This is a genomic window from Kitasatospora sp. NPDC093102, from assembly GCF_040683915.1.
Taxonomy (GTDB): domain Bacteria; phylum Actinomycetota; class Actinomycetes; order Streptomycetales; family Streptomycetaceae; genus Kitasatospora.
Map to the genome: position 1 here is coordinate 284,147 of NZ_JBFBFA010000004.1, position 57,019 is coordinate 341,165.

Sequence of the window (57,019 nt, forward strand, 5' to 3'; positions counted from 1 at the left end):
ACCCTCCTCGCGGCGGGCGAACGCGAGGCCGCGATCGCCCTGTTCGCCGAGGACGCCACCTGGAGCTACCCGGGCGACCTCGCGCTCTCCCGAACCTGGCGGGGCAAGCAGGAGATCTTCGGCGACTTCCTCGGCCGGATCGGCGCCCTCTTCGCCGCCGACACCCTGCCGGTCATCACCCTCACCCACGTCCTCGCCGACGGCCCGCAGGCGGTGGCCGAGTGGACCACCGTCGGCACGGCCGCCAACGGTGCCGCGTACGAGAACCACTGCCTGGGGGTGTTCACGGTGACGGACGGCCTGATCACCGCCGTCCGCGAGTACCTGGACACCGACCACGTCGCACGGACCCTGCTGGCCTGAGCGGCGCTCCGCCTCTCGGTGGCACGGGCGCCCGTCCGCGGCCCGACGAGGCCCGGGCCCGCCCCGCCACCGGTCGATCCCTCGCGCTCAGTCCGGCAGCGGCAGGTTGACGTCGCCGAACTCGTGGCACAGGTAGCGGTGTTGCGCCGCCTCGCGGTGGCAGACCGTCAGCGGCGGGCGGCCCGCAGCAGCGGCGAGCATCAGCAGGTGGGTTCGGGCGCGACGGTGAGGCCGCAGCCGGGATCGGCCAGGGCCGTCATCGCCTGCCCCGGTCCGCGGCCGGCGAGGCGGCCGGCGTCGCGGCCAGGTCCTCGGCGCGGTAGCGGTCGGAGGGGAGGCGGTCGCGCAGCAGGCCGAGCAGCCGGGGCGCGATCTCCTCGGGCAGCGGCTCGCCGGAGATGTCCTCGCCGGGGCCGGCCTCCTGCAGCATCCGGGTGCGCATGCTGCCCGGGTCGACCGCCCAGACGCTCAACTCCGGCTCCTCCCGGGCGAGTACGGCGGTGGCGAAGTCGAGCGCCGCCTTGCTGGCGCCGTAGCCGCCCCAGCCGAGGTAGGGCACCACGGCGGCGTCCGAGCTGATGTTCAGGACGGCTCCGGCGTGGGCGCGCAGCTGCGGGAGGATGAGCTGGGTGAGCGCGATCGGGGCGAGGGTGTTGACCTCGAAGGTCTCCAGCAGGGCGGGCAGCGGGATGTCGGCGATCCGGGGCAGCGGTTCGGCCGTGACGTCGTCGGTGCCGTTGAGGGTGCCGGCGTTGTTCACGAGGAGGCTCGCGCCGCCGAGCCCGGCGGCAGCCTCGACGAGGTGGGCGCGGTGGTCGTCGTCGACGATCGTGCCGGGCAGTGCGACGACCTTGGTGACGGTGGCCAGCCGCGCCTCGGCGGCGGCGAGTTCGGCGGCGCCGCGGGCGGTGATCACCAGCTGCCAGCCGTCGGCGGCCAGGGCGTGCGCGAGGGCCAGGCCGAGGCCGCGGGAGGAGCCGGTGACGACGGCGACGGGGGCGGTGGGCTGTGCTGCGTTCATGCCCCCACGATCGCGCCGCGGGGCCGGGCAACGGATCGGCCGCCCGGCCGGGGACCCCGTCGTTCGTTGGACTTAGGGCGTGACTGAACAATTCCCGCCGGGCGCGCGACGCCGGGGCACGCACGCCGCGGCGGTCGGCGGGGAGGGACTCGCCCGGGCCGGGTTCGGCCGGACGGGGACGCCGTACCCGGTGACCGTGGTCTCCGGGTCGTCCGCTGCCGGATCGCCGTCCACGGGGTACCAGCGCTCCTGCCGCTGATCAGCCCGGATGAATTACCGGCGGTATCGCACTTCCACCGGTGTGTTCGGCCGACCGATCGGGTACCGGTGCTCCGTCCATTCCGTCCGCCTTCCCATCCGGCCTGCACGGCCCGGACCTGGAGGTCCGCATGTCCACCGACTCCAGCCCACGGAACTGCCCGTTCGACTTCGCCGAGGCCCTTGAGTTCGACCCGACGCTCCGGCAGCTCATGAACGACGCACCGGTCAGCCGCATCCGCCTCCCCTACGGCGAGGGGGAGGCTTGGCTCGTCACGGGGTACGACGACGTGCGCACGGTGACCACTGACCGGCGTTTCAGCCGGCACGCCATCGTCGGCCGGGACTTTCCGCGCATGACTCCCGAGCCGATCGTCCAGGCCGAGGCGATCAACGTCATGGACCCGCCCGCCAGCGCCCGCCTGCGCAGCCTGGTGTCCAAGGGCTTCACCCCCGACCACATCGAGCGGATGAGGGAGCGCACCCAGCGCGTGGTGAACGGGCTGCTGGACCGCATGCGCGACCAGGGCCCCCCGGCCGACCTCATGGAGCACCTGGCCCATCCGCTCCCGCTGATCACGATCTGCGAGGTCCTGGAGATCCCCGAGGCCGACAGCGCACAGCTGCGCGCCAACGCCCGGACGATGATGAACGTGAGCCTGGACAACAAGCCGAACGCGGTACGGGCCAAGGCCGACCTGCGGGCGTACTTCACCGAGCTCACCGCCGAACGGCGCAGGAATCCCGGCGACGACCTGATCAGCGCGCTGGCCACGGCCCGCGAGGGCGACGAGGTCCTCGACGAGAAGGAACTCACCGTGATGGCCATGGTCCTGCTGATCACCGGCCAGGACACCACGACCTACGAGCTGGGCAACCTCTCGTACGCCATCCTCACCCTGCCCGACGTGCGCGCCGCCCTGCGCGAGCGGCCCGAGACGCTCCCCCAGGTGCTCCAGGAGCTGCTGCGCTTCATCCCCTTCCGCAAGGGCGTCGGCATCCCCCGGGTGGCCCTTGAGGACGTGGAGCTGAGCGGGGTGACGATCTCGGCGGGGGACATCGTGCACGTCTCCTACCTGACGGCCAACCGGGACGGCCGCAAGTTCGACCGGCCCGACGAGCTGGACCTGGAGCGGACCACTCCCTCCCACATGACCTTCGGCTGGGGCGCGCACCACTGTCTCGGCGCACCGCTGGCCATCACCGAACTCGAAGTCGCCCTCGGGACCCTGCTGGAGCGTTTCCCGAAGATCTCGCTGGCGAAGCCGGCCGCGGAGCTGGCGTGGAACACCACGTCGATCTGGCGCTATCCGCTCGCGCTGCCGGTCACCTGGTGACGGTGGCCCCACGCTCCGGCGCTCGCCTGCCGTCGCCTCGTTCCGGCATCGCCGCGCACGTCGGCCCGCACACCTCGGAGTGTGCGGGCCGACGTGCGCGTTGGACCCACCTTCCGTAGATTGGGTTGACGCGGCTCGAACCAACTCGCGGCCGGCACGACCGCCCGCACGGCGAGCATCCGATCCTCGCTCTGCCCGCTCGTCCGCCACGCTGTTGGGTCCCGCCCGGTAAGTCCCGCCGCCGTGCCGTCTCCACGCGTCCGGCTCGCAGCGGCTGCCGTCGAGTGATGAATTCACCGCGAGGTCAGGGGCGCACCGGGAACTCCGCCCGTCAGGAGGAAGTCCCATGGCCGTTCTGTGCAAGCCTGCGATAGCTGTGCCGGAGCACGTCATCACCAACGAGGAAACCCTCGAACTGGCACGCAGGCTCCACCCCGATCATCCACAGCTCGATCTGGCGTTGCGCCTCATCAAGAACACCGGAGTGCGGAAACGGCATCTGATCCAGCCCATCGACGTGGTGCTGAAGCACCCGGGGTTGGACGAGCGGAGCGCCGTCTTCGAGGCGGAGTCCAGGGCCCGCGTCCCGGCAGTGGTGGTCAAGGCCCTCGAACAGGCCCAAGTGGAGCCGTCGGAGATCGACTTGATCGTCTATGTGTCGTGCACCGGTTTCATGATGCCGTCGCTCACGGCGTGGCTGATCAACAAGCTGGGCTTCCGGCCGGAGACCCGGCAGCTGCCGATCGCCCAACTGGGCTGTGCGGCCGGCGGTGCGGCGGTGAACCGCGCCCATGACTTCTGTTCGGCCTACCCGGGCGCCAACGTGCTGATCGTGGCCTGCGAGTTCTGCTCGCTGTGCTACCAGCCCACCGACCTGGGCGTGGGGTCGCTGCTGTCCAACGGCCTGTTCGGCGACGGGATCGCCGCCGCCGTGGTCCGGGGCGAGGGCGGGACCGGCATCAGCTTGGAGCGCAACGGCTCGTACCTCATCCCGAACACCGAGGAGTGGATCTCCTACGCGGTCCGCTCCACCGGATTCCACTTCCAGCTGGACAGACGGGTGCCGAAGACGATGGAGCCCCTCAGCCCGGCCCTGCGTGCGGTGGCGGAGCAGCACCAGTGGGACGTGGGCGCGCTGGACTTCTACATCGTCCACGCCGGCGGTCCGCGGATCCTGGACGACCTGAGTTACTTCCTGGAGGTGCCGCCCGAGGCGTTCCGCTTCAGCCGGGCCACCCTCACCGAGTACGGCAACATCGCCAGCGCGGTCGTGCTCGACGCCCTCGGCCGGATGTTCGACGAGAAGTCGGCTCTCAACGGCCACCACGGGCTGCTGGCCGGGTTCGGCCCGGGTATCACCGCCGAGATGTCGCTGGGCACCTGGGCGTCGCCCGATTCCTGACGCGCGAAGTCCAGCGCTCCTCCACCTTCCGGGTCGGGCCCGTCGTGGGGTCCGGCCGCCCAGGGTGCCGGGTGGCGCCGTCAGGCGGCTGCCCTCCCGTGCCCTCACTCCTCCATCCAGCCGCTCGTCCGGCCGTCGGCATACCCCTATCGGTCGATCCGGACGGGAGTCGGTGCCCGCGCGCCGCCGTGGCGACGACGCGGGGACCGACTCCTGTGTTTGCCTACGGCTTTGGAGGTGTGCCTGTGAAGACCGGAGACGGAACCCCCGGGAAAAGTACTCCCCCCGCTGTCCCGCGCCGGCCGCTGCTGGCGGCGGCCGGGCTGGCGCCAGTGCTGGTCGGCCTGGCAGGGGACAGCGTCGCACAGTCGGCTGCGGCCCATGAACCCAGCAGTGGTCCGCCGGCCAAGCCGCTGCCCACCCCGGTGCCCACCACCGAGGCGGACTGGGTCGACGTCGTGCGGGCCCTCGGCCGGCCGGGCAGGATCATCCGCCGGACCTACCATCACACGCCCTTCCCCCGGCACGACCTGCACGTGGTCAGCCGCGGCGTCGTCGTCAGCCCGGGGCTCGCGCTGGGCTCGCACGTCTCCTTCGCCCGGTACGACAACGGCAGCACGCTGATGATGGGCGATCTGGCGGTGACCGGAGATGAAATGCCGGCCCTGACCGACGCCCTCCATGCTCATGGGATCGCCCAGACCGCCATCCACAAACACCTGCCGGCCCAGGCTCCTGACATCTGGTGGACTCACGTCTGCGCACACGGCCATGACGCCGCGGCACTGGCCCACGGGCTGCGGACCGCGCTCGACTCCACCGGCACTCCACCGCCCCACCGGCCGCGACCGTCCCGGCCCCTCGAACTGGACATCGCCGGAATCAATGCCGCGCTGGGCGTCACGGGCACGAGCAGCGAGGACGTCCATGCCTGCGTCTTCGTCCGCCGCGAGACCATCATCGAGGAGGGGCACATTCTGCCGCCCGGCCTGGGCGCGACCTCGGCCTTCAACTTCCAGCCGCTCGGCGGGGGACGGGCGGCGCTCAGCGGCGACCTCGCCATGGTCGCCGCCGAGGTCCAGGAGGCGCACGCGGCGTTGCGGCGGGGCGGTATCGACCTGGTCGAACTCCACAACCACGGCCTGACGGACGAACCGCGCCTCTTCTTCACCCACATCTGGGCCGAGGGCGATGCCGTGGCCCTGGCCAGAGCGGTCCGCCCCGCGCTCGCCGCCACCAATGTCACGCCGGCCGCCGTCTGACCGACCGGCGCCGGTGGCAGGCCTCGGCCGTGCCCGACGAGCGCGGCCGGCCGCCAGGAGCGCACCGGGTGCCCGCCCCCGCACCACGTGACCGCCGGCCGATTCCTCAGAGGGCGTCCTGGTTCCCGGCAGGTGCGGTCGCGATGCGGAGCGCACGAAGCTCGCCGATACTGAGCCGAAGGGCGGTAACGGATCGCGGCCAGGGCGCCACGCTCCGCAACACCTGGCCGCGCGCCGTCGTGAGCGCAGCAGCCGCTGGGCGGGGCAGACGGAAGCCACGACCGGCGACCACCTGCCCGGCGGCGTACCGACGCCGAGTCCTGGACGGAGAAACCGAGGATGCTGAACCGACGAGACCTCCTCAGGGCCGCCACCATAGGCGGCCCTGTGGCCCTCTTCCCATGGGGCCTCGCACCAAGCCCGGCCCAGGCGGCGCCAGCCGCGCTGCCGGCCGTTCCCGCCAGGTCGGGGTCCGGGGGGCGGGCCGCCCGGATCGTCCCCTTCGCGCACGCCATGCCGGTGCCCCCGGTGCTGAGTCCGGTGTCGCGGACGGACTCCTCGGACGTGTACCAGCTGCGGATGGCCGAGACCGAGGTGGAGATCGTCAAGGGGCTGCGGACCACCGTCTGGACCTACGGCGACTGCTTCCCCGGTCCGACCATCCGGGCGGTCAAGGGACGGGAGGTGGTGGTCCAGCAGACCAACGACCTGAGCGTGCACACCTCCGTCCACCTGCACGGCGGCCATGTGCAGTCGCGGTACGACGGCCTGCCGATGGACCTCGTCGAGCCCGGCGACACCCGCGAGTACCGCTACCCCAACGAACAGGTCGCCGCCTCGCTCTGGTACCACGACCACGCGCACCGGCTGGAGGCCGAGAACGTCTACCGCGGCCTGGCCGGCGCCTACCTGCTCAGCGACCCGCACGAGAGCAGCCTGCCGCTGCCGGACGGCGAGTTCGACATCCCGCTGCTGATCCGGGACGCCCGGATCGAGACGGACGGCAGGCTGGTCTACACCGACCCGTACGATTGCCCGCACATGCTGGTCAACGGCAAGGAGCGGCCCTACTTCGAGGTGGCGGCGCGCAAGTACCGCCTGCGGGTCTTCAACGTCTCGCCCAACCGCCACATATCGCTGCGCTTCGCCGACGGCGAGCCGTTCACCCAGATAGCCTCCGACGGCGGGCTGCTCGCCGGGCCGGTGCAGCTGGACGAGCTGACCCTGCACGGCGCGGAACGCGCCGAGATCGTGGTCGACTTCGCCCGCTACCCGGTCGGCGAATCGGTGGTGCTGGAGAACACGGCCGCGTTGGAGTCCGAGCGGTCCGAGGTGCTGCGCTTCGACATCACCCGGACGGCCGAGGACCACAGCCGGGTACCGGACGTCCTGGCCACCCTGCCGCCGATCCCGGAGGCGGCGGTGCACCGGGAGTTCTGGCTGACGACCTTCCCGGACACCAGGATCAACGGGCGCAAGTACGACCCGGACCGGACCGACGTGCGGACCACCGTCGGCACCAGCGAGATCTGGACGATCCACAACCACCTCACCCGCCGGCCGGCCGGGGTCTTCCACGCCCCCCACTCCTTCCACACCCATCTGGTGCGGTTCCGGGTGCTGGACCGCGACGGGGAGCCGGTCGGCCCGGCCGAGGCCGGGCTGAAGGACACCGTCCCGATCCATCCGGGCGAGACCGTCCGGATCGCCATGACCTGGGGCGACTACCCGGGCGAGTACGTCTATCACTGCCACCACATGGTGCACTCCTCGCACGGCCAGATGGGCCGGATCGACGTGCTGTCGTCAGCGCCGGAAGACTCCGACCAGGGGTCGGACGAGGCCTCCGCCGACTCGTCCTCGTCCTCGGAAGCCTCGTGGTCCCGAGGCGGCCGATCCGGATCATCGGCCTCCGGAAGCGGCCGACGGCGACGGCGACGGCACCGTCGGCACCACCGCGGGCACCGCGTCGCCGTCCGGGCCTGACCCTGTCGGGAATCCCTGCGTTCAACTGCCTGTGATCACGCTGGTGGGCCGGTCTCGCGGGTACACAGGACCCGCGGGACCCCCGAGGAGTGCGGGGCGGTGGGCGGCGCCGCGTTCATGCCCCCGCGATCGCGCCGCGGGGCCGGGCGGCGGATCGGCCACCGGGCCGGGGGCCCGTCGTTCGCCGGCCCTAGGACGCGCCGAGAGCCCAGCCCTCCGGGTCGCTCCAGGCGGACAGGGTGCGGCGGCTCTCGAAACGCCACTCGCGGCCGGTCAGCGGGTCGGTGAACTCGACGACGGAGGCAAGGAGCTGGAGCGGGCGGCGGAAGTCGTCCGGGGCCGGTTCGGGCAGCACCACCGGGTAGACCGGGTCGCCGAGGATCGGCACGCCGAGCCCGCACATGTGCAGGCGCAGCTGGTGGGTGCGTCCGGTGAGCGGGCGGAGCCGGTAGCGGGCGAGGCCGTCGCGGTGGTCGAGCAGGTCGATCCGGCTCTCGCTGTTCGGCGGGGCGTCGACCTCGCGGGCCGCGATCACGCCGCGTTCCTTGACGATGTGGCTGCGGACGGTGCGCGGCAGGCTCAGCGCCGGGTCGTGGGGGGCGACGGCCTGGTACTCCTTGCGGACCAGCCGGTCGTGGAACAGGGTCTGGTAGGCGCCGCGGTCCTCCGGCCTGACCACGAACATGGCCAGGCCGGCGGTGAGCCGGTCGAGCCGGTGGGCGGGGCTGAGCGCGGGCAGGTCGAGGGCGTGCCGCAGCCGGGACAGGGCCGTCTCGACGACGTGCCTGCCGCGCGGGGTGGTGGCCAGGAAGTGCGGCTTGTCGACGACGACCAGGTGCTCGTCCCGGTGCAGCACCTCCAGGTCGAACGGGACGCGGACCTCGTCCGGCAGGTCCCGGTAGAACCACAGGTGCGCGCCGGGCCGGAACGGCGCGTCGGGGGCGACCGGCCCGTCCTCGCCGACGATCTCCCGCGCGTGCAACGCCGCGTCGATCCGCTCGGCCGCCACGGCCGGCAGCCGCTCGACCAGGTGGGCGCGAACGGTCGGCCAGGGACCCTCGGCCGGCAGCCGCAGGTGCACCGGGTCCACGCCGTTGCGCTGCGGGAGGGGGGAGGCCGGGCGGCGGCTCTTTCGTCTCATCTCGCGGCCCAGCCTAGTCGGGTACGACCGGCCGTCTTCGTCCGAGGTGCCGCCGGCCGGGGGCGCGGAGCAGAGTGGACGGTAGGCCCGCTCAGCCGCTCAGCCCTGGAGGACGCGTGACCGCCGACGACGGCCCGGCCGGTGTGCCACCGCTGCACCTGCCACGACGCGCCCGGCGGCTGCTGTACGTCGCCTTCGTGCTGCTGGTCGGCGCCATCGTGGCCGATCTGGTGACCGGCCCCGGCACGACGCTCTCCCCCGTCCTCGCGGTGGCGCCGGTGCTGGCCGGGGCGACCACCCGGACGGCCCGGGTGCCGCTGATCGCCGGGGCGATCGCCGCCATCGCGGTCGGGCTGCTGGAGTCCACCAACACCGATCTGCCGGCCGAGGTGCACGTCACCGCGCTGATCACGGTGGTCGCCGCGACGTTCGCCAGCGCCGCCAACGTCGTCCTGGTGGCGGCCCGGGAACGGGAGCTGTTCCAGGTCCGGACGGTGGCCGAGGCGGCGCAGCGGGCCCTGCTGCGCCCGCCGCCGGAGCGGATCGGGCGGCTGCGTGTGGCCGTGCGGTACGTGGCGGCGGCGGCCGAGGCACGGATCGGCGGGGACCTGTACGCCGTCGTCGAGACCCGCTTCGGCGTGCGGATCCTGTTCGGCGACGTGCAGGGGCACGGGCTGCCGGCGGTGGAGACGGCGGCGGACGTGCTGGGCGTGTTCCGGGAGGCGGCGCGGACCGAGCCCGACCTCACCCGGCTGGCGGAGCGACTGGACGCGGCGCTCACCGCGCGGTCGGAGGACGGGCGGTTCGCCACCGCGCTGCTGCTGGACGTGCCACCGGACCAGGGGGCGGTGACGATCGTGAACTGCGGCCATCCGCACCCGTTGCTGCGCCGCGCGGGCGGGGTGAGCGACCTGGCGCCGCCGTTCCCCGCGCCGCCGCTGGGCCTGCTCGGGCTGACCGGCGGCGGCTACCCGGCGGGCCGCTTCGAGCCGCGGCCCGGCGACCTGCTGCTCCTGCACACCGACGGCGTGTCCGAGGCCCGGGACGCCGGGGGCCGGTTCTACCCGCTGCCGGAACGTCTGCCCCGCCTGCCCGCGGGGAACCCGGCGGACCTGCTGGACGCCCTGCTCGCGGACGTCGACCGCTGGGTCGGCTCCGCCGGGCCGGCGGACGACGCGGCGCTGCTCGTGCTCCGCTGGGAGCACTGACCGGCGCACCGCGGACGCCGCCGGTGTCAGTGGCGTGTGCAAGGCTCTGCGCACGGTCGACGGGTGACGGCCGCAGGCACGATCGTCGAGGGGAGCAGGGCATGGGGAACACGGCGAGCGGGGCATTCGAGCTGACCGCCTTCGAACCGGTGGAGACGGAGGAGCGGGCGGGGGCGAGCTTCGGCCGGATCCGGATCGCCAAGACGTTCACGGGCGGGATCACGGGCACGAGCGAGGTGCGGATGCTGTCCGTCGGGGACACCTCGGGCGGCCCGGCCTCGTACGTGGCGGTGGAGCACGTCACCGGCGAGCTCGACGGGCGGAAGGGCTCGTTCGTGCTCCAGCACACGGCGTGGGACACGAGCGGGGTGACCATACGCGTCGTGCCGGGGACGGGCTCGGGCGAGCTGGCCGGGCTCACCGGGGAGTTCGACCTGACCGTCGGCGAGGACGGCGCGCACACCTACGTCCTGGAGTACGAGCTGGGCTGAACAGGCGTCGGCCGCGCGCCGCGCGCACCGGGCCGCCGACGGCGCTGCCACGATGATGCGATCAGTGCGCGATCGACATCGGAGGGCGGCCCATGCCCGGTGCGGCGGCGGACGGCACAGTGGACGGCCCGGTGGACCGTCCGGTGGTCACGGTCGACGGCGTGGTCGGCCGGCTGAGGGAGATCGGGGCGGACCTGCCGCCGGACGACGGGGTGGCGGTGTTCAACCGCGCCTACCTCACCGTCACGGAGGCCGTCCGGAAACGGCTCGGCGGCCCGTACTTCACCGATCCGGCGGCGGTGGCCGAGCTGGACGTGGTGTTCGCCGGGCGGTACCTGCTGACCGTGGCCGCCGATGCGGCCGGGCGGGAGCCGCCCGCCTGCTGGCGGCCGCTGTTCGCGCTGCGCGCCCACCCTGGTGTGCACCCGCTGCAGTTCGCGCTGGCCGGGATGAACGCCCACATCCAGCACGACCTGCCGCTGGCCGTCGTCGACACCTGCCACCGGCTCGGGCGCGAGCCGGACGACGTCGAGGACGACTACCACCGGGTCAACGGCGTGCTGGCGGAGGTGGAGGCCGCCGTCCGGGAGCAGCTGCTGCCCGAGCCCGGCCTGCCGGCGCAGGTCGAGCCGCTCGCCCACCTGCTCGGCGCCTGGTCGGTGGACGCCGTGCGCGAGGCGGCCTGGTCTGCCGTCCGGGCGCTGTGGGAGCTGCGCCGGGTGCCGGGCGCCGCGCAGGCCTTCGCCGCCGCGCTGGACGGCTCGGTCGGGTTGCTCGGCCACGCGCTGCTGCTCCCCCTCGGCCCGCACGACGAGACGCTGCACCACGGACCGTCTACGGCCGCCGGCCGGCTCCCCGAGGCGAGGAACCGGCCGGACGGCCGGGCGGACGCGGGCGATCAGGCCCAGCTGGAGTGCAGCGGCTTGCCCTCGGCGTAGCCGGCCGCGCTCTGGACGCCCACGATCGCCTTCTCGTGGAACTCCTCCAGGGTGCTGGCGCCCGCGTAGGTGCAGGAGCTGCGCACGCCGGCCACGATCGAGTCGATCAGGTCCTCCACGCCCGGGCGGGCCGGGTCGAGGAACATCCGGGAGTGCGAGATGCCCTCCTCGAACAGCGCCTTGCGGGCCCGGTCGTAGGTGGAGTCCTGGGCGGTGCGGTTGCTCACGGCGCGGGCCGAGGCCATGCCGAAGCTCTCCTTGTACTGGCGGCCGTCGGCGGCGGTCTGCAGGTCGCCCGGGGACTCGTAGGTCCCGGCGAACCAGGAGCCGATCATCACGTTGGAGGCACCGGCGGCCAGCGCCATGGCGACATCGCGCGGGTGGCGCACGCCGCCGTCGGCCCAGACGTGCCTGCCGAGCCGGCGGGCCTCGGCGGCGCACTCCAGGACGGCGGAGAACTGCGGGCGGCCCACGCCGGTCATCATCCGGGTGGTGCACATGGCGCCCGGTCCGACGCCGACCTTGAGGATGTCGGCGCCCGCCTCGACCAGGTCGCGGACGCCGGCGGCGGAGACCACGTTGCCGGCCACGATCGGGACCCGCGGGTCCAGGCCGCGCACCGCGCGCAGCGCCTTGATCATGGACTCCTGGTGGCCGTGCGCGGTGTCGACCACCAGCACGTCGGCCCCGGCGTCGATCAGCGCCTCGGCCTTGCCCGCGACGTCGCCGTTGATGCCCACGGTGGCGGCGATCCGCAGCTTGCCGTCGGCATCCACGGCCGGGGTGTACAGGGTGGCGCGCAGCGCGCCCTTGCGGGTGAGGATGCCGACCAGACGGCCCTCGGCGTCGACCACCGGGGCGAGCTTGCGGTGCGCCTCGGAGAGCTTGTCGAAGGCGGCGCGCGGGTCGATGCCCTCGTCCAGCAGCAGCAGCTCGCGGGACATGATGTCGGCCAGGCTGGTGAAGCGGTCCACGCCCTGGCAGTCGGACTCGGTGACCACGCCGACCGGCTTGCCGTCCTCGACCACCACGAGGGCGCCGTGCGCGCGCTTGGGCAGCAGCGAGAGCGCCTCGGCCACGGTGGCGCCCGGGGCGAGCGTGATCGGGGTGTCGAAGACCAGGTGGCGCTGCTTGACCCAGGAGACGACCTCGGCGATGACCTCGGTGGGGATGTCCTGCGGGATGGCGACCAGGCCGCCGCGGCGGGCGACGGTCTCCGCCATCCGGCGGCCCGCGATGGCGGTCATGTTGGCCACGACCAGCGGAATGGTGGTGCCGGTGCCGTCGTTCGAGGAGAGGTCGACGCCCTGCCGGGAGCCCACGGCGGAACGGCTGGGGACCATGAAGACGTCGTCGTACGTCAGGTCGTACGAGGGCTTGAGGTCGTTCAGGAAGCGCATGAAGAAGGGCTCTCTGGCTGGGGGATACACCTCGGGTGCGGTTGCGGCGATGCCGCCGGAGCGCACTCGGGCGCCCGGCACCCAGCGTTCGATTCTCCGTGAGGACGGGGGGCAAATGCCAGTTCGAGGGGCATTGCTGGGGCTGTGTACAAACCGCGATCAGTGCTCCGCGCGTAGACATGGAGGATCGTCCAAAGACCCCCTCCGACGTCCGGCTTTCGCCCTGGTCCTGACCGCTCCCGTAGCATTCACGCGGTAAAGGGCATGGCTTCACGCGTGGGCGTGGCGAACGGGAAAGCGACAGCAGGCGTGAGCATCGGGCAGACGGACATCGAGCAGGGCCGGATCGAGGACACCGAGGAGGAGATCGACTACGGTCCCGGCCTCGACCCCGAGCGGCTGAGGCTCTGCCTGGAGGTGATCGCCGAGCTCGACGAGCTGCACGTGGACCACCCGGACGCGATCACCGTCCGCCAGGCCGTCGGCGGCATATTCCGCACCCTCAAGCAGCGCCGCCGCCAGGAGACCCGGGCCCGCAAGACCGCCAACGACCGTGCGGTCACCTCCCGCACCGCCACCGGCGCGCCCACCCGGATCGACGACGAGACGGCCGGCGCCTTCGGCCTGACCACCGTCACCACCACCGAGATCGCCGGCATCCTGGAGCGCCCGCGCTCCTGCTACACCTGCAAGCAGCGGTACGTCGAGGTCGACGCCTTCTACCACAACCTCTGCCAGGACTGCGCCGTCAAGAACCGCGCCCGCCGGGACGCCCGCGCCGACCTCACCGGCAAGCGCGCCCTGCTCACCGGCGGCCGGGCCAAGATCGGGATGTACATCGCGCTGATGCTGCTGCGCGACGGCGCCCACACCACCATCACCACCCGCTTCCCCAACGACGCGATCCGCCGCTTCAAGGCGATGCCGGACAGCGCCGAGTGGATCCACCGCCTCAAGATCGTCGGCATCGACCTGCGCGACCCGGCCCAGGTGATGGCGCTGGCCGACGAGGTCGCCGCCGACGGCCCGCTGGACATCCTGATCAACAACGCCGCACAGACCGTGCGCCGCCCGCCGGAGTCCTACCGCGAGCTGGTGAACGCCGAGTCCGCGCCGCTGCCGGCCGGCGAGCTGCCGCAGGCCACCACGATCGGCCGCTTCGGCAGCGGCAGCGTCGACCTGCCCGCCCTCCCCCACCAGGCGAGCGGCGACGGGCAGCGGATCGCCGCCGAGGACGTCACCTCGCTCGCCCTGGTCACCGGCTCCGCCACCCCGGCCCGGATCGCGGCCGGCACCGCGATCGACGCCGGCGGCCTGGTGCCCGACCTCGCCGACACCAACAGCTGGGTGCAGACCGTCAGCGAGGTCGGCCCGATGGAGCTGCTGGAGGTCCAGCTCTGCAACTCCACCGCGCCGTTCATCCTGATCAGCCGGCTGCGCCCGGTGATGGCCGCCTCCGCGTCCCGCCGCAAGTACGTGGTCAACGTCTCCGCGATGGAGGGCGTGTTCTCGCGCGGCTACAAGGGTGCGGGGCACCCCCACACCAACATGGCCAAGGCCGCGCTGAACATGCTCACCCGCACCAGCGCGCAGGAGATGTTCCAGTCCGACGGCATCCTGATGACGGCCGTCGACACCGGCTGGATCACCGACGAGCGCCCGCACCCGGACAAGATGCGCCTGGCCGACGAGGGCTTCCACGCCCCGCTCGACCTGGTCGACGGCGCGGCCCGGGTGTACGACCCGATCGTGCGCGGCGAGGCGGGCGAGGACCTGTACGGCTGCTTCCTCAAGGACTACGAGCGCGCCAACTGGTAACCGGCTGAAGGAGATGGCGAGTTGAGCACAGTACCGACCGCACCGCTGCTCGGCGCCGGGATCGTCGTGCCCACCGGGGACGGCCGGGTGCTGATCGGCCGCCGGATCACCGCCGGCGAGCCGCCCACCTGGAGCCTGCCCGGCGGCAAGGTCGACCCGGGCGAGTCCTTCGAGCAGACCGCGGCCCGCGAGCTCGCCGAGGAGACCGGCATCGTGCTGCCCGCCGAGGCGATGCGGGTGCTCGCCGTCCACCTCGACCACGAGCTCGGCCGACCCCGGCTGACCGCCGCCGTGCTGGCCCCGCCCAGCCTGGCCGAGGCCGTGGTCACCGAGCCGCACGCCTGCGCCGGCTGGGAGCGCTTCCCGGTGGACGCGTTGCCGGAGCCGATGTTCTACCCGTCCGCGCTGGTGCTCGGCAGCTGGCTGCCGGGGCTGGACGTGGTGCGGGCGGACGGGACGCACGGCTACCCCGTCACCCGCTGAGGCGGGCGACGGGGTCGGCTCCGGGCGGGTGCTCAGCCGTTGCGGGCCGCCTCCGGCCCGGTGATCCGCTTCAGCAGCGGCAGCGTCGAGGCGATGATCCCGAGCGAGGCGACCAGCCCGAAGGCCGTCAGCCCGTAGTACTCCGCACCCAGGGGCACCAGGTCCACCTTCATCTGTGCCTGGAGGAACATCGCCGCCGCGGCGAAGCCCGTCCCGATCGCGACCGCCGACACCACCAGCAGCGGCAAGGCGCTCTCCAGCCCGAGCACCCGTTGCAGCAGCCGCAGCGGCGCCCCGGTCAGCCGCAGCATCGCGAACGGGCGGCGGCGGTCGGAGAGCCCGGCCACCACGCTCACCGCGAGGCTGCACCCGGCGATCGGCAGGGTGGTCAGCAGGACGACGTTCGCGAGCTGGCGCCAGCCCTGGAGCTTCTTCTGCGCCTCGGAGCTCCAGTCCTGCGCCATCCGGCTCTCGTAGCGCGGGAGTTCCCGGCTGAAGATCGTCCGCAGCTGTTCCTTGGCGGACTGGGAGCCGTCGGTGGTCGCGTAGATCATCCGCACCGGGAGGGCGGCGACCTCCTCGGCGGAGACCGGCGCCGCCGGCCACTCCTTGTCGCTGTTCGCCTGGAGGTCCAGGAACACGTCCCGGTCGACGGCCGCGACGACGGCCCCCGGCGCGCAGTGGCCGACCACGGGAATCTGCGCGAGTTCCGAACAGCGCACCAGGGGAGGCACGATCCGCTCCCGGCCGTACTGGTGAGCACCGATCCCGGCCGGGTTGTCGTGCACCAGCGCCATCCCCTCGAAGCCCGGGACGGCCCGGGCCCGCGCCTCCAGGCCGTCGGGCACCGCCGGGACCACCAGCGGACTCCACGGGCCGTTCGCCGGGGTGGCCACCACGGACTTGAGGACCTCCCGAACGCCGAAGAGCGAGCTCATGTTCGCGTTGATGCTGCCGATGATGCCCAGCGTCGCGGTGGTCACGAACAGGGCCAGCACCAGGCCCGCGACCGAGCGGAAGCCGGCCCTCGGGTCATCGCCCAGCCGTCGCATCGCGATCAGCGTGGCCGGACGGCTGGTCCTCCGGGCCACGACCCGGGAGGCCGCCATGGTGAACCACGGCCCCGCGATCACCAGGCCGAGCATCACCAGCACGAAGCCGCTGAGGTAGCCCGCCGACTGCGCGCTGGTGCTCGCCGGGGGGTTCCCGACGAAGTAGCCCAGCTCGCCCAGGCCGGCCAGCAGCGGAACCGTCCGCCAGGCGCTGGGCGGCTTCGGGGTGACCCTGCGGCTGACCCCGAGCGGCGAGATGACGACCCGGCGCAGCGCGAACCGGGCGGCGAGCGCGGCCGCCACCGGTACGCCCAGCACCACCCCGGCCACCTGCGGGAGGCCGATGCCCAGATCGTCGATGAAGAAGCGGTCGCCGGTGAACGGCACGTCGGCCACCAGGGGCTTCAGGGCGAAGTACAGACCGAAGCCGAGGACGGTGCCGGCCGCCGCAGCCACCGTGGACTCCACCGCCGAGATGACCGACACCTGGCCCGGTGTGGCCCCCACCAGGCGCATCGCGGCGTAGCGCTGCTCCCGGGTGGCGGCGGACAGCCGGGTCGCGGTGCCGATGAAGATCAGCACCGGGAAGATCAGCGCCCCGGCCACCACGGTGAGCACCAGGACCAGCGCGTCGCCGTTCACACCCGCGCCGAAGCAGCCGTGGTCGCAATCGGCCGGCACGGCGGTGGCGATGCTCGTGACGGTGGTGGCCCTCGGCAGTGCCTTGACCTCCTCCTCCGTACGGCCCACGACCACCGCCAGGGTGTCCGGGGAGGGCAGCGCGTCGTTCCCGAGGGTGCCGACCAGCCGGCCCGGGAAGCGGTCGCCCAGCTCGACGGCCGGGACGTCGCGCAGCAGCTTCTCCAGGGCGGGCGAGGCGTAGAACTCACCCGGTGCCGGCAGCCTGCTCAGGCCGGGCGGGACGGGCGAGGTGGTGCCGGTGGCGGCGACGTCGGCCCGGAAGACCCTCTTCCCCCGGTAGTAGTCCATCCGGGCGGCCCACCGGAGCGGGTCCGCCGGGGCCGCCGCGGTGGCGTCCTCGGCCCCCGTGTTCATCCAGAGCTGCCGCTGGTTGGTCCGGTCGATCGCGTGGATGCCGGCGAAGGTCGAGAGCAGCAGCCCGACCCCGATCGCGACGGCCGCCGCGATCATCAGCAGCCGGGCCACCGCCTCCCGGCCGCCACTGACGGCCAGCCGGAGCGAGAAGGAGATCACGAGGCCACCGGTCCGGCGGAGAGGGTGCGGGCCCGGCCGTCCCGGACGACCGCCTCGCGGTCCGCGTACGCGGCGACCCGGGCCTCGTGGGTGACCAGGATGACGGTGGTGCCCTGCTCCTTGGCCGAGGTGACCATCAGTTCCATCACCTGTTCGCCGGTCAGCGAGTCCAGCGCGCCGGTCGGCTCGTCGGCGAACAGCACCTGCGGACGGGCCACCAGGCCGCGGGCCAGCGCGACCCGCTGGGCCTGACCGCCCGACAGCTCGCCGGAGCGGCGTCGCTCCAGGCCGTCCAGTCCGAGCCGGGCGAACCACGGGCGGGCCTCGGCCAGCGCGGCGGCACGCCGTACGCCGTTCAGCAGCAGCGGCAGGGCGACGTTCTCCTCGGCCGTCAACTCCGGTACCAGCTGGCCGAACTGGAAGACGAAGCCGAACTGGTCCCGGCGCAGGGCGCTGCGCCGGGCCTCCGGCATGGTGTCCAGGCGCTGCCCGTTGAACAGCACCTCCCCCGCGTCGGGCACCAGGATGCCGGCCAGGCAGTGCAGTAACGTCGACTTGCCCGAGCCGCTGGGGCCCATGATGGCGAGCACCTCGCCTGCCTGCACGGACAGGTCGGCTCCGCGCAGGGCGGGGGTCTCGCCGAAGGCGAGGGCGACGTCGCGGGCCTCGATGATCACGGTCACGCCTTCACCTCCGCGGCGAGCGCATCCAGCCGGGCGGCGGTGAGGTCGATCCAGCGCAGGTCGGCCTCCAGGTGGAACAGGCCGTGGTCGGCGAGCAGGGCGTCCACCAGGGCGCCGGTGCGGCGCAGTTCGGTGAGTTCACGCATCCGGCGCAGGTGGGCGGCCCGTTGGGTGTCCAGGTAGTGCTCGGCGTCGCGGCCCAGCATCAGGGCCAGCACCACCTTGGTGAACAGCACGGACTGGAGGTTGGGCTCGGGTGCGACCGGCTCCTGGAGCCAGGTCTCGAACTCGGTCGCCCCGGTCTCGGTGATGACGTACCGCTTGCGCTCGGGCCCGTCGCCGGGTTCCGCCTCGCCGGCCACCACCTTGCCGTCGCGGGCCAGCCGCCCGAGGGTCGCGTAGACCTGGCCGTACGGAAGGGGCTTGCCGCGGCCGAAGAGGGCGTCGTAGTCGCGCTTGAGGTCGTAGCCGTGGCTCGGCTCACGCTCCAGCAGCCCCAGCAGGGTCAAAGGAACACTCATGGAAGAAACATACACCCGGCGTATACTCCGAGTGTATAGCTGGGCAGAATACGGCCACGAGCTGGGGCGACGTCAGTTTCCCGGCAGGGAAGGGTCGGAGAACGGGCAGGAGCCGGACACGGCACAGGCAGGGGGTGACCCCACGACCACCCCCTGCTCCGTACCTCGGCCCGGCGCCCCCACGGTCGAACCGGGCCTCGGCCGCGCCCAAGCACCGGGAGGACGCCGCCGGTTCCCAGCCTGCCGGACCGGGCGGCGACCGCCGAGGGGCCGAACGTCCCGTCCGCAGGGCCGAGCGGCCCTGGCGGTCCTACGGACGCGCACGACTCTTGTGCGCGGGGGGCCGCCTGGTGGACATTGGGGGCGTAACCTCCCTGCGTCCCCGCGCCCCTGAGGAGCACTCACCGTGTCCAGCACACCCCGTCCGGCCAGGCCCGCGTCGCTCCCGCGGCGCACCGGCCGATGGCTGCGGCGGGCCCTCGGTGCCCGGCACGAGCCGCTCGTCCGCCCGCTCGACCGCTCCCGGGCCCGCGCCTGGCTGTCCGCCGTGCTCGGCGCGGTGCTCGCCCTCGCCCTGTCCGTGGGCGGCAGCCTGCTCCTCTACCGCTCCACCGCGCCCCGGGCCGACGCCGACCGCGCCCGGCTGCGCCAGGTCGACGCCGTGGTCCGCAGCGTCCCGGACCGCGCCGCCGCCACCAGCAGCCGCTTCGCCGGCGGCTACAGCAACCACATCGACGCCGACGCCGACTGGACCGCCCCGGACGGCACCCGGCACCTCGGCACCGTCCAGGTCCCGCATTCGGCCGTCATCGGCAGCCGCATCCCCGTCTGGGTCGACCCGGCCGGCACCGTCTCCGATCCCCCGGCCAACCGCATGGCCCTCGCCGTCTCCGCCGCCTGCACCGGTGCGGGCGCCCTCCTCGTCCTCCTGGCCCTGCTCGCCCTCGTCCTGCGCCTGCGCCTCCACACCCTCGACCGTCGCGCCGAAACCGTCTGGACCGCCGACTGGGCCCGCCTCGAACCCCTCTGGAGCGGCCGCGCCGGCCACCGCCGCGAGGACTGACCGGGCCGGCATCCCGTCAGTCGCCGGTGACGCCCCAGAAGTAGAGGCCGTCAGGAGCGCCGTCCGGTCCGTAGGTGACCGTGCAGCATCCCGAGCCCCGGAAGGAGGGCGGGAAGTCGATGTCGCCCCCGCCCTGTTCCTCGGCGGCGCGGACGGTGTCCAGCGAAGGCCGGTCGGTGCCGAACAGCTCCGCGACCTCGGCCCCCTCCACCACCCGGACGTCGCCGTGGCCCTCCTCGTCGACGGCGCAGCGGACCACGGTGGCCACGTCGAGCACGGAGTGCGCGCCCTCCTCCTGGAGACGACCGGAGTCCATGAGCTCCGCGAGCGATTCGACCCCCTCCTCCCGGTCGTACTCGTCCTCCGTGAAGACCTTCTCCCTCAGCGCGTCCAGGGCGGCCTGGAGATCCTCCCGGTGGGGAACCGCGTACGACCAGGCACTGGCGCCCATACAACTCACCTGTCCTTCAGGACGACCCGCGGGCCGCGGGACTGCCGGGACGGTAGCGCACCGGCAGGACATCGGCTGGACCGCGCGCCGACGCGGGCCGACACGGGCCGACCGGCGACGGGCGACGGGGCGGCAGGAGGGCCCTCCGGACGGGCGGCGGCTCCGGGGCCGACGTGGCCCGGTCAGCGCGGGCGGGTCCAGGCCGGGGTGGGGGTGCGTTTGCCGGCCTGGTGGGTGAGGGCGGCGACGGCGAGGAGGAGGGCGAGGGCCAGGGCGAGGGCGACGGGGACGCCGACACGCAGGACGAGGAGGGCGCCGAGGAGGGCTCCGACGAACATCCAGACGACGGAGGCGAGGCGGCGGGGGCCGGCACGGTCGGCGATGAGAGCCGTGATGGTCCTGGTGAGCACGGTGGTGGTGAGGTCGGGGACCTTCAGGGCACGGACCACCGCGTTCTGACCGCCCATGGCGAGGCCGAGCAGCCCGATCAGGGTGTAGCGGGCCGGGTCGGAGGTGTGGCCGGCCACGGCCGCCAGCACGGTGGCCGCCGCGACCAGCGCCGACTGGACGGCGACGGCGGCGGTCAGCAGGTGCCCGCGGTGGCCGGGCAGCCGGCGGGCGAGGTGGCCGCCGGCCAGGGCGCCGAGCACGAAGGCGGCGAGAGCGGCCAGCGAGGCCGTGGCGGAGAGGCTGGCCGCGCCGGCCAGGGCGAAGCCGAGGAACACCACGTTGCCGGTCATGTTGGCGACGAAGACGTGGCCGAGTTCGAGGTAGCTGACCGCGTCCACCACTCCGGTGACCACGGTCAGCACCAGCAGCATCGGCACCAGCGGCCCGTGCTCGGGATCGGGGGTCGGCATCGGTCCTCCAGACGGTTCGGGTGACGGTTCGGGTGGGTGGCGGGCCTTCCGTTCCACTCGCTCAGGCGAGCGCCGGGTTGCCGGGCTCCTCCGGCTCGTCGTCCAGGTGCCAGTGCAGATCACGCACGCCGGGCTCCAGCGACAGCCGGGTGACGACCTGTTCGAGCGCCGGGGCGACCTGGCCGGTGATGGCGACGGTGGCCCGCAGGCTGGTGGCGTCGCCGCTGTCGGTGCGGCGGGCGCGCAGGCCGGTCGGGGCGAGCCCGGAGGCGGCGAGGGCCTGGAGCAGCAGGGCCCGGATGTGGGTCTCGGACTTGCGGTCGCACTCCAGGTGGACGGTGGCGCGGCTGGTGGAGTCCGGGTCGCTGCCGGAATGCGGGGCCCGGTCGAGCAGTCGGCCGGCCGGGCGCAGCACCAGGTGGACGGCGAGCACGGCGAGCGTGCCGAGGACGGCGAGCTCCAGCTTGCCGGAGGCGGCCAGCACTCCGACGGCGGCCGAACACCACAGCGTGGCCGCGGTGTTGAGGCCGCGCACGCCGGCGCCGTCGCGCAGGATGACGCCACCGCCGAGGAAGCCGATGCCGGAGACGACGTAGGAGGCGACCCGGGTGGGGCTGCCGACGTCGCCGACGGCCTCGCTGTACAGCACGAACAGGGTGGCGCCGGCGGCGACCAGGGCGTTGGTGCGAAGGCCCGCCATCCGGGCCCGCCACTGGCGTTCGACGCCGATCAGCGCGCCGCAGGCGACACCGGTGGCGAGCCGGACCAGGAAGTCGGCGGTGGTCAGGGTGTGCACGACGGCACCTCCTTCACGGGAGGAGGGTAGGGACGGTCGGCGAGCCGCCGCCCGCCGCCCGCCCGTACGGGCGGTGACACGCGGTCGGCGGTTCGGCGCGCGATCGGGACGACCTCGATGATGACCACCCCTGTCGCGCCCGGCGGGTAGGCGCGCAGGGCGGCCGCACCAGCCCTGCGGGCCGGCGCACGCGGACCTGACCCGCGCGCCGGGCGACACGCCTCGCGCCAGGGCCGGGTGCCGACCGCCCGGAGCCGTGAACCTTCCCGAGCACGGACCGGCCCCGAACGACCCGGGCCGGTTTCCCACCCGCATCCTCGACAGCTTTGTAGAAGTTCGGCCGAATCCGATCGCCCCCACCCGGGAACCGCCCCGCCCCGCGCTTCGTCCTCCGACATATACAGTTCACCGACATATGCAGTTGAGCAGCTCACGAGGGGGAAGTGTGTCCCACACCGATCCGAACCGGCCCGCGCCCGTCCTGCGCCTGGCCGACGTCACCCGCGTGCACGGGCGGGGCGCCGCCGAGGTGCACGCCCTGCGCGGCATCGACCTGGCCGTCCACCCCGGCGAGTTCGTCGCCGTCATGGGCCCGTCCGGCTCCGGGAAGTCCACCCTGCTGACCCTGGCCGGCGGGCTGGACCAGCCCACCGGCGGCGAGGTGCTGGTGGAGGGGGTCGCGCTCGGCGGCCTCGGCCGCGGCAGGCTCGCCGACCTGCGGCGGCGCTCGATCGGGTACGTCTTCCAGGACTACAACCTGATCCCCGCCCTCACCGCCGCCGAGAACATCGCCCTGCCGCGCGAACTGGACGGCGTCCCGGGACGCCGGGCCCGCCGGGAGGCGCTGACTGCGCTGGAGGAGCTGGGCATCGGCGAGCTCGCCGACCGCTTCCCCGACGACATGTCCGGCGGTCAGCAGCAGCGGGTCGCGATCGCCCGGGCGCTGATCGGCGAGCGCCGGCTGGTGCTCGCCGACGAACCCACCGGCGCCCTCGACTCGGCCACCGGCGAGGCGGTGCTCGCCGTGCTGCGTGCCCGCTGCGACGCCGGCGCCGCCGCGATGATGGTCACCCACGAGGCCGCCCACGCCAGTTGGGCGGACCGGGTGGTCCACCTGCGGGACGGCGCGGTCGCCTCGGAGGCCCCCGGTCGACGCTCCTCCGCCCGCCTCGCGGCGGTGCACCGGTCCGGCACGGTCGGCGAGGTGGCGCCATGAGGCTCGGAGCCTGGCGGGTCGCCCTGCGCATCGCCCGCCGCGACGCACTGCGCGCCAAGGGCCGCAGCACGCTGATCGCCGCCATGATCGCGCTGCCCGTCCTCGGCGTCACCGGCGCCGACGTGGTCCACCGCAGCGGGCAGCTGACCCCGGCCGAGCGGGTCGAGCGGGTGGTGGGCGGCGCGGACGCCCTGGTCACGTCGCTCGACCCGGGCCGGCTGGTCGAGCAGGCCCCGATCGCCGAGGACGGCGTCTTCTCCGTCCCGCCCCGCCCGGGGGAACAGCCGACGGCCGAACAGCAGAAGGGGGCGAGCACCGACCCGGCCGCCCTGATCGGTTCGCTGCTGCCGCCCGGCAGCGCGCTCACCCCGGCCCGGCCCGGGCCGGAGACCGGCGCGACCTCGCCCGAGGGCCTGGTCCGCACCCTCACCACCGAGGCCGACCTCGGTGACCCGATCTGGCGCGGCCGGCTCGACCTGGTCGAGGGACGCGCCCCGAGCGCCCCGCACGAAGTGGCCGTCACCCGGGCCTTCCTGGACCGCTCCGGGCTGGAGCCCGGCGCCACCACCACCGTCCAGGGTCTGGAGGGCACCACCTACACCATCACCGGCGTGGTCGAGCACCCGAGCGAGCTGGGCCGGGTCGAACTCGTCGCCCGGCCGGGCGAGTTGATCGACCCGCTGAGCACTGCGTCGGCCGTCGGCGGGCCCGCCGCGGAGAAGCCCTCGGCCACCCGGTCCGCCTGGCTGGTCCGGCTGCCGTCCGGGGCCGCCCTCGACTGGGCCACGGTCCAGCGGTTCAACGCCCACGGCTACACGCTGACCGCACGCTCGGTGGCGCTCGCCCCGCCGCCGGAGCAGGCCGTCCCCTACCACCGCGACTCGTACCGCTACAGCGGTCCGACGAGCGCCGACAACACCAGGGTGGTCGTCGCCACGGTCACCGGCATGGCACTGCTGGAGGTCGCCCTGCTCGCCGGGCCCGCCTTCGCGGTCGGCGCCCGCCGCTCGCGCCGTCAACTCGCCCTGCTCGGCGCGGCCGGCGGCAGCCGGACCCACGTCGGTGCGGTGGTGCTCGGCGGCGGCGTCGTCCTCGGCGCGACCGGGGCGGCGGTCGGCGTGGTGCTCGGCACCGCGGTGGTCGCCGTGCTGCGGCCGTGGATCGAGCAGATCGGCGGCGTGCGCTTCGGTCACTTCGCCGTGCCGGCGCTGGACCTGATCGCGATCGCCGGGATCGGCCTGGTCACCGCGCTGCTCGCGGCCGCGCTGCCGGCGTTGCAGGCCGCCCGTCGCAGTGTCACCGCCGGGCTGACCGGCCGGGACACCGTCCGCGGGCCCAGCCGCTGGGTCACCGTGTGCGGCGCGGCGCTGGTCGCCCTCGGCGCCGTGCTCGCGATGTACGGAGCGGGCGCGATCCAGCGCGACCAGCCGGGCGTAGGCGGCTACGACACCCGTACGCTCACCGTGCTCGGCGGTTCGGTGACCGCCGAACTCGGCCTGCTGCTGTGCACCCCGATGCTGGTCGCGTTGATCGGCCGGGCCGCCGGCCGGCTGCCGCTCGGGCCCCGGCTGGCGCTGCGGGACTCCGCCCGGCACCGCTCGCGCACCGCTCCGGCGGTGGCCGCGGTGATGGCCGCGGTGGCCGGTGCCGTCGCCATCGGCGTCTACACCACCAGCACGGACGCCGAGAACCGGCGCGACTACCGGCCCCAGGCCCCGTACGGCGCCGTCCAGCTCATCACCCACGTCGACGGCCCCCGGCTCGACGAGGAACGCGCCTCGCTGGAGAAGCAGCTGACCGGGCTGGGCCCGCGCGGCGACCTCGGCGAGGTGCTGTACCGCTTCTGCGAGAACTGCTCCAGCACCGTCGAGCTCAAGGGCCCGGTGCGGCGGCGCGGCCTCGTCGCCCCGCCGCACCTGGCCACCGGTGACGCGAGCGTACTGCACAACCTGTTCGCCGTTCACGACCCGGCTGCCGAACAGGCGCTGGCCGCCGGCAAGCTGCTGGTCTTCGACCGGGCCCTGGTGGGCGCCGACGGCAAGGCCGTGATGATGCTGCGCGGTGGCGGCGGCGCCCCGGTGCAGCCGGGCGAGGTGCCCAAGCCCGACGTTCAGGAGGTCCCGGTCGACGCGGTGCTGGTGGACAACCCTGCCGCCGCCGGCTTCGCCCAGGGCCTGGTGCTGCCCTCCGCGCTGCCCGGGCTCGGGCTCTCCTCCCGGCCGACCGGCTCGGTCTGGCTGCCCGCCACCCCGCCCGACCGCAAGGCGCAGCAGCGCGCCGCGGCGGCCACCGTCCAGCTGGACCGTTTCGCCAGCCTGGAGGTGGAGCGGGGGTACCAGCCGAAGAGCGACGCGCTCACCCTGGCGCTCACCGGCTTCGCCGGGCTGGTCGTGCTCGGCGCGGCCGGGATCGCCACCGGCCTGGCGGCCGCCGACTCCCGGCAGGACCAGGCCACCCTGGCCGCGGTCGGCGCGCCGCCGCGGATCCGGCGGAGCATGGCGGGCCTCCAGTGCACGCTGGTCGCCCTGCTGGGCGCGCTGCTCGGGGCGGTCAACGGGTTCGTTCCGGCGGTGGGGCTGCTGAAGTCCCGGGCGAGCGGGTTCGGGGCCAAGCCGGCGCTGGTCACCGCGCCCTGGGGCGAGCTGCTGCTGGTCGTGCTGGTGCTGCCGGTGGTCGCGGGGCTGCTCGCGGCGCTGTTCACCCGGTCCCGCATCCCGCTCGGGCGGCGGCTGTCCTGAGTCCTCACGGTCGGCGTCGGACACGGCATGAACAGTCGTCGTCGACCACCGGCTGACACCGCTTGGGCACCACCTGGGCACCACCTGGGCACCACCCGGGCTCCACCCGGGCTCCACCCGGACCGCGCCGGGCGTCCACCCCCTTCGTCCGGGGGCGGGCGCCCGGCGCTCGCCGTAGCATGGGCCGCGTTCCGGCCGGCGAAGGGCGCCGGTGGTCGGCTCGATGAGGGAGAAGAGGGCGGTGCTACGGGGGTTCGGCGATCTCGAGGCCGAGATCATGGACCGGTTCTGGTCCTGGGGCCGGCCCGCCACGGTGCGCGAGGTGGTGGACGACCTCCAGCAGGAGCGGGCGGTCGCGTACACCACCGTCACCACGGTCGCGGACATCCTGCACACCAAGGGCTGGCTGCGCCGCGACAAGGTCGGCCGCGCCTGGGTGTACGAGCCGACCTGCACCCGCGAGGAGTACACCGCCCGGCTGATGCACCAGGCGCTGGAGACCACCCCCGACCGGGCGGGCGCGCTGTTCCACTTCGTCGACCGGATCAGCGGGGACGAGGCCTCGGCCCTGCTCGCCGCGCTCGAACAGGTGAAGTCCCGGGGCCCTGAGTGACGCTCGCGCTGCTCTGCCTCCACCTTGCGGTGACCGGCGTCCTGCTGCCCCGGCGGCTGGCCGGCTCCGCCCGGCTCCAGGCCCGTCCGACGGCGGGCGCGGCGCTCTGGCTCGCGCTGATGGCCTCGTTCACGGTGGCCCTGCTGCTCACCGCGCACCACGCGCTGGAGCCCTTCGCCCACCGGCCGGCCGGGCTGCTCGGCCTGCTCCCGCACGCCGGGCCGACGGGGCCGGTGCTGCCGCACACCCACGACTGGTGGCTGCTCGCCGCCGGCGGGGCCCTGTCGGCCGCCCTGGTGACGGCCGTCGGCCTGCGCGCCGGACGGGCCCGGCGGCAGCACCGGGCGGTGCTGGACGTGGTCGCCGTACGGGACCGGCGCTGGGACGCGCTGGTGCTGGAGCACGCGCATCCGACCGTCTACTGCCTGCCCGGGCGCCGCTCCCGGGTGGTGCTGTCGCGCGGGGCGCTGCGGCTGCTGGACGAGCGGCAGCTCGCGGCGGCCGTCGCGCACGAGCACGGGCACATCCGCGGCCGCCACCACCTGTTCCGGCTGCCGGCCGACACCTTCGCGCTGCTGCTCGGGCCGCTGCCGCTGGCCCGGCTGGGGCGCTCCGAGGTGGCGCTGCTGCTGGAGATGGCGGCCGACGACGCGGCACTGGAGCAGGTCTCACGGGATGAACTGGCCTCCGCGCTCTGCGCGTTGGCGACCGGCGGCGCTCCTGCCCGGGAAGCCTCGACGGGCTTCGCCGCGCTGGGTGCGACGTCCACCGGGGTGCTCGCCCGGGTGCGGCGGCTGGCCCGGCCGGGGAGCGGACGTCGCCGGCCGACCTGGCGGCTCGGGGTGTCGGTCCTGCCGCTGCTCCCGTACCTGCTGGTCTGCGCGCCGCACCCCTGAAACACCCCCGGGGCCCGTCGGCGTGGGGGTGCCGACGGGCCCCGGGTGGGGGTCCGTGAGATTTGCCGGGACTTTGACCCGCGCGCTCGAACCCGCGCGCCCGGACCGGCGTTGCTACCTGGACTCATCGCAGTGCGCCGGGTTTCAGCCCGGTGGTGAAGCGATTCCGAGCCCTGTTCTGCGCTCAGCCCGGCATACCCTCCCGCACCGTGGACCTCGGCTTGGACGGACCGGCTCTGCTGCTCGGCACAACGACGGTGGCCCGCCCCCGCCGAAGCGGGAGCGGGCCACCGGAGGCGTGCGGTCAGGCCGGCCGGACGGCGCCCATGTAGGGCATCGCGGAGATCGGCAGGACCTCGATGTTCTTGCCCGTGCGCGGGGCGTGGATCATCTTGCCGTCGCCGATGTACAGGCCGACGTGGTGCAGGTCGTTGTAGAAGAAGACCAGGTCGCCGGGCTGGAGGTTGGCGCGGTCGACGTGCGGGCCGTCCTTCCACTGCTCCTCGGACGTCCGGGAGATCGTGACGCCCGCGGCACGGTAGGCCTGGCTGGTGAGGCCGGAGCAGTCGAAGCTGGCGGGGCCGTTCTTGCCCCAGCCGTACGGCTTGCCGAGCTGCGCCTGGGCGAACGCGATGATGGTGCCGGCCCGGCCGCTCGCCGACGGCACCGGGGCGTTCATGTCCGGGCGCTCGGCACCGCGGGAGGCACGGTCCTTGGCGGCCGCGGCGGCGGCCTGCTGGGCCTCGGCCTTGGCCTTCTCGGCGTTCTGCTGGGCGTTGATCTTGGCTCGGTCCTCGGCGCTGAGCTTGTTCAGCATCTCCTGGGCCTGGGCCAGCTTGGTCTGGATGTCCTTCTTCTGCTCCGCCAGCTGCGTGCCCACCGAGTCGAGCGCGGCGAGGGTGGCGGTGGCCTCGGCGCGGTCCTGGTCCAGCTTGCGCTGCTCGTCCTGGGCCTGCTTGAGCAGGCTCGCCTGGGAGTCGGAGACCTGGTTCTGCACCGCGGCGCGCTCCAGGTAGGCGGACGGGTCGGAGTCGAGCATCAGCTGGACCGACGGGTCTATGCCGTTGGTGCGGTACTGGTCGGCGGCGACCGCGCCGAGCCGGGTCCGCAGCTCGTTCATCGCCTCCTGCCCGCGGGCGACCTTCTCCTGGATCTGGCTGGCCTCGCCCTGGAGCTTCTGCTGCTTCGCCTGGAAGCCGTTGTACTTCTCGATCGCCTGCTCGGCGTCCTCGTTGAGCTGGTCGACCTGTTCCTTGACGGAGGCGAGGCTCGGGGTCGGTTCGGCGTGGGCGGTGCCGGAGGCGAGGACCGCGCCGCCGGCCGCCATGGCCGTGGTGAGGACCGCCATGCGGGCCCGGCTCGGGGGGCTGGGCTTGCGACGCTTTCCCATGGCGGTCGCTCTCCTTCGGGGGAATCTGCGGGACGGTCCGGACCGGGCCGGGGGACGGCTCGGCCGGGGCCGGGGACGGCGAAGGCGGGCAGGGCGAGCAACGGGGGGGTGCTGCCCCGCCCACCTTCTTCGAAGTAACTTAATAGATGAGGGGCCGGGTTCCGCAATCCCCCTGATCATGACGTTTTGGCAGCATGACGGGACATCGATCGCGTTCCGCGCCATCGGCGTTGATCGGACACCGCCCACCGCCGGCGACGGCCGGGACGCGCCCGCCCGGGCCCTCCGACCACCCGTCACGACACCTCCTCCGGCCCCGGGTGTCACCGCCCCGACGCCCGTGGCACTCCTCCTCCCGGGGAGTGCTCGAAATCGGCCGAATCGAGGGAAAGGTCACACGGGATCCCCCTCCTGCGGCCCTGCGAACGGGCGCTAACCTGCGCACATGAAGGTCCCGCCCGAAAGGCTCCCCCTCGCCGCCGAGTTCCCGGCCGCACACCGTGAGCAGTGGCAGCAGCTCGTCCAGGGTGTGCTGCGCAAGTCCGGTGCCCAGCCCGAGGACGGCCCCGCCGCCGAGCAGGCGCTCGCCACCCGGCTCCAGGACGGGCTGAGCGCCCGCCCGCTGTACACCGCCGAGGACACCGCCGCGGACCCGGGCTACCCGGGCTTCCCGCCGTTCGTGCGCGGTGGCCGGCCGCAGGGCTCCGCCGTGGCCGGGTGGGACGTCCGCCAGCGGCATGCCGACCCGGACCGCCGGCGCACCAACGAGGCCGTGCTGGCCGACCTGGAGCACGGCGTGAGCTCGCTGTGGCTGGAACTGGGCGGCGCGGGCCTGCCGGTGGAGGCCCTGCCTGAGGCACTGGCCGGGGTGTACCTGGACCTCGCCGCCGTGACGCTCGACGCCGGACCCGAATTCACCGACGCCGCCGAGCAGTTGTTCAAGCTCCACGAGGAGCGCGAGGTCTCCCCCGGCGCCGCCGCCGGCAACCTCGGCGCCGACCCGCTGGGCCTCCAGGCCCGAACCGGCGAGAGCACCCGCACCGAGGCGCTGCTCGCCGAGGCCACCGCGCTGGCCGCCCGCTGCGCCGCCGGGTACCCGGGCCTGCGGGCGCTCACCGTGGACGCCCTGCCGTACCACGAGGCCGGCGCCTCCCCCGCCCAGGAACTGGGCTGCTCGCTGGCCACCGGCGTCGCCTACCTGCGCGCTCTCACCGCCGCCGGGCTCCCGGTGGACGGCGCGCTCGGCCAGCTGGAGTTCCGCTACGCCGCGGACGCCGACCAGTTCCTCACCATCGCCAAGTTCCGTGCCGCGCGCCGCCTCTGGGCCCGGGTCGCGGAGGTTTCGGGGGCCGGTGCAGCCGCCTCGGCGCAGCGCCAGCACGCCGTCACCTCCCGGGTGATGATGACCGCCCGCGACCCGTGGGTGAACATGCTGCGCACCACGGTCGCCTGCCTGGCCGCCGGAGTCGGCGGCGCCGACGCCGTCACCGTGCTGCCCTTCGACAGCGCGCTCGGCCTGCCGGACGCCTTCGCCCGCCGGATCGCCCGCAACACCCAGGCGATCCTGCTGGAGGAGTCCCACCTGGCCCGGGTGATCGACCCGGCCGGCGGCTCCTGGTACGTCGAGCAGCTGAGCGAGGAACTGGCGCGGGCCGCCTGGGCCTGGTTCCAGGAGATCGAGCGGGCCGGCGGGCAGCAGGCCGCCCTGGCCTCCGGTCTCGTCGAGGAGCGGATCGCCGCGACCTGGGCGGAACGCTCGGTGAGGATCGCCAAGCGGCGCGAACCGGTCACCGGCGTCAGCGAGTTCCCGCACCTGGACGAGCAGCCGCTGGTCCGCGAGCCGGCCCCGGCCGCGCTCGGCGGCGGGCTGCCGCAGGTGCGCCGCGCCGAGGCCTACGAGGCGCTGCGGGACCGCTCGGACGCGTACCTCGCGGCGAACGGCGCCCGTCCGAGCCTCTTCCTCGCCTCGATCGGCACCGCCTCCGCGCACACCGCGCGCACCACCTTCGCCGCCAACCTGTTCCAGGCGGGCGGCATCGCGACGGTCCCGGCCGAGTCCGTCGACCCGGAGGCCTTCGCCGAGGCGTTCCGGGCCTCCGGCGCGACCGTCGCCTGCCTCTGCTCCAGCGACGCCCTGTACGCCGAGCACGCCTCGTCGGTCGCCGAGGCCCTGAAGGCGGCCGGAGCCCAGCGAGTGCTGCTGGCCGGGCGACTCGCCGAGGTACCCGACGGCGTGGACGAGTTCATCTTCGCGGGCGGCGACGCGGTCGCCGTCCTGACCTCCCTGCTGGACCAGATCGGAGCCGCTCGATGATCCCCGACTTCACCGGAATCGGGCTGGACGGCGGCGCCGCCGGCGTCACGGACAACGCAGGCGTCACCGACGACCAGTGGCAGGCCGCCTGGCGCCGGTCCACCGGCAAGGACGTCGACGAGCTGGTCTGGGACACCCCCGAGGGCATCGGCGTCAAGCCGCTGTACACCGGGGCCGACCTGGCCGGGCTGGACTTCCTGGAGACCTACCCGGGCATCGCCCCGTACCTGCGCGGGCCCTACCCGACCATGTACGTCAACCAGCCCTGGACCGTCCGCCAGTACGCGGGCTTCTCCACCGCCGAGGAGTCCAACGCCTTCTACCGCCGCAACCTCGCGGCCGGCCAGAAGGGCCTGTCGGTCGCCTTCGACCTGCCCACCCACCGCGGCTACGACAGCGACCACCCGCGTGTCACCGGCGACGTCGGCATGGCGGGCGTCGCCATCGACTCGATCTACGACATGCGCCAGCTGTTCGACGGCATCCCGCTGGACAGGATGTCCGTGTCGATGACCATGAACGGCGCCGTGCTGCCGGTCCTCGCGCTGTACATCGTCGCGGCCGAGGAGCAGGGCGTACCGCCGGAGAAGCTCGCCGGGACCATCCAGAACGACATCCTCAAGGAGTTCATGGTCCGCAACACCTACATCTACCCGCCGCAGCCGTCGATGCGGATCATCTCGGACATCTTCGCGTACACCTCGCAGAAGATGCCCCGGTACAACTCGATCTCCATCTCCGGCTACCACATCCAGGAGGCGGGTGCGACGGCCGACCTGGAGCTGGCCTACACCCTGGCCGACGGGGTGGAGTACCTGCGCGCGGGCCTGGACGTGGGGCTGGACGTGGACGCCTTCGCGCCGCGGCTGTCGTTCTTCTGGGCGATCGGCATGAACTTCTTCATGGAGGTCGCCAAGCTGCGCGCGGCCCGGCTGCTGTGGGCCAAGCTGGTCAAGCAGTTCGACCCGAAGAACCCCAAGTCCCTTTCGCTGCGCACCCATTCGCAGACCTCGGGCTGGTCGCTCACCGCCCAGGACGTGTTCAACAACGTCACCCGCACCTGCGTGGAGGCGATGGCGGCGACCCAGGGCCACACCCAGTCGCTGCACACCAACGCCCTGGACGAGGCGCTGGCCCTGCCCACCGACTTCTCCGCGCGGATCGCCCGCAACACCCAGCTGCTGCTCCAGCAGGAGTCGGGCACCTGCCGGGTCATCGACCCGTGGGGCGGCTCCGCGTACGTCGAGAAGCTGACCCACGACCTGGCCCGGCGCGCCTGGGAGCACATCCAGGAGGTCGAGGCGGCCGGCGGCATGGCCAAGGCGATCGACGCCGGCATCCCCAAGCTGCGTGTCGAGGAGGCCGCCGCCCGTACCCAGGCGCGGATCGACTCCGGCCGGCAGCCGGTGATCGGCGTCAACAAGTACCGGGTGGAGAACGACGAGCAGATCGACGTGCTCAAGGTCGACAACTCCTCGGTGCGCGCCCGCCAGGTCGAGAAGCTTCGCCGGCTGCGCGAGGAGCGCGACGAGGCTGCGTGCCGCGATGCGCTGCACGCCCTCACCCGGGCCGCCGAGGCCGGCCCGCAGCGCGGCGGCTCGCTGGACGGCAACCTGCTGCACCTGGCCGTCAACGCGGCCCGGGCCAAGGCCACCGTCGGCGAGATCTCGGACGCCCTGGAGAAGGTGTACGGCCGCCACTCCGGCCAGATCCGTACCATCTCCGGTGTGTACCGAGACGAAGCGGGCCCGTCGGCCTCCCTCCAGCGCACCCGCGACCTGGTCGAGCGGTTCGAGCAGGCCGAGGGCCGCCGTCCGCGCATCCTGGTCGCCAAGATGGGCCAGGACGGCCACGACCGCGGCCAGAAGGTGATCGCCACCGCCTTCGCCGACCTCGGCTTCACGGTGGACGTCGGCCCGCTGTTCCAGACCCCGGCCGAGGTCGCCCGCCAGGCCGTCGAGGCCGACGTGCACATCGTTGGTGTCTCGTCGCTGGCCGCCGGGCACCTCACGCTGGTGCCCGCGCTGCGCGCCGAACTCGCCGCGGCGGGGCGGGAGGACATCACCATCGTGGTCGGCGGCGTCATTCCGCCGCAGGACTTCGACGCCCTGTACGAGGCGGGCGCGGCGGCGGTCTTCCCGCCGGGGACGGTCATCCCGGACGCGGCGTACGACCTGCTGAAGTCCCTGGCGGCCGACCTCGGCCACGAGCTGTGATCGCCTGATCGTATGCCTCCGCGGACGATCGACCTCGACAGCTATGTGACGGGTGTGTTGGACGGCTCGCGCGCCTGGATCGCGCGCGCCGTCACCCTCGTCGAGTCCACCCGGCCCGACCACCGCGCGCTCGCGCAGCAGCTGCTCCAGCGGCTGCTGCCGCACGCGGGCGGGGCGGTCCGGGTGGGCATCACGGGGGTGCCCGGAGTGGGCAAGTCGACCTTCATCGACTCCTTCGGGACGATGCTGACGGGCCAGGGGCACCGGGTGGCGGTGCTCGCCGTCGACCCGACGTCCAGCCGGACGGGCGGCTCCATCCTGGGCGACAAGACCCGGATGGAGCGGCTGGCCGTCGACCCTGCCGCCTTCGTCCGGCCGTCGCCGACCTCGGGGACGCTGGGGGGCGTCGCCAAGGCCACCCGGGAGTCCATGGTGGTCATGGAGGCGGCGGGCTACGACGTGGTGCTCATCGAGACCGTGGGCGTCGGGCAGTCGGAGACGACGGTGGCCGGGATGGTGGACACCTTCCTGCTGCTCAGCCTCGCCCGGACCGGCGACCAGCTCCAGGGCATCAAGAAGGGCGTCCTGGAGCTCGCGGACGTCATCGCCGTCAACAAGGCCGACGGCCCGCACGAGACCGATGCTCGCGCTGCGGCCCGCGAACTCGCGGGTGCGCTACGACTGTTGCAGGCCCCGGACGCGGCGTGGACGCCACCGGTACTTACGTGCAGCGGCCGCGACGGCGCCGGCCTGGACGTGCTGTGGGAGCGGTTGCAGCAGCACCGCAAGGTCCTCGACGCCACCGGCGCCCTGGCCGCCAAGCGCCGCGAACAACAGGTCGAGTGGACCTGGGCCATGGTCCACGACCAGCTCTACGCGCGGCTGCACGAGAACCCCGAAGTGCAGCGGCTCACCCCGGAACTGGAGGCCCAGGTACGGGCCGGTACGCTGCCGGCGGGGCTGGCCGCGCAACGGATCCTGGACAGCTTCTTCGGTACCGCCTGAGGGAGTTGAGGGGCATCGCCACCATCGTCGAGGACGTCGCCGTCGAGGCCGACGCGGAGTCCGTGTGGGCCGCCGTCCGGGACGTGGGCGCCGTACACCGGCGCCTCATCCCCGGGTACGTCCTCGACACCCGGATCGAGGGCGACGTCCGGTACCTGACCATGCCGGGCGGGGCGGTGATCCGCGAACTGATCGTCAGCATCGATGATGACCTGCGCCGGCTGGCGTACTCGGCCGTCGAGGGCTTCAAGATCCCGCTGACGCATCATCACGCCTCGTTCCAGGTCCTCCCTGAGAGCCCGGGCCGCTGCCGCCTCCTCTGGACCACGGACGTGCTGCCGCACGAGCTGGCCGACCAGGTCCGCCTGCGGGTCAGCCGGGGCGCCCAGGTCATGAAGGAGACCCTGGAGGCCGGCTGACGGTCGTACGCGGCTACGCAGCGGGCAGGAGCCAGCTCGGCCCGCCGGGTTCGCCGATCCAAACCCGTTGGCTTTCGGGCGTCACGGTGATGCCGTACTGGTCGCGGCCCGGTCGGCCCTGGTCGTCCCAGACCGCGTGCGCCCGCTCCACCGTGTCCCACAGCCTTCGCGGCCCGGACTGCCGGGCCATGCCATCCTCTACGCGAGCCCAGGAACCGTCACCGGCCCACACCTGGCATGCCGTCACCTGTTGGTGTTGGTCGCACTCGGTGGACTGTCCCAGGCCCGGGAGAACAATCGACAGCAGGTGCCGAAACGAGTCGTCCCCGATGACGCCCGGGGGCACGCCGGTCGTCCGGTCGGCGGTGCCGGCCGGGGTACCGGGGTACGGAGGGATGCCGGTGGCACCCTCCTCGCGAACCGTCATGAAGTATGACCCGAAAGGCAGGAACCGGCCCGAGGCACCACCGCCCTCGCGTCCGGTCGGCCGTCACCCACGAGAAGTCGCACTCCCTCGTGAAGTGCGAGTACGTGTGGAAGAGGGCCGACGACTGGATCGAGTTCCCGCGGTCGACGGAAGGACCGGTCGTCAGGCGCGATGGCCAGGTGCTCGACGCCTGATCCGAGGAGGGCGCGGCAACGACCCTCCAGGGCCGGGCGGCCCGGTCCCGGATGCGCCGACGGGCATCTCGTGCGATCCGGAGCCCACCCCTTGCCGCGAGGCGGTCCGGGGCTCGGCAGCCCCTACCGCCGGCGGCCGTGACGACGGGCGAGCCGGGTCTCCGCCTTGAGGAGCAGGGGCATCAGGGCGTAGACGACGACTGGGACGACGAGGGCGGTCATGACCAGGGTGCGCAGCGCCAGTGGCACGTTGCCGAGGTACGGCCCGAGGAGGAGGAAGGCGGTGGTGATGGTCGGGTAGACGGCGAGCCAGGTGAGCAGGGCGCGGCGGTGGACGGACGGGGCGGCGGGGGCGCCTGCGGGTGCTGCTGCGGTGACGGTGTCGGTGGTCATGGCGCGGGTCCTCCCCTTGACGAGTGGCCGGAGCCCAAATCTCCAACCCTTCGGTTGGAGTTTGGCACGCGCGGGCGCAGATGTCCAACCGAAGGGTTGGAGTTTTGGGATATCGTTGGGCCATGGCCTGGGACACCGCACGCACGCAGCAACTCCTCCTCGACGCCGCGGTCGAGGAGTTCGCCGAGTCCGGCCCGGACGGGGCCCGGATCGCCCGGGTGGCGACCCGGGCGGGGGTGAACAAGGAGCGGATCTACCAGTACTTCGGCAACAAGGAGCAGCTCTTCTCCGCCGTGCTGACGTCCGAACTCGGCAAGCTGGCCGAGGCGGTGCCGCTCGCCCCGGCGGCGGGGCTGGACCTCGGCGACTACGCCGGGCGGGTCTTCGACTACCACTCGGCCAACCCGCACTTCTCCCGGCTGCTGGCCTGGGAAGGCCTGCAACGCGGCGCGGAGTCCGAGGAGTTGGCGGCCGGGCCGGAGCGCACCGCCCACTACCGCGAGAAGGTCGCCGCCGTCGCCGCCGCGCAGCGCAGCGGCGAGGCGGCCGGGGACGTGGATCCGGCGCGGCTGATGTTCGCGGTGATCGGCCTGGTGAACGCGTGGTTCACGCTGCCGCAGATGGTCCGCCTGCTGCTCGCCGGTCCGGCGGACCACGCGACGGACCGGGCGGCCCTGGTCACCCTGGTCCGTCGGCTGACGGCGCCCGCCGGCGGCTGAGCGGCCCTCTCGTTCAGCCGCGGCGGACGGTCTGGCGGGCGCGGCGGACGGTGCGGTGGAGGCGCTGGACGGCGATGAAGCGGTGCATGGCGTCGGCCAGGGTGAGGCGGTACTTGAGCCGGAGCTGGGCGTTGAGGTCGGCGGCCCGCTCGGGGCCGATGGCGTGCAGGAGGCGGCTGACATGCCGCTGGTAGACCTCCCAGTAGTTGCGGTCGCCGTCCGGGACGGTCCAGAAGAACATCGGGATCTCCTCGACCAGGCAGTTGCGGTCGTAGGCCCGCAGGTGCTCGGCGAAGACCGGCTCGGGGCGGGCGAGCAGCCACTCGCGGACGAGTTCCATCGAGCGGACGCGGTCGACCAGGCCGCGCGGGTCGGTCTTCTTCTGGGTGATGGAGAGGTTGCCGTCCTCGCGCACGCGCCAGTGGTAGATCGGCTCGGCGAGCACGTCGACCCGCTCGGCGAGGAAGTGGTGGGGCACGCTGACCGGGGCGTCCTCGTACAGGATGCCCTCGGGGTACAACAGGCCGGCCGCGTCGAAGAAGGAGCGCCGGTAGACCTTGTTCCAGGCGGTGCGGTCGGTGACCAGGGCGGGCAGTTCGCGGACGTGGGTGCGCAGCCGGGTCTCGCGGAACGGGCGGCGGTGGGCGTGCGAGGGGGTGAGGCCGGTGGTGCGCAGCCGCAGGGCGTTGCCGGCGGCGAAGTCGGAGCCGGTGTCGTCCAGGGTGCCGATCATCAGCTGGTAGGCGTGCGGCGGGAGGGTGTCGTCGCTGTCGACGAAGGCCAGGTACTCCGTGCCGGGGGTGAGGTGGCGCCAGCCGGTGTTGCGGGCGGCGCCGAGGCCCTTGTTCTCCTGCCGGATCAGCCGGAAGCGCTGGTCCTGTTCGGCGTACGCCTGGGCGATGGCCGGGCCGTCGTCGGTCGAGCCGTCGTCGACCATGACGCACTCGAAGTCCCCGAAGGTCTGCGCCGCGATCGAGTCCAGGCACTCCCGGAGGTAGCGCTCGACGTTGTAGACCGGGACGACGAGGGAGAGACGCGGGGCCATCGGGCGCCCTTTCGCTCAGGAGCGGACGGGCCGGGAGGCCGTTGCCGGCCGGTCACCGGCAGTGGTCCGAGCGAGCGTAGGGAGCGCACGCGACCGGCAGGCGAACGGTGGGTGGCGTCCGTCCTGCGGCGGGGTGCATCGGCTGTGTCCGGCGTCAACTCCCGTGACGGACAACCCCGATGGGGAAAGGGATGGGTCCCGGACCGCCCGACCGGCCCGGGACCCTGCGTCACGCGACGCGCATCAGCGGATCAGCTGATCAGGCGCTCTTGACGGCCGCGAAGCGGCTGGACACGTCCTGCCAGTTGACGACGTCCCACAGGCGGGTGACGTAGTCCGGGCGCACGTTGCGGTACTGGAGGTAGTAGGCGTGCTCCCACGCGTCGAAGGCCAGCAGCGGGGTGGTGTTCTGGCCGACGTTGCCGTGGTGGTCGTAGACCTGCTCGACGATCAGGCGCTGACCGAGCGGCTCCCAGGACAGGATGCCCCAGCCGGAGCCCTGCACGCCGGTGGTGGCGTTGGTGAGCTGCTTCTTGAACGCCTCGAAGCTGCCGAAGTGCTCGGTGATGGCGTCGGCCAGCTCACCCTCGGGGCGGTCGCCGCCCTCGGGCGAGAGGTTCTGCCAGAACAGCGAGTGCAGGACGTGGCCCGACAGGTGGAAGGCGAAGGTCTTCTGCAGGCCGACCAGGCCGCCGAACTGCTCCTTGTCGCGGGCCTCGGCCAGCTGGTCCAGGGTGTCGTTGGCGCCCTTGACGTACGCGGCGTGGTGCTTGGAGTGGTGCAGCTCCAGGATCTCGGCCGACATCGCCCGCTCCAGCGCGGAGTAGTCGTACGGCAGGTCGGGAAGCGTGTAGGTGCCCATCAGGACACGGCCCCTTTCGGCGGGTTGAACGGTGGTGATCGTGCCGGGACAACACTATTGCGTATCAGTTGCAAGAACGAAGCATGGGCTCCTGCTTATTCCTCACGCCCCGTCGGGCACAATGGTCACCGTTCCGTGTAATGACCGACGAGGTGAGTGGCTGTGACAGGGTCGCCGGTGGTGCTGGGCATCGAGTCCTCCTGCGACGAGACCGGCGTGGGCCTGGTGCGCGACGGCGTGCTGCTCGGCCAGGCGGTGGCCTCGTCGATGGACGAGCACGCCCGCTACGGCGGGGTGGTGCCCGAGATCGCCGCGCGGGCGCACCTGCACGCCATGGCGCCGGCGGTCCGGGAGGCCCTGGACCGGGCCGGGCTCACCCTGGAGGACGTCGGCGCGGTCGCGGTGACCACCGGTCCAGGGCTGGCCGGGGCGCTACAGGTGGGCGTGGCCGCCGCCAAGGGGTACGCCTTCTCGCTCGGCGTCCCGCTGTACGGCGTGCACCACCTCGCCGGGCACGTCGCCGCCGCCACCCTGGACGGCGGGCCGCTGCCCGACCCCTGCGTGGTGCTCATCGTCTCCGGCGGCCACACCTCGCTGCTGCTGGTGCGTGACCTGGCCCGCGACCCGATCGTCCACCTCGGCGACACCCTGGACGACGCGGCCGGCGAGTGCTTCGACAAGGTCGCCCGGATCCTGGGGCTCCCCTACCCGGGCGGCCCGGCGATCGACCGCGCCGCCCGTGACGGCGACCCGACGGCCGTCCGGCTGCCCCGGCCGCTGACCGGGCCGCAGGACGACCCGTACGCGTTCTCCTTCTCCGGCCTGAAGACCGCCGCCGCCCGCTGGGTCGAGGCGCGGCGCGAGCCGCACGTGCCGGACGCGGCAGCCGCACTGCAGGAGGCGATCGCGGACGTGCTGACCCGCAAGGCGGTGCGGGCCTGCGTCGACCACGGGATCGGCACCCTGGTGGTGGTCGGCGGGGTCGCGGCCAACTCCCGGGTGCGGGCGCTGGCCGAGCAGCGGTGCGCGGGGGCCGGGATCGCGCTGCGGGTGCCGCCGCTGCGGCTGTGCACCGACAACGGCGCGATGGTGGCGGCGGTCGGTGACCTGCTGGTCCGCGCGGGCGCGGAGCCGGCCCCGGCCGACCTGTCGGTGGATCCGTCGGCGCCACTGGAGTTCGCGGCACTCACCCCCCGGCCGCTCGTGCGGACCTGACGCCACATGCGGTTCCGAGGCTCATGCGGACCTGACGCCCCTACGGTTCCGGGACCCATACGGGCCTGACACGCGTGCGGACCTGACAACGTTTCGGTCTCGCCGACCGGCAATCCGTTCCCGGGCCTTCCCCCCGCGTTCCCCTGTGTGCCATTTTACATGTCACACAGCAAGGCCCGTGCGCCCCACGCCGCGCGGCCGCCCCCACCCCAACGGCCCCGGAGGCCCCCACAGATGCGTCCCTCCCGGATAGCGAAGGACAGCGCGCGCAGGCTCCCTGCACTCGGCGCCGCCCTCTTCCTCGCCCTCGGCCTGTTCGCGCCGCAGGCGAGCGCCGCCGACACTGCCGCCGCGTCGGCCGGCAAGGCGACCGCGCCGGCCGGCAAGCCCGCCGCGCCACGCACGATCCCCGTGCCCAAGTCCCCCGACACCCCCAAGGACGCCCGCCCGCTCGTCTCGGACCCGCAGGCCAAGGCCACCGCCCCGACGGCGGGCAGCACCGTCGGTGCCGCCAAGTCGGCGCGGGCGCTCACGGCCGCCTGCGACGTCTCCGCCTTCACCGGCAAGTCCGGTGCCGCGCTGGTCCAGCAGGTCAAGGCCGCCGGGCTCGACTGCGTCAACTCCCTGTTCCAGCTCACCGGCAACGATGCCAAGGGCGCCTTCAACGAGGCCCAGATGGTCACCGTCGCCAACGCCCTGCGCGACGCCTCCGCCACCTACCCCGGTGACAACTCCACCTCGGCCGGGCAGCTGGTGCTCTTCCTGCGCGCCGGCTACTACGTCCAGTGGTACAACGCGGACACCGTGGGCCCGTACGGCGACAGCCTCAAGACCGCCATCCGCGGTGCACTGGACGCCTTCTACGCCGCCCCGCGCACCAGGGACATCAGCGACGCCAACGGCGCCACCCTCGCCGAGGCCGTCACCCTGATCGACAGCGCCCAGGAGAACGCCCGCTACACCGGCGTCGTCAAGCGGCTGCTGAACGACTACACCGGCAACTGGCCCGCCGCGATGACCACCGCCGTGGCCAACACCGAGACGGTCATCGAGCGCGGCTTCGACCTGCCGGAGTTCGTCACCGCCCTCCAGGCCGACCCCACCTTCGCCACCACCGTGTCGTCCTTCGTCACCCGCAACAGCAGCCTGATCAACGGCGGCGACCTGGTGACCAAGATCGGCATCCAGCTCGGCAACCTGGTCGCCAGCGACGCTCTGCGCCCCCAGGGCCGGCCGATCCTCAAGGACCTGATCAACCGTTACCCGCTGGTCGGCAACACCGGTCCGCTCACCATGAACCTGCTGTGGTTCACGGAGAAGAAGGACGAGGGCAACTGTTCCCTCTACGGCACCTGTGACGTGCCGGCCAAGCTCGTCCCGCTGGTGCTCACCGTCGACCACACCTGCAACGCCAACCTGCGCATCCGCGCCCAGGACATGACCGCGCAGCAGCTCGCCGACACCTGCACCAGCCTGATCAACCAGGACGCGTTCTTCCACAAGATCGTCAAGGACAGCGGTCCGGTCGCCAACGACAACAACACCAACCTCGAGGTCGTCGTCTTCGACGACTACTACAACTACAGCCTGTACGCCTGGGAGATGTACAAGATCGAGGTCGACAACGGCGGCATGTACGAGGAGGGCAACCCGGCCACGGTCGGCAACCAGGCCCGCTTCATCGCCCACGAGGCCTCCTGGCTGCGCCCCGAGTTCCAGATCTGGAACCTCAACCACGAGTACACCCACTACCTCGACGGCCGCTACGACATGTACGGCGACTTCGAGGCCGGCATGACCACCCCGACGATCTGGTGGGTCGAGGGCCTCGCCGAGTACGTCTCCTACAGCTACCGCGGCGCCCACTACGACGACGCGATCGCCCAGGCCGGCAAGGGCACCTACGCCCTGAGCACCCTGTTCGACACCACCTACGAGAACTCGAACTCCACCCGGACCTACAACTGGGGCTACCTGGCCGTCCGCTACATGCTCCAGTCGCACCCGGACGACGTCAACGCGGTGCTCGCCAAGTACCGTACGGGCGACTGGAACGGCGCCCGCACCATCCTGAAGACCACCATCGGCACCAAGTACGACGCCGACTTCGCCACCTGGCTGAAGGCCTGCGCCGCCGACAACTGCGGCTCGCTGCCCACCGAGCAGCCCAAGGCCCCGCTCTGCACCTCCGCCGACACCCGGCAGTACGACAAGAACTGCCGCCGGGACAACGTCGCCGCCACCACCGGGAACTACAGCTACAACTTCCTGTACCTGCCCGCCGGTGTGAAGCAGCTGACCGTCACCACCAGCGGCGGCACCGGCAACGCCGACCTGTACTACAACGGCGGCGCCTGGGCCACCACCGGCTCGTACCTGGCCAAGTCCACCACCAGCGGCAACGGTGAGACCCTCACCATCAACAACCCGCCGTCCGGCTGGGTGTACTTCAGCCTCTACGCGCAGCAGGGCTTCGGTGGCGTGACCGTCACCACGACCTACAACTGATCACATCACCTGCAACTGACCGACCGCGCCGTACCCGTCGTACGCGCAGAAGGGCCCCGCGGCTTCGCGGGGCCCTTTCGCGTTCCCGTTCCGGGCCCCCACCGCGGATTTCCATGAGTTATAACGATTCGACCACCGAATAGGCCGTTAACGCGGCAAAGAGATCGCACAATTCTCTGCCGATGGGGTGTCCGAGCGACGAGCCTTCGGTTAGGGTCCATGACAGATCAACTCGTTCGGCCCCCGGCGACGGAATGCCGGACACCCCTGACGGCCCGGGTGCGGCATTCTCGCCGCTCCCGAAAACCCCCGGAACGGAGAGTAGTCATGAAGATGATCAAGGCGCTCGTCAAGAAGTTCAAGAAGGACGAGGACCTCGCGAACCACGCGTGGGTGCTGCACGTCATCTGACGTGGTCAGCCGCCGGCGGGGGCTTGGGTCGGCCGCGCCCCCGCTGGCGCGGCGACCTGCCCGGACCTCCTCGGGCAGCGCCGCCCCGACAACATTTCCCTGCCATTTCGAAATGGAGACCTGATTCCCGTGGAAGAAATGGCTCCGACGAAACTTCGCGGCCATTCCATCGTGTTCGCGCCGAGAATTCAGGAGCTTCTGGACAGGGACGAGAAGGTGTTCCGGATCGACCCGGCCAAGGTCGGTGTCGCGGACTCCCGGCTGATGGCCGAAATCGTCGCCGCACGCCCCGTTCTTTCCAGCGAGCGTTCGGTCTACAAACCCGCCGCCGGCTCCGACATCCCCCACGACAGCGCGACCAGGACCATCCGCGCACTGGGGCGGGACGCCATGGCGGGCATCCGGAAGCCACCGCCCCCGGCCCGCGGGATGGCCGGCCCCTGGCCCTACGCCGGCACCTCCTACCTGCGCCGCTGGCTGTTCTCCACCGACCCGCTGCCGGTCTCCCTGCTGTCGAAGCGCGGTGTCACCCGCTCCGACACCCTCTCCCGGCTCGTCGACCGCGCCGTCACCCGCTGGCCCGGCTCCGCCGGCCAGGACGGGTGCACCGCACTGGCCGGGCTGATCCGCGGCGCCGACGACCCGGTGGAGCGCAAGCAGGCCATCGCGATGTACCGGCGGGCGACGGCCACCCTCTGCGACGGCGTGGCCGCACTGACCGGCAACGCCCTGTGGCTCATGGGACCGGAGCGGGACCGGCCGGAGAACCGCGCGAACCTCACCGCGGTCCTCTGGGAGACGCTGCGGCTGCTCCCGCCCGCCTGGATGCTGTACCGCAACGGCGGCGCGGCGTACACCGGACTGCACCCCGAGATCCGGCCCGAGGACGACGTCGCGCTGTTCCCGCTGCTGATGCACCGCCACCCCGACTACTGGTCCGACCCGCTGGAGTTCCGCCCCGAGCGCTGGGACGGCGTCGTGGACCCGGAGAAGGCGCCCGCGTTCATGCCGTTCGGTTTCGACGGCGCCCGCTGCTGGGCCAAGCACCTGGTCGTACCGCTGGCCGAACGCCTGCTGACCGTCGCCCTGGACAGCCGGCTGGTCGTCCGCAGCCCGCAGCAGGAGGCACAGGTGCCGCTGCGCTCCCTGCTCTCCGTACGGTTCGCGGCACAGGTCGGCACCTGACGCCTCGGCACCCCGGAACACCCCTGACACCACGGGACACACCATGGAATCGCCCACACTGGCCGACTGGGTCGGCGACGTCCGGAGCTTCACCGGCCGCCAGTGGCAGCGCGAGCCCGCGCTCTTCACCCCGGAGGCCCTCGCCCCGCCGTTCGACCTCGACGAGCTGGACGCCGCCTTCGACGGCGGCCTGCTGCGCACTCCCTACCTGGAGATGGTCCGCTCCGACAAGGTCACCGTCCCGCCCGAGTCCTTCACCACCTCGCGCGTGGTCAACGGCACGACGCACCACGGCTTCGCGGACCGCGCGAAGGTGCTCGCCCTGCTGCGCCGCGGGGCGACACTGCTGCTGCGCTGCGTCGACCAGTGGCACCGCCCGACCGGCGAGCTGGTGGCCCGGCTGTCCGAGGAACTGGACCGGCGGGTGGAGGCCTTCTTCTTCGTCACCCCGGCCGGCGGCCAGGGCCTCGCGGTGCACCGCGACGACGCCGACGTGTTCGTCCTCCAGGCCGCCGGGCGCAAGACCTGGTACGTCCACGACGCACCGGCGGCGGCGGACTGGCGGCTCGGCGAACTCCCGGACGACGAGCGCTCCCCGCTGCGGCTGCACGGCGTCCTCGAACCCGGTGGCGTGCTCTACGTCCCGCGCGGCTTCGCGCACCGCGCGGTCGGTGCCGGGGGCCTGTCCGCCCACCTGTCGCTGACCGTCCGCGACCTCTCCGTCCAGGACCTGCGTGGAGCCCTCGAACGGCAGTTGACCGAAGGCCTCGACCTGCCCGCGCGCCCGCTCGGCGAGGCCGCGATCAGCGACGCCTGCGCCGCCCTGCTCGACCACGCCCGGGCCCTGCTCGCCGCGCTCGGGCGGGAAGACCTCCTGCGCGCCGCCCGGGCCGACCGGGTCGGCCCGCCGATCGCCCCTGCCCCGCCGGAGACCCTCGCCGAGGCGGCCAGGTCGTGGGAGTCCGGTGCGCCCGTCGCCGGACGCTCCGGGCAGTCCTCCCTCGGCCGCACCTGGCGCAGGCTGCGCGGCGCGGCGCGCGTCGGGGCCTGACGGACCATCGGGATCGGAATCGTCACAACGCGCCACAAATCCTGGCCGGAGGAGCTGGCCGCCCGGCACGGGGCGTCGGTCGAGCGGATCGACGAGCGCACCTTCACCGAGCAGGTCCGGGCGGCCGAGAAGCGGGCGGAGGAACGGACGGAGGAGCAGACGGACCAGGGCTCCTGAGCCCACGCGGGACGGGCGGGCGGGGTGTGCGCCCGCCCCACCCGCCCGCCCGCGCGGGCCCCGCCGCCGTCACTCCGCCCGCAGCGCGTCCACCGTCCGCGCCCGCGCCGCCCGTACGGCCGGGAGCAGCGCGCCGAGCAGGGCGATCAGCACGCCGCCGACGCCGAGCAGGACCAGCACCGGGGTGCCGAAGACGTCCAGCGCGGAGGCCGGGAAGTTCAGCCCGGCGCTGTGGCCCATCGCGGGCACCGTCAGGCCGTGCAGCAGCAGGCCCGCCGGCAGGCCGATCACGCCGCCGACGGCCCCGACCAGGAGCACCGAGGCGAGCACCACGCCCACGGTCTGCGCGGGGGTCATGCCGAGCGCCTTGGTGACGCCCATGTCCCGGGTGCGCTCGCGGATCTCCAGGACGACGGTGTTGAACACCCCGAGCCCGGCGACCACGAGCAGCAGCACGGTCAGGGTGGCGGTGAGCGAGTTCAGCGCGGCGATCGAGCCGCTGGAGCCGTGCGGCCCCCCGGTGTCGGCGGTCATGTGCGCCGGGGCGAGCGCGGCGGTGACGGCGGTGGCGTAGGCGGTGCGGTCGGTGCCCGGCTTCAGCCTGACGGTCCAGAAGTCCGGCCGCGGGGCCGTTCCGGACGGGTAACCGGCGGCGGCGGTGAACAGTTCGTTGGTCCGCATGTGCGGGTCGAAGACCTCGCCGACGATCCGGACGGTGACCGCCCGGCCGTGGGTCGTGAAGGTCACCTGGTCACCGAGCCCGACCGAGGCCTCGGTCAGGAAGGTCGCCGGGGCGACGGCCTCGCCCGGGCCCTGGTACCAGCGCCCGGTGACCATCCGGTAGCCCGCCCAGGAGGAGTCGCCGTCGAAGGCGGTCACGGTGGTGCTGCCCGCCACCCCGGGGACGGTGACGTCCTCGGTGCCCACGCCGAAGTACGCGGCGGTGCCCGGCTGGGCATCCAACGCGGCGGTGACGACGGCCCGGTCGGCCGGGACGGGCCGGGCCACCGGCATCGCGCCGGGCGGGCCGCCGGGACGCGTCGGGTGCACCGCGACGTCCCCGGCGTCGCGGGTCTTCGCCTCCTGCACCCAGCTCATCGTCCCGCCCATGCCCACCGCGAAGACCGCGGCCGCCGTGCCGAACAGCACCGCCGCGAGCATCCCGGCCGCACGGGCCGGACGGGCGAAGGGCTGGGCGAGGCCGAGGCTCAGCGGCCGGGGCAGCGGCAGCCGGGCGGCCAGCGCCGCCGCGCGGCGGGCGACCGCGTCGCGTCGGCCGGCGCCCGCCGTACGGCCGACGGCGAGCGCGTCCACGGTGCGCAGCCGGCCGGCCCGGGCGGCTGCGGCCCAGGCGACCAGCGCGACGGCGGTCAGGGTGCCGCCGGCCACCGCGACGTCCACCCAGGGGGCGAGGCCGGAGGTGTTGGTGCCGTAGAGCGAGCCGGTGGCGGCGAGCACCGGGATGGTCAGCGCGTTGCCGGCGACGACCCCGAGCAGGGTGCCGGCGGTGGCCGGGATCAGCGCCTGGGCGACGTACGCCCGCACCACCTGGGCGGGGGTGCAGCCGAGCGCCTTGAGCACGCCGATCCGCCGGGTGGCGGTGCCGACCGCGCCGGCCACCACGTTCCCCGCCACCAGCACCGCCATCGCCATGCCGAGCAGGCCGAAGGCGACCATGAAGGGCAGGAACAGCGCGGTGTTGCGGTCCGAGCCCTGTTTGGCGGTGAGCCAGGACTGGGCTCCGGTGAGCGACCCGCCGGGGGTGGCGGCCGCGACGGCGGCCCGGTCGGTGTCCATCGCGGCGGTGCTGCCGGCGTCGGCGAACCGGTAGAGCATCTCGTAGCCGGGGGTGCTGCCGGGCGCCGTCAGCGCGGTGAGGGCGTCGGGCGTCACCCAGGCGTCGGCGGTGCGGCTGACGGACCGGGCGACGCCGACGACGGTGAGTGTCGGCGCGCCCGGCAGGGCGGGCAGGCGCAGCGTTCCGCCGATCTCCCCGACCGGGCTGCCGTACGCGGCGGCCAGCACCACCTCGCCCGGCCTGTTCGGCCAACTTCCGTGCAGCAGCTCGACGTTGTCGACTCCTCCAGCGGGATCGGCGCGGCCGGCCACCGTCATCGGTTCCATCGTCGCCCCGACCGGGACGTTCGCCCCGGGGCCCGGCTCGGGGTCGACGGTGACGGTGCGGAAGGGGCCCGCGGCGGCCGTCACCCCGGGGACGTGCGCGGTGGCGGCGATCTGCTCGGCGCTCGCCCGGGCGCCGTCGAAGCGCGCGGTGAGGTGGGCCCCGTGCTGGCCGTCGAAGGCCTGGTCGAAGGGGTCCTGGGAGGCGACCAGCAGTGAGCCGCCGAGGACGGAGCAGGTGGTGGCCACCATCGCGGCCAGTCCGACCGCGACGGACTGCGTCCGACGCCTGCGCACCCCTGCCCGCACCACCCTCCCGAGCGCGGTCATGCCGCCACCGCCGAGTCCGCCTCGACCCGGCCGTCCCGCATCCGGACCGTGCGGGTGGCGCAGTCCTCGGCCAGCGTCAGGTCGTGGGTGACGATCAGGATGGTCTGCCCGTCCTCGTGCAGTTCGCGGAACAGCTCCTTGACGTCCTCGCCGGAGGCGGAGTCCAGCGCACCGGTCGGTTCGTCCGCCAGCAGCAGCGCCGGCCGGTTCATCAACGCCCGTGCCACCGCGACGCGTTGGCGCTCGCCGCCGGAGAGCCGGCCCGGGTGGGCGCGGGCGTGCCGGTCGATGCCGAGCGACTCCAGCAGCTCGCCGGCCCGGCGCCGGGCCTCGGCGCGCGGGACGCCGGCCAGTTCGCCGGCCAGCACCACGTTGTCGGCCACGGAGAGGTCGTCCAGCAGATTGAAGAACTGGAACACCATGCCGATGGTGCCGCGACGGTAGCGGGCCGAGGCCGCCTCGCCGAGCCGGTCCACCCGCACCCCGGCGACGGTGACCGTCCCGGCGCTCGGCCGGTCGAGCCCGGCGACCAGGTTCAGCAGGGTGGACTTCCCGCTGCCGGAGGGGCCGAGCACGGCCACCGACTCCCCCGCCCGCACGCTCAGCGTGACCCCGTCCAGCGCCGCCCGGGCACCCTCGTAGCGGCGGCTCACCCCGCTCAGTTCGATCACCGGTTCGCTGCTCATGACCCCACTCCTCGCCGTTTCCTGCCTGGTGACGAGGACGAAGGTACGAACGGGCGGCCCGCTCCCGCGTCCGCCGCCCGCGGCACCTTCCGTACCGCGTCGGGCGGACGGCCGCCGACGTCATCCTTCCGATGTAGTCGCCGGGTGTACCGGCTGCCCGCCACCCGCGGGGCTGTCCCGAGGGGCTCCCGGCCCCCACAATGTCCCGGTGATCAACCATCCGACGGTGCACCGGCTGCGCGCGGCAACGGCCCGGCTGAGCGGCGGCCCGGGCGCGGCTCCCCCACCCCGGCCGACCCGGCGCGGCCGGGCCTTCGACGCGGCCCTCGCCCTGTTCCTCGCCCTCACCAGTGGGCGCTACGCCACCATCGCGGGCGGCCCGCACGAAACGACCATGTCCTGGCTGCTGCTGGTGGTGCCGCTCGTTCCGCTGCCGCTGGTGCTGCGCCGCCGCTTCCCCCTGGCGGTGCTGTGGACGGTGCTGCCGGGCGCCCTGCTGGTCCGGCACCAGTCGGAGGACATCGCGTACTCGGCGGGCGTGACGGTGATGGTCGCCGCGTACAGCGCGGCCGCGTACGGGCGCCGCGGGACGGCCCTGCTGCTGAGCCTGCCGGCCGCGACCGTCGCGCTCGTGGTGCTCTTCGCCGCGGCCAAGCTGCCGCACTTCCCCAACGGGGTGATCGCCGTCCTGGTCATGGTGCCGGTGTTCGCGGTCGCGTACGAACTGCGGATGTGGCGCCGCCGGGTGGAGGAGGGGCGGGAGCGGCTCTCGGCCCTGGAGCGCGAGCAGCTGGCCGCGCTGGAGCGCGCGGTCGAGCTGGAACGGGCGCGCATCGCCCGGGAGTTGCACGATGTGGTCACCCACAACGTGAGCATGATGACGATCCAGGCCGGGGCCGCCCGCAAGATCCTGGACACCGCCCCGGACAAGGCCCGTACGGCGATGGCCGCGGTGGAGTCCGGCGGCCGCGCGGCGATGACCGAACTTCGGCACGTGATGGGCCTGTTGACCATCGACTCGGAGACCGGCGACGCCCCGGCCACCGAGGCCGGCCTCAGTCCGCAGCCGGGCCTCGGCCGTCTGGACGCGCTGGTCCAGGGCGTCCGCCAGGCCGGGCTGCCGGTCGAGCTGAGCGTCCGCGGCGAGCGCCGGCCCGTCCCGCCCGGGGTCGAACTGGCCGCCTACCGGGTCGTCCAGGAGGCGCTCACCAACACCGTCAAGCACGCGGGCGGCGCGGACGCCGCGGTCACCGTCGAGTACGCCCCCGGGCAGCTGCGGGTGGAGGTCACCGACACCGGTGGCCGCCCCACCGGCGCCGCCGCGACCGGCAACGGACGCGGCCTGCTCGGCCTGCGCGAACGCCTCGCCGTCTACGGCGGCACCCTGAACACCGGCCCCCGGCCGCGCGGCGGCTACCGCGTCACGGCCCTGATCCCCCTGGAGATTTCATGAGCGAGCAGCCGCTGCGGGTGGTGGTCGCCGACGACCAGGCCCTGGTCCGCACCGGGTTCCGGCTGATCCTGGAGTCGGAGGGCATCGAGGTGGTGGCGGAGGCCGAGGACGGCGAGCAGGCCGTCGCCGCCGTCCGGCGCAGCAGGCCGGACGTGGTGCTGATGGACATCCGGATGCCCGGCCTGGACGGGCTGGAGGCCGCCCGCCGGATCCTGGCGGACCGCGTGCAGGAGCCGCCGCGGATCATCATGCTGACCACCTTCGACCTCGACCACTACGTCTACGCGGCGATGGCCGCCGGGGCCAGCGGCTTCCTGCTGAAGGACGTCACCCCGGAGCACCTGGCCGCCGCCGTCCGGCTGGTCCGCACCGGGGACGCGCTGCTCGCCCCCGCGATCACCCGTCGGCTGGTCGAGCGCTTCGCCCGCCCGGACGACCCGGCCGCCGCCGTCGCCCCGCACCGGGAGCTGGGCACCCTCACCCCGCGTGAGCTGGAGGTGATGGCGCTGCTCGCCCGCGGCCTCAGCAACGCCGAACTCGCCGCCCGGCTGCGGCTGTCCGAGGCGACGGTGAAGACGCACGTGGCCCGGATCCTCGGCAAGCTGGGCCTGCGGGACCGGGCCCAGGTGGTGGTCGCGGCGTACGAGACCGGGCTGGTCAGCGTGGGGTCGGTACCCGACCCGGCCGCGGGCCGGTGATGCGCGGCGGGAGCCCCGGGGCCGGCCCCGGGGCTCCCGCCGAGCCATCCGCGGGTGCGGATCAGACGAGGTCGAAGCGGTCCGCGTTCATGACCTTCACCCAGGCCGCGACGAAGTCCTCCACGAACTTCTCTTTGGCGTCGTCGGCCGCGTACACCTCGGCGACGGCCCGCAGTTCGGAGTTCGAGCCGAACACCAGGTCGGCGCGGGTGCCGGTCCACTTGACCTTGCCGGAGCCGTCACGCCCCTCAAAGGTGTGCGCGTCCTCCGAGGTGGACTTCCAACTGGTGTCCAGGTCCAGCAGGTTGACGAAGAAGTCGTTCGTCAGCACGCCCGGCGTCTCGGTGAACACGCCGTGCGCGGACTGCTGGTGGTTGGCGCCCAGCACGCGCAGACCGCCGACCAGCACGGTCATCTCGGGCGCGCTGAGGCCCAGCAGGTTCGCCTTGTCCACCAGCAGGTACTCGGCCTGCAGCCCGTTGCCCTTGCCGACCCAGTTGCGGAAGCCGTCGGCCCTGGGCTCCAGTGCGGCGAAGGACTCGGTGTCGGTCAGCTCCTGGGGCGCGTCCACCCGGCCGGGCGCGAACGGCACCTCGACGGCCAGGCCCGCGGCCTTGGCCGCCTGCTCGATGCCGACGCCGCCGGCCAGCACTACGAGGTCCGCCAGCGAGACCTGCTTGCCGCCGGCCTGCGCGTTGAACTCCTGCTGCACGCCCTCCAGCGCCCGCAGCACCCTGGCCAGCCGGTCGGGCTCGTTGACCTCCCAGCCGGCCTGCGGCTGCAGCCGGATCCGGCCGCCGTTGGCGCCGCCGCGCTTGTCGCTGCTGCGGAAGGAGGAGGCCGCCGCCCAAGCGGTGGAGACCAGCTCGGAGACCGAGAGGCCGGTGGCGGTGATCCGCCGCTTGAGGTCGGCGACGTCCGCGGCCTCGACGGTCCCGTACGAGACCGACGGCATCGGGTCCTGCCAGAGCAGCTGCTCGCTCGGGACCTCCGGGCCGAGGTAGCGCACGACCGGGCCCATGTCGCGGTGGGTCAGCTTGAACCACGCGCGGGCGAAGGCGTCGGCGAACTCGGCCGGGTTCTCCATGAAGCGCCGGGAGATCGGCCCGTAGACCGGGTCGAAGCGCAGCGACAGGTCGGTGGTGAGCATGTTCGGGGCGTGCCGCTTGTTCCGGTCGTGCGCGTCCGGGACGGTGCCCTTGCCGGCGCCGTCCTTGGGCTTGTACTGCCAGGCGCCGGCCGGGCTCTTGGTGAGCTCCCACTCGTAGCCGAACAGCGTCTCGAAGAAGCTGTTGTCCCAGGTGGTCGGGGTGGCCGTCCAGGTGACCTCCAGACCACTGGTGATCGCGTCGGCGCCCACACCGGTGCGGAAGCTGCTCTTCCAGCCGAGGCCCTGCTGCTCCATCGGCGCGTCCTCGGGGTCCGGGCCTACGCTGTCCGCCGGGCCGGCGCCGTGGGTCTTGCCGAAGGTGTGGCCGCCGGCGATCAGCGCGACGGTCTCCTCGTCGTTCATCGCCATCCGGTAGAAGGTCTCGCGGATGTCTCGGGCGGCGGCGATCGGGTCCGGGTTGCCGTTGGGGCCCTCGGGGTTGACGTAGATCAGCCCCATCTGGACGGCGGCCAGCGGGTTCTCCAGCTCGCGGTCGCCGGTGTAGCGCTCGTCGCCGAGCCAGGTGGTCTCGGGGCCCCAGTAGACGTCCTCGTCCGGCTCCCACTCGTCGACGCGGCCGCCGCCGAAGCCGAAGGTCTCGAAGCCCATGCCCTCCAGGGCCACGTTGCCGGACAGGACGATCAGGTCGGCCCAGGACAGGGCGCGCCCGTACTTCTTCTTCACCGGCCACAGCAGGCGGCGGGCCTTGTCCAGACTGGCGTTGTCGGGCCAGCTGTTCAGCGGGGCGAAGCGCTGCTGGCCGCCGCCGGCGCCACCGCGGCCGTCACGGATCCGGTAGGTGCCGGCGCTGTGCCACGCCATCCGGATGATGAACGGACCGTAGTAGCCGAAGTCGGCCGGCCACCAGTCGTGCGAGGTGGAGAGCGCCTCCTGGATGTCACGCTTGACGGTCGGGAGGTCGAGCGCGCTGAAGGCCGCGGCGTAGTCGAAGTCGCCTCCGAGCGGGTTGGCCACGGCGGGGTTCTTGGCGAGGATCTTGAGGTTCAGCCGTTCCGGCCACCACTGGCGGTTTCCGCCGCCCTGGGTGGGGTGCGGCGCGCGCCCGTGGTTCACCGGGCAGCCCTCCGCCTTCGCCTCTACGCCGGTTGCATCGTGGATGTCAGACATGGGAATCCTTCCCTCACAAGGCGGATCACGGTGTCTTCTCTGCTACCTACGGCACCTACTGCTGCTGTCTGGTCCTAGCGCGCCACGTGTTGTCATTGCTCGCCACTGCGTACGGCAGCGACGGGAGTCACGTGCTGCTGCTACCCAGGCTAGCGCCGGAGCCGATCCTACGATGGACGGAATCCAAGTCAAGAAAGACACCAAGGCCATATCCGATCGGGATCCGGAGGGCGCCGGAGGTGAATTGGTAAACTCCGATCCTCCCCTTGACCTGAATAGGTGAACCGATATGAGTGACCTGCTGGAGCGGCTGCGCGGGCGCGGCTGGCGCCTCACGTCCCAGCGGCGTGTCGTGGCCGAGGTCCTGGACGGCGAGCACGTGCACCTGACCGCCGACGAGGTGCACGCCCGGGCGGCGGAGCGCCTTCCGGAGATCTCCCGGGCGACGGTCTACAACACCCTCGGCGAACTGGTCACCCTGGGCGAGGTGGTCGAGGTGTCCACCGACGGGCGCGCCAAGCGTTACGACCCCAATGCGCACCGCCCGCACCAGCACCTGATCTGCACCGGCTGCGGCGCCATTCGCGACGTCCACCCGCGGGGCAACCCGCTGGCCGACCTCCCGGCCGAGCAGCGCTTCGGGTTCGCCGTGTCGCAGGCGGAGGTCACCTACCGGGGGCTGTGCCCGGACTGCACGGGCTGATCGCTGCGGCGGCCGGCCCGGGACCAGGGCAGGACCGGGCGGGTCGCTCGGCAGCCGACGGATTACTCTCCCGGTCGCGGCCGCCACGTTTCGGGGGCCGCGCCACGTGGTCGCGGGCCCGACTCCGTCGGCGGGCGGCAGCGGCTGGTATGCCGTGATGATTGAGGTATGTGGGTACAGGCGGATCACGAACCGGATGACGCCCGCCACCGGGAGTTCGGGGTCGCATCGCTGCACGTCGCGGTGCCCTCCGCGGCTGCCGGACTCCCGCCGCCGTTCGTGGGGCCGCGGCGGTCCGCTTGGCCCGCCCGTGCCCGGCCGGTCCACCGCGGCCTCCCGTTCGACCGGGCACGCCGCCACCGGAGCACGCGGTGAGGCTCCCGGGCCGCGGCGGGGCCGACCGGCACCGTGTGACCGAACCAGGCGGGACGGAGCCGCAGGTGCCCGCCCCGCCGGCATGGATACGCTGGCTGCCGGCCATCTATGTCGCGGTCATCCTCGCGCTGGAACCGATCACTCCCGTGCAGTGGCCGGTGAGTTTTCTGCTCATCGCCCTGCCCGTCGTCGCCGCCTACGCCCATGGTCCCGCCTTCGTCGTCGCCATCACGGTCTTCGCCGTGCTCTTCGAAGGCGTCCTGGCGGGCACTCCGTGCTGTGCGGGCCGCGCCGTGGGTTACCTGTGGGACCGCCACTACGTCGCCACCTACTTCTCCACGGCACTGGTCGGGGTGCTGGGCGCCCTTCTGGCCGCCCACCGAACGCGCCGGGAACGCACCCTGGCCACCGTGCGCTCGGTGGCCGAGACGGCGCAGCGCGTGCTGCTGCGTCCGGTCCCCCACCTCCTGGGCCGCATCAGCATCGAAACCCTGTACCTGTCGGCGGCTGCGGAGGCCCGGATCGGCGGCGACCTCTTCGAGGCGATGAGCACCGCGCACGGTGTGCGCCTGCTGATCGGCGACGTCCGGGGCAAGGGCCTGCTCGCGGTGGAGACGGCCGCGGCGATGCTGGCCGCCTTCCGCGAGGCCGCCTACGACGAGCCCGATCTGCCCGCGATAGCGCGCAGATTGGAGCGGAGCATGAGCCGCCGAGCCGCCCAGCTCCCCGGCAGCGAGGAACGCTTCATCACCACGGTGCTCGCCGAGATTCCCGGCGACGAGCCCGTGGTCCGCATCGTCAACTGCGGCCACCCCCCGCCCCTGCTCATCGACCGGGGCCGGGTCAGCGAACTGGCCCCGCGTGATCCGTCACCGCCTCTCAACCTCGGTGTGCTGCTCGGCGGCGACTACCACGTCGACGTGGAGCCCTTCCGGCCGGGCGACCAACTGCTGCTGTACACCGACGGCGTGACCGAGACCCGCGACCGCACCGGGGCCTTCTACCCGCTCGCCCGGCGGGTCCGTGACTGGACCGCCCTGCCGCCACGCGAGCTTTTGAACCGCCTGCACCAGGACCTGATCGCGTACAGCGACGCCGCCCTCGACGACGACATCGCCGTGCTTGTCGCGCAGCGGCTCCCCGGCAGGGAGGAGCCGGCCCACTCGCCGGGCCCGCCCGGGATGAGCTGAAGGGCAGGCTCGGTGTCAGCGACTGCGGCGGCGGCAGGGCGGTACGGCGGCGCTGACGCGAACCGATCACACGGGCTCCGTCAGCACCGCCCTCGCTACCTGCCCCAGATCGTCCGGTACGCCTGGCGGTAGCCCGGCGGGTCCCAGGAGGTTGCTCCGCCGCTGTTGGCGGCGGTGGTGATGTGGGCCGGGGAGACGTAGCCGCTGGCGGGCTGGTGGGAGAAGGCGCGGTTGAACTCGTCGACGATCTGCCAGCCCTGCGCGGTGAGGGGCTCGGGGACGGTGGCGGCCTGGAACTGTCTGCTGTCGATGCGCTGGAAGGCCGAGGGGTCGCCGTCGCCCGCGCCGATGTTGTACGGGGCGCCGTCGCCGGGCCTGCCGGCCGCGCGCAGGGCGGGCGCGGCGTCGGCGAAGTACAGGTCGTTGATGGCGACGGAGTGCGTCCACTGGCCCTGGAAGCGGGCGAGGAGGGCGGAGACCTCCTGAGGGGTGCGGACGGTCGCGTCCGGGATGGGGATGTTCGCGGAGGCCAGGAGTCTCACGCCGGGGCAGGTGGCGAGTTCGCCCTTGATCAGCTGGGACTTGTTCTTGGCGAACGGGATCGAGTCGTCGGTGAAGACGACGACTCCGGCGTTGCCGTCGGACTCCGCGATGACCCAGTCCGCGCTGAGCCGCGCGACCTCCCCGACCCTGGTGGTGACGTTGCTGAAGAGCGGGGGGTTCGTGCTCGGCCCGGGAGCCTCGACCGCGTGCCATCCGACGAGCGGGATGTGGGCCGTGCCGGCCTGCGCGACCTGTTGCGAGGTCAGGCCCGGGTCGAAGCCACCGATGACGATGCCCGAGGGTCGGAGGTTCACCGCCTGGCCGAGCGCCGCCTGGATGCCGGCGGGCGTGCCCTGTCCGTCGATCACCCGGACGCTCCAGCCGATGACCGCCGCGGCTTCGATGACGCCCCTGGCGACGCCCGCCACGCCGGGGTTGGTCATGGTCTGGGCGACGAAGGCGATGGTCCTGCCGGGAGCCGCCCTGGGGCCGCTGGTGGGGCCGGTCCAGGGGGTGTCGACCTGCTCGGCCTGCTGGACGTCCGCCTTCGCCCTGGTGAGGGTGGCCGCCGGGCAGCCGGCGCTCGACGGCCCTGCGACGGGGGCCCCGGTCCCGGTCGACACGCCGCGCTGGCAGCCGTCCAGCGCGGTGCCCGCCGTTGCCAGCATGACCGCCGCCAGCACGGTCGCGGCACCGCGCTTCACGGCGTGTCCCGGGAGGATGCCGCGTCCGTCGACGGCGGCGTGCGCGAACCGCGGGTCCCGGCGCCACCGGCGCGCAGCCGGCGGCGTACGGAGTAGCCGGCCAGGCCGACGGCGAGGAGCAGCGTCGCGCCGTTGAACAGCGGCACGGCCCAGAAGTCGGCGCCGAGCTGCCCGATGCCGGCCAGGCCGATGGCGAGGACGGCGACGGCGACCACGGTGCCCAGGCTGTTGGCGCGTCCGGGTTTGATGGCGGTGGAGCCGAGCAGCGCGCCGACGAACGCGGGCAGCAGGTACTCCAGGCCGACGCTCGGGTTGCCGATCTGCTGCTGCGCGGCGAGCAGGACCCCCGCGAAACCGACGACCAGGCCCGATCCGGCGAAGGCGTAGACGCTGTAGCGGCGGGTGGGGATTCCGACGAGTTCGGCGGCGCGCGGGTTGGAGCCGATGACGTACAGGTACCGGCCGAGCGGCAGCCGCTCCTGGAGCAGCCACAGGACGGCCGCGAGCGCGAGCACGTAGGAGGCGGACACCGGCAGTCCGAGGAACGTGGAGTCGTAGAGGTCGGTGAAGGCGGCCGGCAGACCGCCCGTGCCGGGGAGGACCCGGGCGCCACCGGTGATCCAGCCGGTGAAGGCGTACAGGATGCTGCCGGTGCCGAGCGTGGCGATGAAGGAGTCGATCCGCCCGTACTCGACGATGACACCGTTGAGGGCCCCGAAGGCCGCTCCGCCCAGGATCACGGCCAGGCAGGCGAGCGGCCAGGGCCAGTTGCCGTCGACGATGAGCCGCAGCACCGCGACGTGCGCGAGGCCGAGGCCGTAGCCGATGGACAGGTCGAATCTGCCGGTGGCGATGGGGATCGTCGCGCCGAGCGCGAGGATGGCGGGGATCGACTGGTTGGACAGGATCGAGGAGACGTTGTCGAGGGTGGGGAAGGTGTTCGGCAGCGCGACGGAGAAGATCAGGAACAGCAGCGCGGCGAGGGCCGGCAGGCCGTAGCTGCCGATCAGGTGCCCGTGCCGGCGCCCTCGGGGGATCGGCGGAAGGAGCGCGCGGTCATCGGCCTGTCGCACGCCCGTTGCCGTCACCGCCGGTGACGGGAGGCATGGCCGAGGCGGCTGAGGTGAGTTCGGTGGCGGTGAGGGCCGCACCGGTCAGCTCCGCGGTCACCGTCCCGCGGACGAACACCAGGGCA

48 protein-coding genes and 1 pseudogene (2 of these 49 cut by a window edge) are annotated in these 57,019 nt (G+C 73.3%); 29 read left to right on the forward strand and 20 right to left on the reverse strand.

What is annotated here, in order from left to right; all coding sequences use genetic code 11:
• Positions 1-363: the 3' portion of a nuclear transport factor 2 family protein gene (locus AB0O11_RS08945; protein WP_363383430.1), read on the forward strand. The gene continues 42 nt to the left of window position 1, outside the view; only the last 363 of its 405 coding nucleotides appear in the window; the start codon falls outside the window, past its left edge; the stop codon is at positions 361-363.
• A gap of 256 nt (positions 364-619) precedes the next feature.
• Here AB0O11_RS08945 and AB0O11_RS08950 read toward each other — a convergent pair whose 3' ends face one another.
• Complete coding sequence (locus AB0O11_RS08950; protein ID WP_363383432.1) at positions 620-1,384, reverse strand: SDR family NAD(P)-dependent oxidoreductase; 765 nt, start codon at positions 1,382-1,384, stop codon at positions 620-622.
• 389 nt (positions 1,385-1,773) lie between these two features.
• Here AB0O11_RS08950 and AB0O11_RS08955 point away from each other — a divergent pair, with 389 nt between their 5' ends.
• From AB0O11_RS08955 to AB0O11_RS08970, 4 genes are all read left to right on the forward strand, one after another.
• Positions 1,774-2,979 carry a cytochrome P450 gene (locus AB0O11_RS08955; RefSeq protein WP_363383434.1) on the forward strand — a complete coding sequence of 402 codons (1,206 nt, stop codon included), beginning with the start codon at positions 1,774-1,776 and terminating at the stop codon, positions 2,977-2,979.
• Between the two features lie 346 nt (positions 2,980-3,325).
• A complete protein-coding gene (locus tag AB0O11_RS08960; protein ID WP_363383436.1) occupies positions 3,326-4,381 on the forward strand; it encodes a type III polyketide synthase in 1,056 nt (351 codons plus the stop codon).
• 245 nt (positions 4,382-4,626) lie between these two features.
• A complete protein-coding gene (locus AB0O11_RS08965) occupies positions 4,627-5,643 on the forward strand; it encodes a DUF1259 domain-containing protein (RefSeq protein WP_363383437.1) in 1,017 nt (338 codons plus the stop codon).
• Between the two features lie 528 nt (positions 5,644-6,171).
• Positions 6,172-7,629 carry a multicopper oxidase family protein gene (locus AB0O11_RS08970; protein ID WP_363383438.1) on the forward strand — a complete coding sequence of 486 codons (1,458 nt, stop codon included), beginning with the start codon at positions 6,172-6,174 and terminating at the stop codon, positions 7,627-7,629.
• Between the two features lie 190 nt (positions 7,630-7,819).
• Here AB0O11_RS08970 and AB0O11_RS08975 read toward each other — a convergent pair whose 3' ends face one another.
• Complete coding sequence (locus tag AB0O11_RS08975; RefSeq protein ID WP_363383439.1) at positions 7,820-8,770, reverse strand: pseudouridine synthase; 951 nt, start codon at positions 8,768-8,770, stop codon at positions 7,820-7,822.
• A gap of 116 nt (positions 8,771-8,886) precedes the next feature.
• Between AB0O11_RS08975 and AB0O11_RS08980 the strand changes: the two genes are divergently transcribed.
• From AB0O11_RS08980 to AB0O11_RS08990, 3 genes are all read left to right on the forward strand, one after another.
• Entirely contained in the window at positions 8,887-9,978 is a 1,092-nt protein-coding gene (locus AB0O11_RS08980) for a PP2C family protein-serine/threonine phosphatase (protein ID WP_363383441.1), read from the forward strand.
• Between the two features lie 101 nt (positions 9,979-10,079).
• Positions 10,080-10,469, forward strand: coding sequence for a DUF3224 domain-containing protein (locus AB0O11_RS08985; RefSeq protein WP_363383443.1), 390 nt, complete (start codon positions 10,080-10,082; stop codon positions 10,467-10,469).
• A 92-nt stretch (positions 10,470-10,561) separates the two neighbouring features.
• Positions 10,562-11,407 carry a DUF5995 family protein gene (locus AB0O11_RS08990; protein WP_363383445.1) on the forward strand — a complete coding sequence of 282 codons (846 nt, stop codon included), beginning with the start codon at positions 10,562-10,564 and terminating at the stop codon, positions 11,405-11,407.
• On the opposite strand, the gene AB0O11_RS08995 is transcribed toward AB0O11_RS08990, so the two are convergent.
• A complete protein-coding gene (locus tag AB0O11_RS08995) occupies positions 11,368-12,807 on the reverse strand; it encodes a GuaB1 family IMP dehydrogenase-related protein (RefSeq protein WP_363383447.1) in 1,440 nt (479 codons plus the stop codon). The genes AB0O11_RS08990 and AB0O11_RS08995 overlap by 40 nt on opposite strands.
• A gap of 345 nt (positions 12,808-13,152) precedes the next feature.
• Between AB0O11_RS08995 and AB0O11_RS09000 the strand changes: the two genes are divergently transcribed.
• A complete protein-coding gene (locus tag AB0O11_RS09000; protein ID WP_363383571.1) occupies positions 13,153-14,625 on the forward strand; it encodes an SDR family NAD(P)-dependent oxidoreductase in 1,473 nt (490 codons plus the stop codon).
• A 21-nt stretch (positions 14,626-14,646) separates the two neighbouring features.
• Positions 14,647-15,108 carry an NUDIX domain-containing protein gene (locus tag AB0O11_RS09005; protein ID WP_363383448.1) on the forward strand — a complete coding sequence of 154 codons (462 nt, stop codon included), beginning with the start codon at positions 14,647-14,649 and terminating at the stop codon, positions 15,106-15,108.
• Between the two features lie 32 nt (positions 15,109-15,140).
• Here AB0O11_RS09005 and AB0O11_RS09010 read toward each other — a convergent pair whose 3' ends face one another.
• The 3 genes from AB0O11_RS09010 to AB0O11_RS09020 are packed head-to-tail and all read right to left on the reverse strand — an operon-like array spanning position 15,141 to position 18,579.
• Positions 15,141-17,375 carry an FtsX-like permease family protein gene (locus AB0O11_RS09010; protein ID WP_363383450.1) on the reverse strand — a complete coding sequence of 745 codons (2,235 nt, stop codon included), beginning with the start codon at positions 17,373-17,375 and terminating at the stop codon, positions 15,141-15,143.
• Positions 17,372-18,058: an ABC transporter ATP-binding protein gene (locus AB0O11_RS09015; protein ID WP_363383452.1), complete on the reverse strand. Its 687-nt coding sequence runs from the start codon at positions 18,056-18,058 to the stop codon at positions 17,372-17,374. Before AB0O11_RS09015 ends, AB0O11_RS09010 begins: the two co-directional genes overlap by 4 nt.
• Complete coding sequence (locus AB0O11_RS09020) at positions 18,055-18,579, reverse strand: PadR family transcriptional regulator (RefSeq protein ID WP_224274203.1); 525 nt, start codon at positions 18,577-18,579, stop codon at positions 18,055-18,057. Before AB0O11_RS09020 ends, AB0O11_RS09015 begins: the two co-directional genes overlap by 4 nt.
• 406 nt (positions 18,580-18,985) lie before the next feature.
• Between AB0O11_RS09020 and AB0O11_RS09025 the strand changes: the two genes are divergently transcribed.
• Positions 18,986-19,642 carry a hypothetical protein gene (locus AB0O11_RS09025; RefSeq protein ID WP_363383455.1) on the forward strand — a complete coding sequence of 219 codons (657 nt, stop codon included), beginning with the start codon at positions 18,986-18,988 and terminating at the stop codon, positions 19,640-19,642.
• A gap of 16 nt (positions 19,643-19,658) precedes the next feature.
• Here AB0O11_RS09025 and AB0O11_RS09030 read toward each other — a convergent pair whose 3' ends face one another.
• From AB0O11_RS09030 to AB0O11_RS09040, 3 genes are all read right to left on the reverse strand, one after another.
• A complete protein-coding gene (locus AB0O11_RS09030; RefSeq protein WP_363383456.1) occupies positions 19,659-20,093 on the reverse strand; it encodes a hypothetical protein in 435 nt (144 codons plus the stop codon).
• Between the two features lie 182 nt (positions 20,094-20,275).
• Positions 20,276-20,953, reverse strand: coding sequence for a YoaK family protein (locus AB0O11_RS09035; RefSeq protein WP_363383458.1), 678 nt, complete (start codon positions 20,951-20,953; stop codon positions 20,276-20,278).
• A 61-nt stretch (positions 20,954-21,014) separates the two neighbouring features.
• The gene (locus AB0O11_RS09040; RefSeq protein WP_363383460.1) at positions 21,015-21,749 is read right to left on the reverse strand and encodes an MgtC/SapB family protein; all 735 of its coding nucleotides are present in this window, start codon (positions 21,747-21,749) and stop codon (positions 21,015-21,017) included.
• A gap of 415 nt (positions 21,750-22,164) precedes the next feature.
• Between AB0O11_RS09040 and AB0O11_RS09045 the strand changes: the two genes are divergently transcribed.
• From AB0O11_RS09045 to AB0O11_RS09060, 4 genes are all read left to right on the forward strand, one after another.
• Positions 22,165-22,965 (forward strand): ABC transporter ATP-binding protein, encoded by an 801-nt coding sequence (locus AB0O11_RS09045; RefSeq protein WP_363383462.1) that lies wholly within the window; start codon positions 22,165-22,167, stop codon positions 22,963-22,965.
• Positions 22,962-25,703, forward strand: coding sequence for an FtsX-like permease family protein (locus tag AB0O11_RS09050; RefSeq protein ID WP_363383464.1), 2,742 nt, complete (start codon positions 22,962-22,964; stop codon positions 25,701-25,703). The genes AB0O11_RS09045 and AB0O11_RS09050 overlap by 4 nt, the downstream gene beginning before the upstream one ends.
• Before the next feature lie 223 nt (positions 25,704-25,926).
• Entirely contained in the window at positions 25,927-26,316 is a 390-nt protein-coding gene (locus AB0O11_RS09055) for a BlaI/MecI/CopY family transcriptional regulator (protein ID WP_363383466.1), read from the forward strand.
• Complete coding sequence (locus AB0O11_RS09060) at positions 26,313-27,212, forward strand: M56 family metallopeptidase (protein WP_363383468.1); 900 nt, start codon at positions 26,313-26,315, stop codon at positions 27,210-27,212. Before AB0O11_RS09055 ends, AB0O11_RS09060 begins: the two co-directional genes overlap by 4 nt.
• A gap of 304 nt (positions 27,213-27,516) precedes the next feature.
• On the opposite strand, the gene AB0O11_RS09065 is transcribed toward AB0O11_RS09060, so the two are convergent.
• On the reverse strand, positions 27,517-28,602 hold the full coding sequence (locus AB0O11_RS09065) for an NlpC/P60 family protein (RefSeq protein ID WP_363383470.1): 1,086 nt from the start codon (positions 28,600-28,602) through the stop codon (positions 27,517-27,519).
• Between the two features lie 445 nt (positions 28,603-29,047).
• On the opposite strand from AB0O11_RS09065, the gene AB0O11_RS09070 reads away from it, so the two are divergent.
• From AB0O11_RS09070 to AB0O11_RS09085, 4 genes are read left to right on the forward strand one after another with little or no spacing between them, the layout of a single operon-like run.
• Positions 29,048-30,916 (forward strand): methylmalonyl-CoA mutase family protein, encoded by a 1,869-nt coding sequence (locus AB0O11_RS09070; RefSeq protein WP_363383472.1) that lies wholly within the window; start codon positions 29,048-29,050, stop codon positions 30,914-30,916.
• Positions 30,913-33,132 (forward strand): methylmalonyl-CoA mutase, encoded by a 2,220-nt coding sequence (gene scpA, locus AB0O11_RS09075; protein ID WP_363383474.1) that lies wholly within the window; start codon positions 30,913-30,915, stop codon positions 33,130-33,132. The genes AB0O11_RS09070 and scpA overlap by 4 nt, the downstream gene beginning before the upstream one ends.
• 12 nt (positions 33,133-33,144) lie before the next feature.
• Entirely contained in the window at positions 33,145-34,137 is a 993-nt protein-coding gene (meaB, locus tag AB0O11_RS09080) for a methylmalonyl Co-A mutase-associated GTPase MeaB (protein WP_363383476.1), read from the forward strand.
• A gap of 5 nt (positions 34,138-34,142) precedes the next feature.
• Entirely contained in the window at positions 34,143-34,556 is a 414-nt protein-coding gene (locus tag AB0O11_RS09085) for an SRPBCC family protein (RefSeq protein ID WP_363383478.1), read from the forward strand.
• Positions 34,557-34,569: 13 nt separating this feature from the next.
• Here the strand turns inward: AB0O11_RS09085 and AB0O11_RS09090 are convergent, their stop codons facing one another.
• A complete protein-coding gene (locus tag AB0O11_RS09090; protein WP_363383480.1) occupies positions 34,570-34,746 on the reverse strand; it encodes a hypothetical protein in 177 nt (58 codons plus the stop codon).
• A 287-nt stretch (positions 34,747-35,033) separates the two neighbouring features.
• On the opposite strand from AB0O11_RS09090, the pseudogene AB0O11_RS09095 reads away from it, so the two are divergent.
• Positions 35,034-35,177, forward strand: a pseudogene (locus tag AB0O11_RS09095) (phosphoribosyltransferase); the annotation flags it as partial.
• A 123-nt stretch (positions 35,178-35,300) separates the two neighbouring features.
• Here AB0O11_RS09095 and AB0O11_RS09100 read toward each other — a convergent pair.
• Positions 35,301-35,570 (reverse strand): hypothetical protein, encoded by a 270-nt coding sequence (locus AB0O11_RS09100; RefSeq protein ID WP_363383482.1) that lies wholly within the window; start codon positions 35,568-35,570, stop codon positions 35,301-35,303.
• Between the two features lie 122 nt (positions 35,571-35,692).
• Between AB0O11_RS09100 and AB0O11_RS09105 the strand changes: the two genes are divergently transcribed.
• Complete coding sequence (locus AB0O11_RS09105) at positions 35,693-36,289, forward strand: TetR family transcriptional regulator (RefSeq protein ID WP_363383484.1); 597 nt, start codon at positions 35,693-35,695, stop codon at positions 36,287-36,289.
• 13 nt (positions 36,290-36,302) lie between these two features.
• On the opposite strand, the gene AB0O11_RS09110 is transcribed toward AB0O11_RS09105, so the two are convergent.
• Both AB0O11_RS09110 and AB0O11_RS09115 read right to left on the reverse strand, forming a co-directional pair.
• On the reverse strand, positions 36,303-37,334 hold the full coding sequence (locus AB0O11_RS09110; RefSeq protein ID WP_363383486.1) for a glycosyltransferase family 2 protein: 1,032 nt from the start codon (positions 37,332-37,334) through the stop codon (positions 36,303-36,305).
• A 259-nt stretch (positions 37,335-37,593) separates the two neighbouring features.
• Positions 37,594-38,196 carry a superoxide dismutase gene (locus AB0O11_RS09115; RefSeq protein WP_363383488.1) on the reverse strand — a complete coding sequence of 201 codons (603 nt, stop codon included), beginning with the start codon at positions 38,194-38,196 and terminating at the stop codon, positions 37,594-37,596.
• Positions 38,197-38,358: 162 nt separating this feature from the next.
• Here AB0O11_RS09115 and tsaD point away from each other — a divergent pair, with 162 nt between their 5' ends.
• From tsaD to AB0O11_RS09135, 4 genes are all read left to right on the forward strand, one after another.
• The gene (gene tsaD, locus AB0O11_RS09120) at positions 38,359-39,411 is read left to right on the forward strand and encodes a tRNA (adenosine(37)-N6)-threonylcarbamoyltransferase complex transferase subunit TsaD (RefSeq protein WP_363383490.1); all 1,053 of its coding nucleotides are present in this window, start codon (positions 38,359-38,361) and stop codon (positions 39,409-39,411) included.
• Positions 39,412-39,645: 234 nt separating this feature from the next.
• Entirely contained in the window at positions 39,646-41,919 is a 2,274-nt protein-coding gene (locus AB0O11_RS09125) for a M9 family metallopeptidase (RefSeq protein WP_363383492.1), read from the forward strand.
• A 549-nt stretch (positions 41,920-42,468) separates the two neighbouring features.
• On the forward strand, positions 42,469-43,515 hold the full coding sequence (locus AB0O11_RS09130; protein ID WP_363383494.1) for a cytochrome P450: 1,047 nt from the start codon (positions 42,469-42,471) through the stop codon (positions 43,513-43,515).
• A 43-nt stretch (positions 43,516-43,558) separates the two neighbouring features.
• Positions 43,559-44,566 carry a cupin domain-containing protein gene (locus AB0O11_RS09135; RefSeq protein WP_363383496.1) on the forward strand — a complete coding sequence of 336 codons (1,008 nt, stop codon included), beginning with the start codon at positions 43,559-43,561 and terminating at the stop codon, positions 44,564-44,566.
• Positions 44,567-44,812: 246 nt separating this feature from the next.
• On the opposite strand, the gene AB0O11_RS09140 is transcribed toward AB0O11_RS09135, so the two are convergent.
• Together AB0O11_RS09140 and AB0O11_RS09145 are read right to left on the reverse strand one after the other, a co-directional pair.
• Positions 44,813-47,194 carry an FtsX-like permease family protein gene (locus AB0O11_RS09140; protein WP_363383498.1) on the reverse strand — a complete coding sequence of 794 codons (2,382 nt, stop codon included), beginning with the start codon at positions 47,192-47,194 and terminating at the stop codon, positions 44,813-44,815.
• Positions 47,191-47,880: an ABC transporter ATP-binding protein gene (locus AB0O11_RS09145; protein WP_363383500.1), complete on the reverse strand. Its 690-nt coding sequence runs from the start codon at positions 47,878-47,880 to the stop codon at positions 47,191-47,193. The genes AB0O11_RS09140 and AB0O11_RS09145 overlap by 4 nt, the downstream gene beginning before the upstream one ends.
• 208 nt (positions 47,881-48,088) lie before the next feature.
• On the opposite strand from AB0O11_RS09145, the gene AB0O11_RS09150 reads away from it, so the two are divergent.
• A complete protein-coding gene (locus AB0O11_RS09150) occupies positions 48,089-49,333 on the forward strand; it encodes a sensor histidine kinase (RefSeq protein WP_363383501.1) in 1,245 nt (414 codons plus the stop codon).
• Complete coding sequence (locus AB0O11_RS09155) at positions 49,330-50,031, forward strand: response regulator transcription factor (protein WP_363383503.1); 702 nt, start codon at positions 49,330-49,332, stop codon at positions 50,029-50,031. The genes AB0O11_RS09150 and AB0O11_RS09155 overlap by 4 nt, the downstream gene beginning before the upstream one ends.
• 61 nt (positions 50,032-50,092) lie before the next feature.
• Here AB0O11_RS09155 and katG read toward each other — a convergent pair whose 3' ends face one another.
• The gene (gene katG / locus AB0O11_RS09160; RefSeq protein ID WP_363383505.1) at positions 50,093-52,309 is read right to left on the reverse strand and encodes a catalase/peroxidase HPI; all 2,217 of its coding nucleotides are present in this window, start codon (positions 52,307-52,309) and stop codon (positions 50,093-50,095) included.
• Positions 52,310-52,598: 289 nt separating this feature from the next.
• Between katG and AB0O11_RS09165 the strand changes: the two genes are divergently transcribed.
• Together AB0O11_RS09165 and AB0O11_RS09170 are read left to right on the forward strand one after the other, a co-directional pair.
• A complete protein-coding gene (locus AB0O11_RS09165; RefSeq protein WP_363383507.1) occupies positions 52,599-53,012 on the forward strand; it encodes a Fur family transcriptional regulator in 414 nt (137 codons plus the stop codon).
• Between the two features lie 440 nt (positions 53,013-53,452).
• A complete protein-coding gene (locus AB0O11_RS09170) occupies positions 53,453-54,577 on the forward strand; it encodes a PP2C family protein-serine/threonine phosphatase (RefSeq protein WP_363383509.1) in 1,125 nt (374 codons plus the stop codon).
• A 95-nt stretch (positions 54,578-54,672) separates the two neighbouring features.
• On the opposite strand, the gene AB0O11_RS09175 is transcribed toward AB0O11_RS09170, so the two are convergent.
• The 3 genes in view from AB0O11_RS09175 to AB0O11_RS09185 are tightly spaced (at most 32 nt apart) and all read right to left on the reverse strand, a layout consistent with a single transcriptional unit that may run on beyond the window.
• Positions 54,673-55,788, reverse strand: coding sequence for a substrate-binding domain-containing protein (locus tag AB0O11_RS09175; RefSeq protein ID WP_363383572.1), 1,116 nt, complete (start codon positions 55,786-55,788; stop codon positions 54,673-54,675).
• A gap of 32 nt (positions 55,789-55,820) precedes the next feature.
• On the reverse strand, positions 55,821-56,897 hold the full coding sequence (locus tag AB0O11_RS09180; protein ID WP_363383511.1) for an ABC transporter permease: 1,077 nt from the start codon (positions 56,895-56,897) through the stop codon (positions 55,821-55,823).
• Positions 56,881-57,019 carry the final stretch of a sugar ABC transporter ATP-binding protein gene (locus tag AB0O11_RS09185; RefSeq protein ID WP_363383513.1) on the reverse strand. Its footprint extends 1,424 nt past the window's final position, so only the last 139 of its 1,563 coding nucleotides appear in the window; its start codon lies off the right edge, out of view; it ends in the stop codon at positions 56,881-56,883. Before AB0O11_RS09185 ends, AB0O11_RS09180 begins: the two co-directional genes overlap by 17 nt.

Bases quoted from the DNA above. Each gene is read 5' to 3' on its own strand.
- AB0O11_RS09115 (WP_363383488.1), bottom strand. From the start codon at position 38,196: ATGGGCACCTACACGCTTCCCGACCTGCCGTACGACTACTCCGCGCTG.
- AB0O11_RS09155 (WP_363383503.1), top strand. From the start codon at position 49,330: ATGAGCGAGCAGCCGCTGCGGGTGGTGGTCGCCGACGACCAGGCCCTG.
- AB0O11_RS08955 (WP_363383434.1), top strand. From the start codon at position 1,774: ATGTCCACCGACTCCAGCCCACGGAACTGCCCGTTCGACTTCGCCGAG.
- AB0O11_RS09020 (WP_224274203.1), bottom strand. From the start codon at position 18,579: ATGAGTGTTCCTTTGACCCTGCTGGGGCTGCTGGAGCGTGAGCCGAGC.
- AB0O11_RS08985 (WP_363383443.1), top strand. From the start codon at position 10,080: ATGGGGAACACGGCGAGCGGGGCATTCGAGCTGACCGCCTTCGAACCG.
- AB0O11_RS09055 (WP_363383466.1), top strand. From the start codon at position 25,927: ATGAGGGAGAAGAGGGCGGTGCTACGGGGGTTCGGCGATCTCGAGGCC.
- AB0O11_RS09135 (WP_363383496.1), top strand. From the start codon at position 43,559: ATGGAATCGCCCACACTGGCCGACTGGGTCGGCGACGTCCGGAGCTTC.
- AB0O11_RS08975 (WP_363383439.1), bottom strand. From the start codon at position 8,770: ATGAGACGAAAGAGCCGCCGCCCGGCCTCCCCCCTCCCGCAGCGCAAC.
- AB0O11_RS09045 (WP_363383462.1), top strand. From the start codon at position 22,165: ATGCAGTTGAGCAGCTCACGAGGGGGAAGTGTGTCCCACACCGATCCG.
- AB0O11_RS09050 (WP_363383464.1), top strand. From the start codon at position 22,962: ATGAGGCTCGGAGCCTGGCGGGTCGCCCTGCGCATCGCCCGCCGCGAC.
- AB0O11_RS09175 (WP_363383572.1), bottom strand. From the start codon at position 55,788: ATGCTGGCAACGGCGGGCACCGCGCTGGACGGCTGCCAGCGCGGCGTG.
- AB0O11_RS09125 (WP_363383492.1), top strand. From the start codon at position 39,646: ATGCGTCCCTCCCGGATAGCGAAGGACAGCGCGCGCAGGCTCCCTGCA.
- AB0O11_RS09130 (WP_363383494.1), top strand. From the start codon at position 42,469: ATGGCTCCGACGAAACTTCGCGGCCATTCCATCGTGTTCGCGCCGAGA.
- scpA (WP_363383474.1), top strand. From the start codon at position 30,913: ATGATCCCCGACTTCACCGGAATCGGGCTGGACGGCGGCGCCGCCGGC.
- katG (WP_363383505.1), bottom strand. From the start codon at position 52,309: ATGTCTGACATCCACGATGCAACCGGCGTAGAGGCGAAGGCGGAGGGC.
- AB0O11_RS09070 (WP_363383472.1), top strand. From the start codon at position 29,048: ATGAAGGTCCCGCCCGAAAGGCTCCCCCTCGCCGCCGAGTTCCCGGCC.
- AB0O11_RS08960 (WP_363383436.1), top strand. From the start codon at position 3,326: ATGGCCGTTCTGTGCAAGCCTGCGATAGCTGTGCCGGAGCACGTCATC.
- AB0O11_RS09145 (WP_363383500.1), bottom strand. From the start codon at position 47,880: ATGAGCAGCGAACCGGTGATCGAACTGAGCGGGGTGAGCCGCCGCTAC.
- AB0O11_RS09035 (WP_363383458.1), bottom strand. From the start codon at position 20,953: ATGCCGACCCCCGATCCCGAGCACGGGCCGCTGGTGCCGATGCTGCTG.
- AB0O11_RS09110 (WP_363383486.1), bottom strand. From the start codon at position 37,334: ATGGCCCCGCGTCTCTCCCTCGTCGTCCCGGTCTACAACGTCGAGCGC.
- AB0O11_RS09165 (WP_363383507.1), top strand. From the start codon at position 52,599: ATGAGTGACCTGCTGGAGCGGCTGCGCGGGCGCGGCTGGCGCCTCACG.
- AB0O11_RS09100 (WP_363383482.1), bottom strand. From the start codon at position 35,570: ATGACCACCGACACCGTCACCGCAGCAGCACCCGCAGGCGCCCCCGCC.
- AB0O11_RS08950 (WP_363383432.1), bottom strand. From the start codon at position 1,384: ATGAACGCAGCACAGCCCACCGCCCCCGTCGCCGTCGTCACCGGCTCC.
- meaB (WP_363383476.1), top strand. From the start codon at position 33,145: ATGCCTCCGCGGACGATCGACCTCGACAGCTATGTGACGGGTGTGTTG.
- AB0O11_RS09140 (WP_363383498.1), bottom strand. From the start codon at position 47,194: ATGACCGCGCTCGGGAGGGTGGTGCGGGCAGGGGTGCGCAGGCGTCGG.
- AB0O11_RS09090 (WP_363383480.1), bottom strand. From the start codon at position 34,746: ATGGCCCGGCAGTCCGGGCCGCGAAGGCTGTGGGACACGGTGGAGCGG.
- AB0O11_RS09065 (WP_363383470.1), bottom strand. From the start codon at position 28,602: ATGGGAAAGCGTCGCAAGCCCAGCCCCCCGAGCCGGGCCCGCATGGCG.
- AB0O11_RS08990 (WP_363383445.1), top strand. From the start codon at position 10,562: ATGCCCGGTGCGGCGGCGGACGGCACAGTGGACGGCCCGGTGGACCGT.
- AB0O11_RS08995 (WP_363383447.1), bottom strand. From the start codon at position 12,807: ATGCGCTTCCTGAACGACCTCAAGCCCTCGTACGACCTGACGTACGAC.
- AB0O11_RS09105 (WP_363383484.1), top strand. From the start codon at position 35,693: ATGGCCTGGGACACCGCACGCACGCAGCAACTCCTCCTCGACGCCGCG.
- AB0O11_RS09030 (WP_363383456.1), bottom strand. From the start codon at position 20,093: ATGGGCGCCAGTGCCTGGTCGTACGCGGTTCCCCACCGGGAGGATCTC.